The sequence below is a fragment of the Rhodanobacter sp. OK091 genome, from assembly GCF_900142825.1.
Classification (GTDB): domain Bacteria; phylum Pseudomonadota; class Gammaproteobacteria; order Xanthomonadales; family Rhodanobacteraceae; genus Rhodanobacter.
Window position 1 is genome coordinate 1945046 of record NZ_FRCH01000001.1, and the last position, 55609, is coordinate 2000654.

At 65.3% G+C, this 55609-nt stretch carries 59 protein-coding genes (2 of these 59 cut by a window edge); 27 read left to right on the forward strand and 32 right to left on the reverse strand.

Annotated elements, in window-relative coordinates; translation table 11 throughout:
- The 3 genes in view from BUA26_RS08720 to BUA26_RS08730 are tightly spaced (each overlapping or abutting the next) and all read left to right on the forward strand, a layout consistent with a single transcriptional unit that may run on beyond the window.
- Positions 1-696 carry the final stretch of an efflux RND transporter permease subunit gene (locus BUA26_RS08720; RefSeq protein WP_072759586.1) on the forward strand. It extends 2496 nt beyond the left edge of the window, so only the last 696 of its 3192 coding nucleotides appear in the window; its start codon lies off the left edge, out of view; it ends in the stop codon at positions 694-696.
- A complete protein-coding gene (locus BUA26_RS08725; protein WP_072759587.1) occupies positions 696-2138 on the forward strand; it encodes an efflux transporter outer membrane subunit in 1443 nt (480 codons plus the stop codon). The genes BUA26_RS08720 and BUA26_RS08725 overlap by 1 nt, the downstream gene beginning before the upstream one ends.
- Complete coding sequence (locus BUA26_RS08730) at positions 2135-2875, forward strand: SDR family NAD(P)-dependent oxidoreductase (protein ID WP_072759588.1); 741 nt, start codon at positions 2135-2137, stop codon at positions 2873-2875. Before BUA26_RS08725 ends, BUA26_RS08730 begins: the two co-directional genes overlap by 4 nt.
- A gap of 10 nt (positions 2876-2885) precedes the next feature.
- Here the strand turns inward: BUA26_RS08730 and BUA26_RS08735 are convergent, their stop codons facing one another.
- A complete protein-coding gene (locus BUA26_RS08735; protein WP_255368215.1) occupies positions 2886-3641 on the reverse strand; it encodes a nuclear transport factor 2 family protein in 756 nt (251 codons plus the stop codon).
- 79 nt (positions 3642-3720) lie between these two features.
- Between BUA26_RS08735 and BUA26_RS08740 the strand changes: the two genes are divergently transcribed.
- From BUA26_RS08740 to BUA26_RS08770, 7 genes are all read left to right on the forward strand, one after another.
- Positions 3721-4674 (forward strand): TolB family protein, encoded by a 954-nt coding sequence (locus tag BUA26_RS08740; RefSeq protein ID WP_072759591.1) that lies wholly within the window; start codon positions 3721-3723, stop codon positions 4672-4674.
- A gap of 194 nt (positions 4675-4868) precedes the next feature.
- Complete coding sequence (locus BUA26_RS08745; RefSeq protein WP_143154211.1) at positions 4869-6665, forward strand: TolB family protein; 1797 nt, start codon at positions 4869-4871, stop codon at positions 6663-6665.
- A gap of 133 nt (positions 6666-6798) precedes the next feature.
- Positions 6799-7929 (forward strand): sensor histidine kinase, encoded by a 1131-nt coding sequence (locus BUA26_RS08750; RefSeq protein ID WP_083572932.1) that lies wholly within the window; start codon positions 6799-6801, stop codon positions 7927-7929.
- Complete coding sequence (locus BUA26_RS08755; protein ID WP_072759595.1) at positions 7926-8690, forward strand: LytR/AlgR family response regulator transcription factor; 765 nt, start codon at positions 7926-7928, stop codon at positions 8688-8690. The genes BUA26_RS08750 and BUA26_RS08755 overlap by 4 nt, the downstream gene beginning before the upstream one ends.
- 151 nt (positions 8691-8841) lie before the next feature.
- Positions 8842-9801 carry a TolB-like translocation protein gene (locus BUA26_RS08760; RefSeq protein ID WP_072759597.1) on the forward strand — a complete coding sequence of 320 codons (960 nt, stop codon included), beginning with the start codon at positions 8842-8844 and terminating at the stop codon, positions 9799-9801.
- 60 nt (positions 9802-9861) lie between these two features.
- On the forward strand, positions 9862-10851 hold the full coding sequence (locus BUA26_RS08765; protein WP_072759599.1) for a TolB family protein: 990 nt from the start codon (positions 9862-9864) through the stop codon (positions 10849-10851).
- Between the two features lie 61 nt (positions 10852-10912).
- On the forward strand, positions 10913-11728 hold the full coding sequence (locus BUA26_RS08770; protein WP_143154212.1) for a hypothetical protein: 816 nt from the start codon (positions 10913-10915) through the stop codon (positions 11726-11728).
- A 21-nt stretch (positions 11729-11749) separates the two neighbouring features.
- Here BUA26_RS08770 and BUA26_RS08775 read toward each other — a convergent pair whose 3' ends face one another.
- The 8 genes from BUA26_RS08775 to BUA26_RS08810 form a co-directional block, all read right to left on the reverse strand.
- Complete coding sequence (locus tag BUA26_RS08775; protein WP_255368248.1) at positions 11750-12799, reverse strand: AI-2E family transporter; 1050 nt, start codon at positions 12797-12799, stop codon at positions 11750-11752.
- Positions 12800-12933: 134 nt separating this feature from the next.
- Positions 12934-13269 carry a hypothetical protein gene (locus BUA26_RS08780; RefSeq protein WP_072759603.1) on the reverse strand — a complete coding sequence of 112 codons (336 nt, stop codon included), beginning with the start codon at positions 13267-13269 and terminating at the stop codon, positions 12934-12936.
- Entirely contained in the window at positions 13266-13745 is a 480-nt protein-coding gene (locus BUA26_RS08785) for a hypothetical protein (protein WP_072759616.1), read from the reverse strand. The genes BUA26_RS08780 and BUA26_RS08785 overlap by 4 nt, the downstream gene beginning before the upstream one ends.
- Before the next feature lie 23 nt (positions 13746-13768).
- On the reverse strand, positions 13769-14131 hold the full coding sequence (locus BUA26_RS08790) for an ElaB/YgaM/YqjD family protein (protein WP_072759617.1): 363 nt from the start codon (positions 14129-14131) through the stop codon (positions 13769-13771).
- A 53-nt stretch (positions 14132-14184) separates the two neighbouring features.
- Positions 14185-14340, reverse strand: coding sequence for a DUF1328 family protein (locus tag BUA26_RS08795; RefSeq protein WP_008439533.1), 156 nt, complete (start codon positions 14338-14340; stop codon positions 14185-14187).
- A 127-nt stretch (positions 14341-14467) separates the two neighbouring features.
- A complete protein-coding gene (locus BUA26_RS08800; protein ID WP_072760210.1) occupies positions 14468-15091 on the reverse strand; it encodes a YbhB/YbcL family Raf kinase inhibitor-like protein in 624 nt (207 codons plus the stop codon).
- 80 nt (positions 15092-15171) lie between these two features.
- A complete protein-coding gene (locus BUA26_RS08805) occupies positions 15172-15465 on the reverse strand; it encodes a GIY-YIG nuclease family protein (RefSeq protein WP_072759618.1) in 294 nt (97 codons plus the stop codon).
- 173 nt (positions 15466-15638) lie between these two features.
- Positions 15639-16727, reverse strand: coding sequence for a PQQ-dependent sugar dehydrogenase (locus tag BUA26_RS08810; protein WP_072759619.1), 1089 nt, complete (start codon positions 16725-16727; stop codon positions 15639-15641).
- Between the two features lie 102 nt (positions 16728-16829).
- Between BUA26_RS08810 and BUA26_RS08815 the strand changes: the two genes are divergently transcribed.
- The 5 genes from BUA26_RS08815 to BUA26_RS08835 all read left to right on the forward strand — a co-directional run bounded on the left by BUA26_RS08815 (position 16830) and on the right by BUA26_RS08835 (position 20592).
- The gene (locus BUA26_RS08815; protein WP_072759620.1) at positions 16830-18305 is read left to right on the forward strand and encodes an AAA family ATPase; all 1476 of its coding nucleotides are present in this window, start codon (positions 16830-16832) and stop codon (positions 18303-18305) included.
- A 96-nt stretch (positions 18306-18401) separates the two neighbouring features.
- Positions 18402-19205, forward strand: a complete 804-nt coding sequence (locus BUA26_RS08820) for a class I SAM-dependent methyltransferase (RefSeq protein ID WP_072759621.1) — start codon at positions 18402-18404, stop codon at positions 19203-19205.
- A gap of 87 nt (positions 19206-19292) precedes the next feature.
- Positions 19293-19715 (forward strand): VOC family protein, encoded by a 423-nt coding sequence (locus BUA26_RS08825; RefSeq protein WP_072760211.1) that lies wholly within the window; start codon positions 19293-19295, stop codon positions 19713-19715.
- Positions 19716-19734: 19 nt separating this feature from the next.
- The gene (locus tag BUA26_RS08830; RefSeq protein WP_072759622.1) at positions 19735-19947 is read left to right on the forward strand and encodes a DUF3820 family protein; all 213 of its coding nucleotides are present in this window, start codon (positions 19735-19737) and stop codon (positions 19945-19947) included.
- 30 nt (positions 19948-19977) lie between these two features.
- The gene (locus tag BUA26_RS08835) at positions 19978-20592 is read left to right on the forward strand and encodes a 2OG-Fe(II) oxygenase (RefSeq protein ID WP_072759623.1); all 615 of its coding nucleotides are present in this window, start codon (positions 19978-19980) and stop codon (positions 20590-20592) included.
- 6 nt (positions 20593-20598) lie between these two features.
- Here BUA26_RS08835 and BUA26_RS08840 read toward each other — a convergent pair whose 3' ends face one another.
- From BUA26_RS08840 to BUA26_RS08850, 3 genes are read right to left on the reverse strand one after another with little or no spacing between them, the layout of a single operon-like run.
- Complete coding sequence (locus tag BUA26_RS08840; RefSeq protein WP_072759624.1) at positions 20599-21615, reverse strand: YheT family hydrolase; 1017 nt, start codon at positions 21613-21615, stop codon at positions 20599-20601.
- Positions 21612-22412 (reverse strand): lysophospholipid acyltransferase family protein, encoded by an 801-nt coding sequence (locus BUA26_RS08845; protein WP_072759625.1) that lies wholly within the window; start codon positions 22410-22412, stop codon positions 21612-21614. Before BUA26_RS08845 ends, BUA26_RS08840 begins: the two co-directional genes overlap by 4 nt.
- Positions 22413-22452: 40 nt before the next feature.
- Positions 22453-22929 carry an Lrp/AsnC family transcriptional regulator gene (locus tag BUA26_RS08850; protein ID WP_072759626.1) on the reverse strand — a complete coding sequence of 159 codons (477 nt, stop codon included), beginning with the start codon at positions 22927-22929 and terminating at the stop codon, positions 22453-22455.
- A gap of 141 nt (positions 22930-23070) precedes the next feature.
- Here BUA26_RS08850 and phhA point away from each other — a divergent pair, with 141 nt between their 5' ends.
- Positions 23071-23958 (forward strand): phenylalanine 4-monooxygenase, encoded by an 888-nt coding sequence (gene phhA / locus BUA26_RS08855; RefSeq protein WP_072759627.1) that lies wholly within the window; start codon positions 23071-23073, stop codon positions 23956-23958.
- Between the two features lie 21 nt (positions 23959-23979).
- On the opposite strand, the gene BUA26_RS08860 is transcribed toward phhA, so the two are convergent.
- The 10 genes from BUA26_RS08860 to BUA26_RS08905 all read right to left on the reverse strand — a co-directional run bounded on the left by BUA26_RS08860 (position 23980) and on the right by BUA26_RS08905 (position 32335).
- Complete coding sequence (locus BUA26_RS08860) at positions 23980-24642, reverse strand: SGNH/GDSL hydrolase family protein (RefSeq protein ID WP_072759630.1); 663 nt, start codon at positions 24640-24642, stop codon at positions 23980-23982.
- Positions 24643-24676: 34 nt separating this feature from the next.
- Positions 24677-25363, reverse strand: coding sequence for an RES family NAD+ phosphorylase (locus tag BUA26_RS08865; protein ID WP_072760212.1), 687 nt, complete (start codon positions 25361-25363; stop codon positions 24677-24679).
- 94 nt (positions 25364-25457) lie between these two features.
- Positions 25458-25850 carry an MbcA/ParS/Xre antitoxin family protein gene (locus BUA26_RS08870; RefSeq protein WP_072760214.1) on the reverse strand — a complete coding sequence of 131 codons (393 nt, stop codon included), beginning with the start codon at positions 25848-25850 and terminating at the stop codon, positions 25458-25460.
- A gap of 78 nt (positions 25851-25928) precedes the next feature.
- The gene (locus tag BUA26_RS08875; RefSeq protein WP_072760216.1) at positions 25929-27707 is read right to left on the reverse strand and encodes a DUF885 domain-containing protein; all 1779 of its coding nucleotides are present in this window, start codon (positions 27705-27707) and stop codon (positions 25929-25931) included.
- A gap of 14 nt (positions 27708-27721) precedes the next feature.
- Positions 27722-29389: a SulP family inorganic anion transporter gene (locus BUA26_RS08880; protein ID WP_072759632.1), complete on the reverse strand. Its 1668-nt coding sequence runs from the start codon at positions 29387-29389 to the stop codon at positions 27722-27724.
- Positions 29386-30000 (reverse strand): ParB-like protein, encoded by a 615-nt coding sequence (locus BUA26_RS08885; RefSeq protein ID WP_072759634.1) that lies wholly within the window; start codon positions 29998-30000, stop codon positions 29386-29388. Before BUA26_RS08885 ends, BUA26_RS08880 begins: the two co-directional genes overlap by 4 nt.
- A 93-nt stretch (positions 30001-30093) precedes the next feature.
- Complete coding sequence (locus BUA26_RS08890; protein ID WP_072759636.1) at positions 30094-30798, reverse strand: helix-turn-helix transcriptional regulator; 705 nt, start codon at positions 30796-30798, stop codon at positions 30094-30096.
- 76 nt (positions 30799-30874) lie between these two features.
- Entirely contained in the window at positions 30875-31516 is a 642-nt protein-coding gene (locus BUA26_RS08895; RefSeq protein ID WP_072759638.1) for a glutathione S-transferase family protein, read from the reverse strand.
- Positions 31513-31716 carry a hypothetical protein gene (locus BUA26_RS08900; protein ID WP_072759640.1) on the reverse strand — a complete coding sequence of 68 codons (204 nt, stop codon included), beginning with the start codon at positions 31714-31716 and terminating at the stop codon, positions 31513-31515. Before BUA26_RS08900 ends, BUA26_RS08895 begins: the two co-directional genes overlap by 4 nt.
- Before the next feature lie 10 nt (positions 31717-31726).
- On the reverse strand, positions 31727-32335 hold the full coding sequence (locus BUA26_RS08905; protein ID WP_072759642.1) for a DJ-1/PfpI family protein: 609 nt from the start codon (positions 32333-32335) through the stop codon (positions 31727-31729).
- Between the two features lie 162 nt (positions 32336-32497).
- On the opposite strand from BUA26_RS08905, the gene BUA26_RS08910 reads away from it, so the two are divergent.
- The 3 genes from BUA26_RS08910 to BUA26_RS08920 all read left to right on the forward strand — a co-directional run bounded on the left by BUA26_RS08910 (position 32498) and on the right by BUA26_RS08920 (position 36760).
- Complete coding sequence (locus BUA26_RS08910) at positions 32498-33529, forward strand: class 1 fructose-bisphosphatase (RefSeq protein ID WP_072759644.1); 1032 nt, start codon at positions 32498-32500, stop codon at positions 33527-33529.
- A gap of 138 nt (positions 33530-33667) precedes the next feature.
- Positions 33668-34594, forward strand: a complete 927-nt coding sequence (locus BUA26_RS08915) for a patatin-like phospholipase family protein (protein ID WP_072759647.1) — start codon at positions 33668-33670, stop codon at positions 34592-34594.
- A 102-nt stretch (positions 34595-34696) separates the two neighbouring features.
- Positions 34697-36760 (forward strand): S9 family peptidase, encoded by a 2064-nt coding sequence (locus tag BUA26_RS08920; RefSeq protein ID WP_072759649.1) that lies wholly within the window; start codon positions 34697-34699, stop codon positions 36758-36760.
- A gap of 52 nt (positions 36761-36812) precedes the next feature.
- Here the strand turns inward: BUA26_RS08920 and BUA26_RS08925 are convergent, their stop codons facing one another.
- Positions 36813-36992 carry a hypothetical protein gene (locus BUA26_RS08925; protein WP_072759651.1) on the reverse strand — a complete coding sequence of 60 codons (180 nt, stop codon included), beginning with the start codon at positions 36990-36992 and terminating at the stop codon, positions 36813-36815.
- Between the two features lie 208 nt (positions 36993-37200).
- On the opposite strand from BUA26_RS08925, the gene BUA26_RS08930 reads away from it, so the two are divergent.
- Both BUA26_RS08930 and BUA26_RS08935 read left to right on the forward strand, forming a co-directional pair.
- Complete coding sequence (locus tag BUA26_RS08930; protein ID WP_072759653.1) at positions 37201-37992, forward strand: aspartyl/asparaginyl beta-hydroxylase domain-containing protein; 792 nt, start codon at positions 37201-37203, stop codon at positions 37990-37992.
- Positions 37993-37997: 5 nt separating this feature from the next.
- Positions 37998-38987, forward strand: a complete 990-nt coding sequence (locus BUA26_RS08935) for a sulfotransferase (RefSeq protein WP_218587789.1) — start codon at positions 37998-38000, stop codon at positions 38985-38987.
- A gap of 24 nt (positions 38988-39011) precedes the next feature.
- Here the strand turns inward: BUA26_RS08935 and BUA26_RS08940 are convergent, their stop codons facing one another.
- Entirely contained in the window at positions 39012-40130 is a 1119-nt protein-coding gene (locus BUA26_RS08940; RefSeq protein ID WP_083572933.1) for a PA0069 family radical SAM protein, read from the reverse strand.
- A 148-nt stretch (positions 40131-40278) separates the two neighbouring features.
- On the opposite strand from BUA26_RS08940, the gene BUA26_RS08945 reads away from it, so the two are divergent.
- Together BUA26_RS08945 and BUA26_RS08950 are read left to right on the forward strand one after the other, a co-directional pair.
- Positions 40279-40524, forward strand: a complete 246-nt coding sequence (locus BUA26_RS08945) for a hypothetical protein (protein ID WP_072759659.1) — start codon at positions 40279-40281, stop codon at positions 40522-40524.
- A gap of 64 nt (positions 40525-40588) precedes the next feature.
- Complete coding sequence (locus BUA26_RS08950) at positions 40589-40849, forward strand: GlsB/YeaQ/YmgE family stress response membrane protein (RefSeq protein WP_072759661.1); 261 nt, start codon at positions 40589-40591, stop codon at positions 40847-40849.
- Positions 40850-40935: 86 nt separating this feature from the next.
- Here the strand turns inward: BUA26_RS08950 and BUA26_RS08955 are convergent, their stop codons facing one another.
- Both BUA26_RS08955 and BUA26_RS08960 read right to left on the reverse strand, forming a co-directional pair.
- Positions 40936-42591, reverse strand: a complete 1656-nt coding sequence (locus BUA26_RS08955; RefSeq protein WP_072759663.1) for an MFS transporter — start codon at positions 42589-42591, stop codon at positions 40936-40938.
- Between the two features lie 122 nt (positions 42592-42713).
- On the reverse strand, positions 42714-44096 hold the full coding sequence (locus tag BUA26_RS08960; RefSeq protein WP_072759665.1) for a hypothetical protein: 1383 nt from the start codon (positions 44094-44096) through the stop codon (positions 42714-42716).
- Between the two features lie 221 nt (positions 44097-44317).
- Between BUA26_RS08960 and acs the strand changes: the two genes are divergently transcribed.
- Positions 44318-46258, forward strand: a complete 1941-nt coding sequence (gene acs, locus BUA26_RS08965; RefSeq protein WP_072759667.1) for an acetate--CoA ligase — start codon at positions 44318-44320, stop codon at positions 46256-46258.
- Positions 46259-46352: 94 nt separating this feature from the next.
- A complete protein-coding gene (locus BUA26_RS08970) occupies positions 46353-47024 on the forward strand; it encodes a response regulator transcription factor (RefSeq protein WP_072759669.1) in 672 nt (223 codons plus the stop codon).
- A 23-nt stretch (positions 47025-47047) separates the two neighbouring features.
- Here BUA26_RS08970 and BUA26_RS08975 read toward each other — a convergent pair whose 3' ends face one another.
- Positions 47048-50506: a PAS domain-containing hybrid sensor histidine kinase/response regulator gene (locus tag BUA26_RS08975; protein ID WP_178368560.1), complete on the reverse strand. Its 3459-nt coding sequence runs from the start codon at positions 50504-50506 to the stop codon at positions 47048-47050.
- A gap of 115 nt (positions 50507-50621) precedes the next feature.
- Between BUA26_RS08975 and BUA26_RS08980 the strand changes: the two genes are divergently transcribed.
- Positions 50622-51266 (forward strand): 4'-phosphopantetheinyl transferase family protein, encoded by a 645-nt coding sequence (locus tag BUA26_RS08980; RefSeq protein ID WP_072760222.1) that lies wholly within the window; start codon positions 50622-50624, stop codon positions 51264-51266.
- 92 nt (positions 51267-51358) lie between these two features.
- Entirely contained in the window at positions 51359-52102 is a 744-nt protein-coding gene (locus BUA26_RS08985) for a pyridoxine 5'-phosphate synthase (protein ID WP_072760220.1), read from the forward strand.
- A gap of 77 nt (positions 52103-52179) precedes the next feature.
- Here BUA26_RS08985 and BUA26_RS08990 read toward each other — a convergent pair whose 3' ends face one another.
- From BUA26_RS08990 to BUA26_RS09010, 5 genes are all read right to left on the reverse strand, one after another.
- Positions 52180-52581: an ExbD/TolR family protein gene (locus tag BUA26_RS08990; protein ID WP_072759671.1), complete on the reverse strand. Its 402-nt coding sequence runs from the start codon at positions 52579-52581 to the stop codon at positions 52180-52182.
- Positions 52582-52587: 6 nt separating this feature from the next.
- Complete coding sequence (locus BUA26_RS08995; protein WP_072759673.1) at positions 52588-53010, reverse strand: ExbD/TolR family protein; 423 nt, start codon at positions 53008-53010, stop codon at positions 52588-52590.
- An 11-nt stretch (positions 53011-53021) separates the two neighbouring features.
- Positions 53022-53747: a MotA/TolQ/ExbB proton channel family protein gene (locus tag BUA26_RS09000; RefSeq protein ID WP_072759675.1), complete on the reverse strand. Its 726-nt coding sequence runs from the start codon at positions 53745-53747 to the stop codon at positions 53022-53024.
- A 98-nt stretch (positions 53748-53845) separates the two neighbouring features.
- Positions 53846-54505, reverse strand: coding sequence for an energy transducer TonB (locus BUA26_RS09005; RefSeq protein WP_072759677.1), 660 nt, complete (start codon positions 54503-54505; stop codon positions 53846-53848).
- Between the two features lie 209 nt (positions 54506-54714).
- A protein-coding gene (locus BUA26_RS09010; RefSeq protein ID WP_255368218.1) for a tetratricopeptide repeat protein crosses the window boundary here: on the reverse strand, positions 54715-55609 show its 3' portion. Its footprint extends 389 nt past the window's final position; 895 of the gene's 1284 nt are visible here — the last part of the coding sequence; the start codon falls outside the window, past its right edge — the gene reads right to left on this strand; the stop codon is at positions 54715-54717.

The following is a 55609-nucleotide window of genomic DNA, read 5'->3' on the forward strand; positions in this document are numbered from 1 at the left end:
GCCGAGATCAACGGCGGCCCGGCGCCGGGCTTCAGCTCCGGCCAGGCGCAGGCGGCGATTGAAAAGCTGGCGAAGGACAACCTGCCCAACGGCATCAGCTTCGAGTGGACCGAGCTGACCTATCAGCAGATCCTGGCCGGAAACACCGCGATTCTGGTGTTCCCGTTGTGCGTATTGCTGGTGTTCCTGGTGCTGTCGTCGCTGTACGAGAGCTGGTCGCTGCCGCTGGCGGTGATCCTGATCGTGCCGATGGTGTTGTTGTCCGCGATTGCCGGCGTGTGGCTGAGCGGCGGCGACAACAACATCTTCACCCAGATCGGATTGATCGTGCTGGTCGGACTGGCGTGCAAGAACGCGATCCTGATCGTCGAGTTCGCCCGCGAACGCCAGCATGAAGGCATGGCTCGCCATGAGGCCGTGCTGGAAGCGGCGAAGCTGCGGTTGCGCCCGATCCTGATGACGTCGTTCGCCTTCATCATGGGTGTGGTGCCGCTGGTGACCTCGCACGGTGCCGGTGCCGAGATGCGCCATGCGATGGGCGTGGCGGTGTTCTCCGGCATGCTGGGCGTAACCATCTTCGGGTTGATCTATACCCCGCTGTTCTATGTCCTGATTCGCGCCCTGGTCGAGCGTCGCGAAGCGCGTGCGGCTGCGCGCGCCGCGGCACACGCACTGCCGGCGCTGGAGAACCACTGATGAAAATGTCTCTCAAGGTCGCCGCGCTGAGCGCAGCCCTGGCTCTGGCCGGTTGCGCCAGCGTGGGCCCGAACTATCACGAAGCGAAACCCGCCGCGCCACAGCTGCAGGGACTGGACGCGGCACAGGAGAACAATGCGCAGTTCCAGGCCGCGTGGTGGAAGCAGTTCAACGATCCCACGCTGGATGCGTTGATCCAGCGCGCAGCGGCCAACAACCTGGACCTGCGCATCGCGGTGGCGCGTCTGCATGAATCGCGGGCGCTGCTCAGCGGTGCCAAATCCGAACAGCTGCCGACGATCGATACCGACGTGAACTACACGCGCAGCCGCGGTCAGCAACCGGGCTTCGGCACGCAGCGGCAGACGGTGACGACGTACCAGGCCGGCTTCGACGCGTCGTGGGAACTGGACCTGTTCGGCGGCGTGCGCCGTTCGGTGGAGGCGTCCCGGGCCGATCTCGGCGCCAGCGAAGCGGCGCTGCACAACGCGCAGATCAGCCTGCTGGCCGAGGTCGCACGCAACTATTTCGAATTGCGCGGCAGCCAGCTGCGGCTGGACATTGCCCGGCGCGACATCGAAAGCCAGCAGCAGACCGTCCATCTGACCGACCTGCGCCAGCAGCTCGGCTCCGGTTCCGAGCAGGACGTGGCCAGCGCGAAAGCCCGCCTGAGCGCGGTGCAGGCGCAGCTGCCGCTGCTGCAGACGCAGGCCAGCGCCAACGAATTCCGGCTCGCCGTGCTGCTCGGTGAGCGGCCGGGTGAGCTCGACATCGACGTCTCGCCGAAGAGCTTCTCGCCGATTGCGGTAAGCCTGCCGATCGGCGACGCCGGCGACGTGCTGACGCGCCGCCCGGACGTGCGTATCGCCGAGCGCCAATACGCCGCCGCCACCGCGCGTATCGGCGTAGCCAAGGCGGATTTCTTTCCGCACATCACGCTGGGTGGCTTCCTCGGTTTCCTTGCCGGACGCAGCAATGATTTCGGCAGCCCGTCGACGCGCGCATGGTCGCTGGCACCGAGCATCAGCTGGTCCGGCCTGAACATCCAGCGTGTGCGCGCCAACCTGCATGCCAGCGAAGCGCGCGCCGACGCGGCGCAGGCGAACTATCAGCAGACCGTGCTGCTGGCGATCGAGGACATCGACAACGCGGTTACCGGTTTCAACCAGCAACGCCTGCGCGTCGATCACCTGATCGAACAGAGCACGCAGAGCAAGCGTGCCGCCGACCTGGCCCGCGTGCGCTACCAGGAAGGCGCCACCAGCTTCCTCGAACTGCTCGACGCCGAGCGTACCCAGCTCGCTGCCGAAGACGATCTGGCCCAGGCCGAGGCAGCGATCAACACCCGTGCCGTGGCGCTGTACAAGGCGCTCGGCGGCGGCTGGCAGGCTTGCGGCGACGAGCATTGCAGCGCCGTGGCCAAGTCCGACGCCGCACCATGAGCCGGCCGGCCCGACGTGTGCCGGCGACGGCGACCGCACCGGTCTATCGCGTGGCGCTGGTCACCGGCGCCAACCGCGGCCTCGGCTTCGAGGTGGCGCGCCAGCTCAGCGAGCGCGGCATGACCGTGCTGCTGGGTGCGCGTGATTTCGACAAGGGCTTGCACGCGGCGCGCAAACTCGCCGGAGCTCCCGGCGAAGTGATCGCGGTGCAGCTCGACGTGACCCGGCAGGACGAGGTCGACACCCTGGTCCGCTGGACCGACGTTACCTACGGCCGGCTCGACGTGCTGGTCAACAACGCCGGCGGCCATTACGACCACGACGCTGCGGCCAGCACTAGCGACATCACGCCGGCGCATGCTGCGCTGGAGACTCACCTGTTCGGCAGCTGGCGTCTGTCGAGCGCGTTGCTGCCGCTGATGCGGCGGCATGGTTACGGCCGCATCGTGAACGTATCGAGCGGTTGCGGCGCCAGCGGCTCGACCAGCGCCAGCTGCGTAGCCTATCGCACCTCCAAGGCCGCGCTCAACGCCTATACTCGAACGCTGGCGGCGGAGCTCGACGGCAGCGGTATCGCCGTCAACGCGGTGTGTCCGGGCTGGGTCGCCACCGAACTCGGCGGCCCCGGCGGCCGACCCGTGGAGCGCGGGGCGGCGGGTATCGTATGGGCGGCCAACCTGCCCGCGCCGGCACCGACCGGACGGTTCTTCCGCGATGGCGAAGTGATCCCGTGGTGAACCGCCGACCTTAGCTCTTGCCGGGCCCGCTGTGCTGCGAGTACAGCGCGTGCCAGCGACCGTCGACGTAGACGAAGATGTCGGACGAACGTACGTCGCTGGCCGCGCCCTTCGCCGGGTCGTAAAACGACAGGATCGCGGTGTCGCCGTGGATCACGACCGCCTTGCCCGACGGATGCGCCTTGATCCATGCCTCGACCTTGCGACGTTCCTCGTCGGAGCCGCGATTCTTCGCCGCGTGCGCCATGATCGCGGACTTCGGATGCACCGCGCCGTCGGTGCCGACCGAGCGGTACTCGGGCAGCAGCATGGCATCGAGCCAGGCGCTATCGCCACTAAGTTCGGCCTCCAGCCAGTGCTCATCGACAGCGATCACCGCCGCTTCGGTCCTGGCAGTTTCGTCCGGGCTGGTCTGCGTGGCGGAAGTCGCCGCGATCGCGCCCGTCGTTCCCATCGTCGTCGCGGCAAGGCACGCCAAGGCGATCCGGAAGAGATATTGCTTGCGCATGCTGCTGTCCTCGTCCGCGGCGACATTGCCGCCGATGCAGACTGCCCGGCATGGCGGCGCGCCGCACCGTTCCTGTGACGACCGACGGCGACGGCGTGACAAACGGTCGCCACGCATTCGCCAGCGGTCGCGCTGACCGGTGCGAACCCGCTCGCCATCCGCCGACACCGCTTTCGACCATCGGCACGTGCACGCGTGCCGCTCGTCACCACCGCGATGCCTGTCGTCACAAGATCGGCGACGCCACCGATGGTCCATGCCAGCCTTGCCCCACCGTCCACATCGACGCTGTTGTCCGGTTGCTCATGCAGCGGACGCGCGGCAAAGGGAGATAGACATGCGATTGCCCGCCATCTTCGTGACTCTTGCAGCCACGCTCGCGCTCGGCGGCACGACCGTTGCGGTTCGCGCCGCGCCACCGGATTCTTCGCCGGCGGCCACGATCTTCGCGCCGGACGCGATCGCCGGAACCGCCAACGATGGCGCGGCGGCGTTCACTCCGGATGGCGCGACGGTGGTCTTCATGCGCGACACCGGCAGTGGCTCGACCCTGATGGAATCGCAGCGCGAACATGGCCGCTGGTCGGTGCCGCGCGCGGCGTCGTTCTCAGGACATTGGCACGACCTCGATCCGGCGATGGCGCCCGACGGTTCGTTTCTGCTGTTTGTCTCCAACCGTCCGGCCACACCAGGCGGCCCGCCCGTCGATGCGGTCCGTGCCGGCAAGCGCCGCGCTGGACAGGGCATGAACCTGTGGCGGGTGAACCGGCAAGGCGGCGGCTGGAGCGAGCCGGTGCGTCTATCCGACACCGTCAACCTCTGCTCCCTGGTCTCCTCTCCGAGCATCGCCGCCGACGGCAGCATCTACTTCATTGGCTGTGCAGGGCCCAACGGCGACTTCAAGCTATTGCAGTCGCCGTATCGCGACGGGCATTACGCGACGCCTCATGTGGTGGCACTCGGCGAGGCGGACGCGACGGTTCGCGACCCGGCGATCGCGCCCGACGGCTCATTCATGGTCGTCAGCATCAAGCACGCGGCGCAGGAGGTGTACCGTCTCGCCATCGCGTTCCGCACGTCCGACGGCTGGACCGCGCCGCGCGATCTCGGCGACACGGTCAACAGCGGCGAGAGCATGGGAGCCCAGCTGGGGCCTGATCACCGCACGCTGTATTTCTACAGCGATCGTCGCCTGCCGGCATCGGACCCGAATGCCGCCGCGACGTGGAACAACGGTGCCGGTCATATCTGGCAGGTGTCGCTGGCGCCGTGGCTGGATGCGCGCGGATGACGGCATGCGCCGCCGCCGTCACTCTCGGCCATCTGCGTGTGCACGCTTACCGTTCGTCACCACCGCGGCGCCTGTCGTCACAAGACCGGCGACGTGACTGATCGCTCGTGCCAGCCTTGCGGCAACATCACCATCCACATCGACATCAACGCCCGGCTGCTCATGCAGCAGACGCGCGGCCAAGGGAGATAGACATGCGGAAGACAGACATGCGATTGCCGGCCATTTTCATGATTCTTGCAACCGCGGGCACGCTCGCCGGCACAACCGGTGCGGTCCGCGCCACGTCACCGGATTTCCCACCGACAGCCACGATCTTCGCGCCCGGCGCGATTGCCGGAACCGACGACGATGGCGCGGCGGCATTCACGCCGGACGGCGCGACGGTGTATTTCATGCGCGGCACCGACAGCTTCACGCTGATGGAATCGCATCGCGACGGCGGCCACTGGTCGACACCGCGGACCGCGCCATTCTCCGGGCAATGGCGCGACCTCGATCCGGCGATGGCGCCCGATGGTTCGTTCCTGCTGTTCGTCTCGAACCGGCCGGCCGCGTCGGGCGGTTCGCCCATCGACGCAGTCAGCGGGGGCAAGCGCTACGCGGGCCGCGGCATGAACCTGTGGCGGGTGAACCGGCAAGGCCATGGCTGGAGCGCGCCGGTGCGTCTGCCCGATATCGTCAACAGCAGCCCGATGACATTTGCCCCCAGCATCGCGGCCGACGGCAGCATCTACTTCATCGGCCGCAGCGGGCCGGACTCGCAGCTCCATCTGCTGCGCTCGGTTTATCGCAACGGCAGTTATCTGCCGCCCTACGCGGTGGCACTCGGTGACGCGGATGCGACGATCCGCGATCCGGCGGTCGCGCCCGACGGTTCATTCATGGTTGTCAGCATCAAGCATGAGGCGCAGCAACCTTATCGGCTGGCCATCGCGTTCCACACGCCCACCGGCTGGAGCGGGCCGCGCGATCTCGGCGACACGGTGAACGGCGGCAAGCACAGCATGGGCGCCCAGCTGGGTCCCGATCACCGTACGCTGTATTTCTACAGCGATCGCCGCCTGCCGGCATCGGACCCGAATGCCTCGGCGACATGGAACAACGGCGCCGACCATATCTGGCAGGTGTCGCTGGCCTCCTGGCTGGACGCACCATCCGCAACGGCCCCCACGGCTTCCCGCCAGCTTCAGGCGGAGCCGGCATGGGGGCTGGGCGACGATGCGTCGCCCGCGTTCACACCGGACGGCCAGACGGTGGTGTTCGCACGCGGGCTGGGACCGTCGCGGCGGATCTATCTTTCGCATCGGCAGGCAGGGCTCTGGTCGGCGCCGGAACGCGCGCCGTTTTCGGACCAGTGGATGGACCTGGAACCCGTGATGGCGCCCGATGGCTCGTATCTGATCTTCATTTCCAACCGGCCTGCCACGGCCGGCGGCAAGGCGCTGGACGGCTATTTCGGCGGCAAGCCGCAACCTGGCCGTGGCGGCAACCTGTGGCGCGTGAACCGCGAGGGCCATGGCTGGGGCACACCGATGCGGCTTCCCGATATCGTCAATACCAGCCCGGCGACCTACTCGCCGGCGGTGGCGGCGGACGGCAGCTTGTATTTCATGAAGCCCGATCCGCAGAGCCATCATCTGCGGATCTATTTCAGCCAGTTCGCCGGCGGGCAGTTCCAGCCGCCGGTACGGCTGCCTTTGCCGTCGAACGAAGACGCGACCGCCGATGTCGATCCGGCTATCGCGCCGGACAAGTCCTTCATCGTGTTCAGTTCGAATCGCGAGCCCGCTGCCGCGGACACGAACGACTTGTTCATGGCCTTCGCCACACCCGCAGGCTGGGGCCAACCGATCCACCTCGGGCCGTCGGGCGAGGAAGCACGTCTCGACCCCAACCTGTCCACGCTGTATTTCACGGCGGCGGACAAACGCATCCACCACCTGTCGATCACACCCTGGCTGATGGAACACGTTGCGGCCAGACACTGATGAAGCCGGGCGATGTTCTTGCCACCGCTTGGGATACCGACGCGGAGGCGCTGCGCTGAACCCCCGTCCACGTTCGACGTCGGCACCACTTTCGGCCTATCCGTCGGCTGCACGGCATGGGCATACTGCGCGCATGAATAGTGAGCCAGCGGCTGGCATCGCCAGCGAGAATCCTGTGCCGGACGACATCACCTCGCGGGGGTCAAAGACCTGGGGCCTGGCGTTCGGCTTCTGGACGCTGCTGGCACTGTCTTACGCGCTCGTTTCAGGGCTTTCCTCGATCAGCGAGGGACACGAGCCGGCCTGGCTGCGCGGACTGACCTGGAACCTGGCCGACTTCTACCTGTGGATGCTGCTGGTGCCGGGAATCGGCTGGCTGGGGCGGCAAGGCACCGTGCGTGGCTGGCCGCGATTTCTGGCGCTGCAGGTGCCGGCCAGCGTCGGCGTGGCGCTGGCGCAGACGCTGCTGCAACTACTGATCTTCTGGTCCGTGTGCGGGCCGGGCCGGATGCCGGTGCACTCGCTGGCTGGCTTCGTGAGCATGGAGTTCGCCTACAAATTCCAGCAAGGCCTGGTGACTTACTGGGTGATCCTGGTAGTGCTGCGCGGATTGGAATCGCGCCGCCATCTGCGCGGCGAACGGCTGCGCAACGCGCAGTTGGAAACGCAATTGGCGCAGTCCCAACTGCAGGCCCTGCGCATGCAGCTGCAGCCGCACTTCCTGTTCAACACGCTCAACGCCATCTCGGCATTGGCGTTGGCCGATCCGCTGCAGGCACGGTTGATGATCGCGCGACTCAGCGACTTCCTGCGGCTGACGCTGGAGGAGCGCCATGCGCCACAGGTACCGCTGTCGCGCGAGCTGGATTTTCTCAGCTGCTATCTCGACATCCAGCAGGTGCGTTTCCAGGACCGGCTCAGCACCGAACTGGATGTGGCTGACGACACCTTGGCCGCGGCGGTGCCCAACCTGATCCTGCAGCCGCTGGTGGAGAACGCCCTGCGCCACGGGCTGCAGGACAAGCCCGGCGCCGGCATCCTGCGCGTCTCCACGCGGCGTGACGGCGCGCAGCTGCAACTGCGCGTGGACGACGACGGTCTCGGCCTGCCGCCGCAAGGCGCGCCCGAAGGCATCGGCCTGGGCAACACGCGCTCACGCCTGCGCATGCTGTTCGGCGATTCGGCGCGGCTCGAGCTCACCCCGCTCGCCGGCGGCGGCACGCGCGCCGAAGTGCGCCTGCCCTTCATCAGATACGTCGCATGACCACGCCACGCCTGCGCACCGTACTGGTCGACGACGAGGTACTGGCGCGGCTGGCACTGCGCCAGGCGCTGGCCTCGCACGATGAAGTGGAGATCGTCGGCGAATGCGGCAACGCCGACGAAGCGATGCAGGCCTTGCGCGCGTTGCAGCCGGACCTGCTGTTCCTGGATATCCAGATGCCCGGCATGGACGGCTTCGGCCTGCTGCACGAGTTGGCGCCGGACCGCTTGCCCTTGGTGGTATTCGCCACTGCATTCGCCGAACACGCGCTGCGCGCATTCGACGCCAATGCGCTGGACTACGTGCTCAAACCGATCGACCAGGGCCGCTTCGACCAGGCGATGGCGCGGGTGAACCGGCACTGGCAGGGACTGCACGCCGTGCACGCCCATGGAGAGTCCGCAGCGCCTCCGGCCGCCGGTACCGGCTACGCGCAACGCCTCAGCATACGCAGCGGCGAACATATCCGGGTGATCGCCGTGGCGGACATCGACTGGATCCGCGCCGACGGCAACTACGTGCACATTCATGTCGGCAGCAGCCGCTTCCTGCACCGCGAGACGCTGCGCCATCTGCTGACCATGCTCGACCCCGCCCGCTTCCTGCGCATCCATCGCGGCATCGTGGTGAATGTGGAACGCGTGGCCGAAGTGCACCCACTGTTCCAGGGCAATGCGGAAGTGGTGCTGCGCGACGGCACCCGGCTGGGCTTGAGCCGCCGTTTTCGCGCTGCCGCGTGGACCGTGCTGGGACTGCACTAAGGATGCTCTGATTAACCCAGAGCATCCTTACCGTTCGACCCGGGTATTCGACCGCTGGTCACATCCGATTCCCGGTCGTCACAAAACCGCGGCGCCGAACCGACGCCGGCTTGCAGACTCGATGGCATCGTCACCGCGTCGAGGAGAACGCATGATCCGTCGCATGGTTTCGCTGCTTGCCGGCAGCTGCATCGTTCTCGGGATGTCCGCCAACGCCAGCGCCCAGGCCGCTGCACCGGCATCCCCGCAACCGCAAATCTTCGCGCCCGGTTCGATCTCCGGCCCGTCCGGCGTAGACTGCCTGACCTTCGCCCCCGACGGCGCCACCGTCTTCTTCGACCAGCAGGCCGGTTGGAACGGCTTCATCATGGAGTCGCACCGCATCGGCGACGGCTGGTCGACGCCGCGGGTCGCGCCGTTCTCCGGACAATGGCTGGATCACGATCCGGCGATGGCCCCGGACGGCTCGTTCCTGGTGTTCACGTCCAACCGGTCCGATGTCGCCGGCGGCCAGCCGCTGCACGGCGGCCACCTGTGGCGGGTCGACCGCGACGGCAGCGGCTGGGGCGCCCCGGCGCGGCTGCCCGACCTAGTGAACGACGCCCCCCACATCTACGCGCCCAGCGTGGCGGCCAATGGCGATGTGTACTACCAGCGGATGGACGAGCCCGGGCACCAGTTCCATCTTTATCGCACGGCCTACCGCAACGGCCGCTACCAGACGCCGCAGCGGCTCGCGCTGGGCGATCCGGCCGCGCATGAGCTGGACCCGGCGATCGCGCCGGACCAGTCATTCATCGTGTTCGACGCCGACTACGCCGACAAGAACAAGCCCGATCACCTGTACATCGCCTTCCGCAACGGCGATGGCTGGAGCGCGCCGATCGATCTCGGCGACGCGGTGGACCGTTACCAGCCATGGGGCTCGCACCTGGGCCCGGACGGGCGCACGTTGTACTTCACCAGTAACTACGCGACGAAGGTGGACTACCCGCGCTCGTCCACGCAGGCACGCACGGACCTCGAGCGCATGCGCGCGTGGGACAACGGCAACAACCACATCTGGAGCGTGTCGCTGGCTCCCTGGCTGGATGCGCATCACGCGATGTGATTCCGCTTCGGCCGGCGTGCCGCCACACCACTTGCCGCCCTCACTCTTCAGGAGATTTCAGTGAATTTGCGAAACCTTGCCTTGGCCGTCTGTATCGCGGCAACGTACGCCGCATCGGCGGCCACACCAGCGACGACCGGCGGCGAACTGGTCGGCCCCGGCGTCATCTCCACCGGCTCGCAGGAAACCTCGGCCACGCTGACACCGGACGGCCAGACGCTGTATTTCATGCGCTCGGATTTTTCCGAGTCGGACGACACCATCATGGTCTCCCGGCGCAGCGGCGATCACTGGTCGACGGCGCAGGTAGCCGCGTTCTCCGGCCAGTGGCACGACTCCGAGCCTGCGCTGTCGCCTGACGGCAAGCGCCTTTACTTCGTCTCCAATCGTCCGCCGCACCCAGGCGACGCGCCGGTGGTGGCGCAGATGGGGGGACAGAAATTCGCCGGCACCAATCTCTGGTATGTGGCGCAGCAGCCCAACGGTGCATGGCGACCGCCGGTGCACGTCGACGGTGCGCTCAACGACGGCGCGATGATCTACAACCCGTCGGTGGCGGCCAACGGCGACATCTATTTCTCCGCGCATCGCGCCGATTCGGGCAAGGCCTACCAGATCTACATGGCGCATCCGCAGGATGGCGGCTACGCGGCGCCGGTCCGGGTCGAGCTGGGCGACCTCGAGCACAGCCGCATGGATCCGGCGGTGGATCCGCAAGGACGCTTCCTGATCTACGCCGGCAACGAAGGTGACTCGCTGGGCAGCGCCGACATCTACATCGCCTTCCGTCAGGCTGACGGGCGCTGGGGCAAACCGCTGCACCTGGGCGACGACGTCAACAGCCCCGCGCTGGAAAACGCACCATCGCTGGGGCCCGGGTTTGGCGAACTGTACGTATCAAGTACACGCCACGATGAAATGCATTTCCCGAAGCCACGCGACAACGCGGCCACGCTGCAACAGCGCCTGCAGTCGCCACTCAACGGTTCGCGCAATTTGTGGCGCTTCGACATCACCGACGTGCTGCGCGCGCACGGCATCGCGCGCTGAATATCCATCCCACCTGATTCGATGGACCGCCGTCGACAACCAACACTCCGTGGAAACCATGATGAACCCCCACCTCCGTGCTGTCGGTAATCTCGCCTTTTGCGCTTCGATTTTTTGCCTGGGCATCTCATTGGCCCGCGCTGAGCCCGTCGAAGCATTTCTGCACCCCGATCTCAAGGTGGGCGAGCGCTTGTCCGATGTGTTCTCCAAGACCGTCTCGATAAAGGGCGTGGGGTTCAAGGAAAAGGTCGATCTCATCAGCGGCACCGCCGACTACACGGTGACCGGCGTCACGTCGAAGGCGATCGTCTTCGACGAAGACGATCGCTACGACGGGCATCCGTCCAGCGGGCCAGTGCACAACAGCGAGATCCTTCGCGATGGCATCACCAACTGCTATGCGGGCAATTGCCGCATCAACGACCAAACCAGCGGAGTGGTCTTCAATCCCTTGCTGTGGGGCAAGGCGCCGGACCAACTCCGCGCTGGAATGACCTGGGACGTCGCCATCCCCAGGCCTTGGGAAATCGGCCCAGCCGGAACCGAACAGGTACGCGTGCTGCGCGTCGACCCGCGCAACGAGGTCGTCACGCTGTCCCGTACCGGCAACGGCGCCGGCCTGTCGTCCGACGATCAGTCCCGCGAGAAAAGTGGAAAGCCGATGCGGATCACCACCACGGCCGGAAAGACAATCGAGGTGTCGGTGATCCCGGGCACCGCCACATGGAACGGCTACACGACCATTCGCAGAGGTGTCATTGTCAGCGACACGATCATGGTGCGGCGGCACGTGACGCTCGTATCCAGAAGCGGCGACACATTCGAAGGCGAGCAGCGCTCCTATACCTTGCTCAACCTGTTGCCGGATGCCATCTGACGGACGTAACGCCGACTATCCTCAGCGCTGCACGATCACCGCGAACCAGTGCCAGCTGCGCACGCGCTGGGCGATCAGCTTGGTGCAGGTCAGCATCGGCACCGCCAGCAGCGCGCCGGGGATGCCCCAAAGCCAGCCCCATACCAGCAGCCACAGCAGAATCGCGATCGGGCTCAACCGCATGCTGGCGCCCTGGATCATCGGCGTGATCAGGTTGCCTTCCACCGCAACGATGCCGGCGAATGTCAGCACCGGCAGAAACACATTGAGGCTCGCATCGCTCGCATACAGCATGCACACCACCGCCAGCAGCGTGGTGGTGACGATCGCGCCGACGTACGGAATGAAGTTGGCGAACATCGCCACCGCGCCCCACAGCAAGGGATCCGGCACCTTGTACAGCCATAGCATGCCCGCCGTGAGTGCGCCCAGGCTGGCATTGATCAGCAGCGCGGTGAGCAGGTAGCGCGACACCTCGGTCTGGATGCCGCGCACGATCGTCACCGCGTGCCGCTTGTAGGCAAAGCCGGGCGTGATCTCCACCAATCGGCGCAGCATGGTGTCACCGTAGATCAAGAAGAAGAACACCAGCAGCATCACGCTGAGCACCGCGGCCAGCACTTTCGGCGTGGTCGAGACAACGTCCCAGGCACTGATCGACATCGGCGCCGGTTGGCCGGTTGTCGAGGCACGGACGGAATTGCTGCCGCTGACCAGAGTCTGGGTGGCGCGATTCGCCGCCTCCAATGGCTGAGTGAGGCTCCTGAGTTTCGGCACAAAACTCCTGATGGCCGCCGGTGCGCCATGAAACCAGCCGATCGCCGGCTGCGCCAGCAACCCGACACCGCTGCCGATACCGACGATCAGGCCAATCATCAGCACACTGGCGGTCAACCAGCGCGGCAGGTGAAAACGTGCGCCGGCGGCGACGATGGGATTCAGCGCCAGCCCCAGGAAAGCCGCCAGCACCAGCGGAATCAGCAGCGCCTTGGTCAATGTGATGGTGTACATCAGCGCCAGAAACAGCATGACGTTCAACAGTAGGCGAATCGCCCGCAGATGCCGGCGCATCCCGCGTGTCGTCTGCAACCCGCGTGCCAGCGGTCGCGGCGGATAGCCCGGCGCGACCTCGCCGCTAGGGGTCGGCGGCCCCACGCTGTCGTCACCAACGACATCAGCGGATGGCGGGAACCGTTCCGGCTCGCTCATGAGCGTTCGCCATCTTCCGCATCGGCTGCGTGGGCGTCCCGTCCGGCGCCGGCGAGACCCGCCGCGCCCAGCTCGGCGATCAAGCGCGTGCCGAAGGCCACCGCGTCGGCCAATCCACCACTGAGCAGAGGACCCATGCCCGGCACCCGCAACGGATGCACGTTGAGGCTGCCCAGCACAAAACCGGCGCCGGCCGCCGCCCCCACGGTCGTCAACGGATACGCATGCCCGCGCGCCAGCAGCGCTGCCGCGGGCGTGCTCAGCGCCTGCCGCGCCGCACTCATGCGCAGTTGCGCGGCCTGCACCTTTGCGAACTGATCGAAAACGCTCACGGCCGACCCTCCTCCTCGTTGTCCTGCCTGCTTTCCGCCGCGACCTCGGCCTCGGCCTTGCGCAAGGTGTCGCGCATCATCGCATTCCATTCGCTGCGCGTGACCGGCAAGCTCATCCAGTGCATGCAGCGGCGAAACAGCAGGATCGAGCCGGACAGGAACAACACCTGCAGCACAGCCAGCGTCAGCAACGACCAGATCCACGAACCGAACCAGGCCGCCAGCACCACGCCGAGCAGGCCCAGTACGGTCAGCCCTAGACCCACACCGGCCACCGTCGCGGCCAGAGCCGCCAGCAGCATCCATGACACCGCGCTGCGCGCCAGCCCCAGTTCCGCCGCCAATAGATGCAGCTGCGCACCGAACAGGCGCTTGACCGCGCGACCGAGCTGACCGATCTCGGCCAGCAGCCCAGACGACGACGGCGCCGGATCCGGCGCCGTCGCTTCGCGGGGTGATTCACCCTCGTCGTGCATTCCCTGCTCCGCCGTCGTGTGGCTCAACGTCGCAGAATGCGGCCGAGCAACCAGCCGGCGCCCAGCGCGATCGCAACCGACTGCACCGGCTTCTCGCGCACGTAATCGCGCGCCTGTTCCAGCCAGGCATCCGCGCGGTCCATCGTCTGGTCGTAGGCCTCGCGGCCGCGCTCGCTGATTTCGGCGGCCTTGTCGGTCGCGCGGTTGGCGGCGTCGGCCGCTTTGTCGGTGGCGCGATGCAGGCCTTCTTCGACCTGGTCGGCGGCACGCTCCACCGTTTCCTTGGTGCTGGCCACGGCATGCGAGGTGGCCTGCTTGATCCGTTCGGCACGCTCGTCGATGCGGCTGGCGGCGGTCGGCTCTGGGTTCTCTACCTGCTTGTTCATTGCTTGCTCCGGAAAGGAATCACTATGGCGCAATCGGCTTCAGCATACGACCATCAACTGGCGCGGCGGAAAAACGCGATGATCGCCAGGATCAGAAAGATGATGAACAGGATCTTGGCGATGCCGGCGGCGGCGCCGGCGATGCCGCCAAAACCCAGTACGGCGGCAATAATGGCGATGACCAGAAAAACCAGGGCGTAATGGAGCATCGGGGCATCCTCTTTGTCATGAAGGGCAACCGCGGTCGGGGATCCGCGTACCGCCATTCACCCATAGCCCACGCCATGCGAGCGTGAAGAGAGCCGGCGCCGCCATGCACGCCAAGCCGACGTTTGCTCAGCCCGATACCGCCGGATTGAGGCTGTAGGTGCCGATCAACTCAGCCTCGTCCAGCACGTGGCCGACCATTGCCGCGCGCAGTTCGATCAGCGAAAAGCCCTTGACCAATCGCAGCGATGCCACGTCGAGCGCATACAGCTTGAAGTGATAATGATGCAGCAGCGAGTCGTTCCATGGCGGACACGGTCCGTCGTAGCCGAGATATTCGCCATCCATCTCGGGATCGCCCGCAAACCAGCCGGTGTAATCGTTCACACCTTGCACACTGCCCGGCGGCCCGAACGGCTCACGCTTGCCGCGAGGGGTGATTTCGTCGCTGCAGGCGCCGGCGGCCAGCTCGCCGCATTCGGCCGGGATATTCGCCATCAGCCAATGCACGAAATCCACCCGCGGCAGGTCCGCCGGCACCGTGCGGCCCTCCTTGTTCACGTCGTCGCCGCTGCTGGGCACGTCGGGGTCGACGCAGGTGAGCACGAACGAACGCGTGGCCGACGGCGCGTCCTTCCACGCCAAGTGCGGACTGCGGTTGTCCGACAGCGCGAACGGCTGCGCCTGCTTGCCGAAGGCGAACTCGGCGGGAATCGGCCGACCGTTTTCGAAATTGTCGCTGCGTAGTTGCATGACCATCTCCGTCTAACTTCAAATCTCGTCATTCCTGCGAAGGCAGGAATCGCATTTCAACAGCGTCACTGACCACTCGGTTACAGAATAGTTGGATACAGATCGCCCCATTCGGGGTTCTCACTTTCGATCAGTCGTATCTTCCAGGCACGCTTCCAACCTTTGAGCGACTTCTCGCGCAGGATCGCCGACTCCATCATCGGGTGAAGCTCGTACCACACCAACGTATGCACGCCGTAGCGGTTGGTAAAGCCCTCCACCACATCGTTCTTGTGCTGCCAGATGCGTTTGGCCAAGTCGCTGGTAACACCAACGTAGAGAACACCGTTCTTCTTGCTTGCCAGTATGTAGACGCAGGGTTGTCGCCTGTCCATGGCATTGACTCTCGTGGGGAAAAGCGATTCCGGCCTTCGCCGGAATGACGAAAAAAAGGCAGACCCCGCGAATATCATCCCACGGTCGTCATTCCGGCGAAGGCCGGAATCGCTTCACAACAGCGAAGCTGGTCATCGCACTTCGCAGCAACACAGGAATGACACGGTCAGACTCATGGCTTGTACGTCACGCGATACACCGCCCCCGCAAGATCATCACTCACCAGCACACTGCCATCCGGCAGCGGCTGTACGTCGGCCGGGCGGCCCCAGGCGCTTTCGTCCTGCTCGAAGCCGGTGACCAGCGGTTCGTACGACAGCACCTTGCTGCCGGCCAAGCGTACCGTCATCACCCGATAGCCGGATTTCTTGGTGCGGTTCCATGAGCCGTGCTCGGCGACAATGATCGCGCCCTTGTAGCTGGGCGGAAACTGTTTGCCCTCGTAGAAGCGCATGCCCAGCGAGGCCACGTGCGCGCCCAGCTTCAGCACCGGCGGCACGTAGTCCTTGCAGCTCTTGCCCTTGCCGAATTCGGGATCGAGCGTGTCGCCCTGATGGCAGTACGGATAACCGAAGTGCTCGCCCGGGCGGGTGATCTCGTTCAATTCGTCGCTGGGCATGTCGTCGCCCATCAGGTCGCGGCCGTTGTCGGTGAACCACAAGTGCCGCGTACCTGGCTGCCAGTCGAAACCGACGGTGTTGCGGATGCCGCGCGCCACGTCTTCCATGCCGGAGCCGTCTGCATTCATGCGGGTCAGCTTGCCATGGGCCGGGGCCGGATCGCAGATATTGCACGGCGCGCCAATCGGCACGTAAAGCTTGCCGTCCGGACCGAATGCGATGAACTTCCAGCCGTGATGGGTTTCGCTGGGAAGCTTGTCGGTGACCACGACGGGTTTCGGGGGATTATCCAGATGCTGCTCGATATCGCGCAGCACATAGATCCGGCTCACCGCGGACACGTACAAGTCGCCGTTCTTGAACGCCACGCCTACCGGCAGCTCCAGCCCGCTGGCGATCACGCGAACCTTGTCGGCATGGCCATCGCCCTTCGTGTCGGTCAGCGCATAGACCTTGCCGGCGTCGTTGGAACCGACGAATACGGTGCCCTTCGCACCCAGCGCGATCTCCCGCGCGTTCGGCACTTGATCGGAATACACCGCGATATGGAAACCCTTTGGCAGGCTCAGCTTGTCCAGTTGCGACGCAGCCAGCACCGGCAGCGACGAAACAGCCAGCAACAACGACAGCAGCAAGCGCATGGCGACACTCCTCGACGTGGGGAACGTCCAGCGTATATCCGCGAACGTGAAGCGGGAAGCACGACCGCTCTGCTAACGTAGCGTCCTTCGCAAGGGGACGATATGAGCGAGTTGGACGACCTCACCACGCTGGTGCGCGCAGCCACGCCGCTGCTGGTGATCGAGACGGTGGACGAGCAACGCGTGATCGAGTGCTTCCGCCATGTGATCGCGCAATCGCTGCATCCACTGTGGCGCTGGACGCTGACAGACGGGCTGAGCCGCCTCGACTTTGCGCAGCTCGATGGCGAGATCGCGCCGGACGCCACCGCCACGCTGGACGCGATCCGCGCGCAGGGCGAGCGTGGCATCTACCTGATGTTCGATTTCCACGGCCTGCTGCGCTATGCGATGAGCCTGCGCCAGATACGCGAGATCGTGCAGCGGCAACGCTCGGCCGCGCACACCATCGTACTGGTCGGTGCCAGGATCGAGTTGCCCGAGGAACTCGAAGCACTGGCTCTGCGTGTGCCGCTGTCGCTGCCCGACATCAAGGAACTGGCCGGCATCATGCGCGGCGAAGCGGCGGCTTGGCAGCGCGAGCAGGGCCGCAAGATCGAAGTGGACAACGACGCTGCGCGCACCATCGTGCGCAACCTGCTCGGCCTGTCCGCGCCGGATGCGCGGCGCATCGTGCGCAAGCTGATCTACAACGACGGTGCGCTCGGCCCGCAGGATCTGCCCGAGCTGATGCAGTCGAAGTTCGATCTGCTCAACCGCTCCGGTTTGCTGCACTACGAATACGCCACCGCCAGCTTTGCCGACGTCGCCGGCGTCAGCCGCGTGCGCGAATGGGTGCAGCGCCGACGCGCGGTGTTCCTCGATCCGTCCGCCACGCCGACGCTCGATCCGCCCAAGGGCGTGCTGTTGCTCGGTGTGCAGGGCTGCGGCAAGAGCCTCGCCGCGAAAGCGATCGCCGGCGGCTTCGGTGTGCCGCTGGTGCGGCTGGACTTCGGCACGCTGTACAACAAATACCAGGGCGAGACCGAGAAGAACCTGCGCGACGCGCTGGGCAGCACCGAACTGCTGGCGCCTTGCGTGCTGTGGATCGATGAGATCGAGAAAGGCCTCGCCGGCGGCGGGGATGACGGCGGCGTGTCGCGCCGCGTACTCGGTTATCTGCTGACCTGGATGGCCGAACGCAAGGCCAAGGTGTTCGTCGTCGCCACCGCCAACGCGGTGCAGGAGCTGCCCGCCGAACTGCTGCGCAAGGGTCGCTTCGACGAAATTTTCTTCGTCGACCTGCCGCAGGCCTCGGTGCGCAGCGAGATCTTCGCGATGCACCTCACCCGCCGCAAGCTCGACCTCGCCGGCTTCGACCTGCCCGCGCTCGCCGTTGCCAGCGACGGTTTCTCCGGCGCCGAGATCGAGCAGACCATCGTCAGCTCACTCTACGATGCGGCCGGCAGCGGCGCGCCGCCGGATCAGGCAACCCTGTTCAATGCGCTGAAGCAGACGCGGCCGTTATCGGTATTGATGCACGAGCAGGTGGAGGCGCTGCGAGCGTGGGCCCAGGGGCGATGCGTGGCAGCGGATTGAGCGATCTCAAGCCGCGCTGCGCAACGCTAATACGGTTCTGACCCAGCACCCTGTTTCGGCGTAGTCTTGAACGCCCATCGCCAGGAGGGTCGAATCATGTTTCGTCGCACCTGCAAGCTGCTTATCCCGCTGATCGTGACATTGCTGCTCCCCGCCGCCAGCGCTGCCGCCACGCCCGACAGCACGACGACGGCACTGCAACAAGCGGTGAATGGGCCATGGCGCTCACCTGCCAACCGGGCGCGCGATCAGTACCGCCATCCGCTCGAAACCCTGCAATTCTTCGGCATCAAGCCGGACATGACCGTGATCGAATTGTCGCCCGGCGGCGGCTGGTACACCGAGATCCTCGCGCCCTTCCTTTACGCGCATGGCCACCTGATCGAAGCCGCGCCAACGACGGCAGCCAAATTCACCGCCAAGCTCAAGGCCGACCCGACGGTGTACGGGCACATCGCCAAGGTCGTCCCGTTCGCACCTCCGTATCAGGTCAACCTCGGCGCCGACAACTCGGCCGACATGGTGCTCACCTTCCGCAACACACATGACTGGCTCAATCACAGCCCGGCCACTCTCGATGCGGTGTTTCAGGCCGCGTTCCACGTGCTCAAATCCGGCGGCGTGTTCGGCATCACCGAACATCGCGCCAAACCGTTCGCCGACGCCGTGGACAGCGCCAAGGCCTTGCACCGCCTGCCCGAGGATTACCTGATCGCGCTCGGGCTCAAGACGGGCTTCCGCGTGGCCGGCGTGTCGGAGATCAATGCCAACCCCACCGATCCGGAAGACATCAACGTGCACCGCCTGCCGCCGGATCTGGCCGGACCGGACAGCGAACACGCGAAGATGAAGACCATCGGCGAGTCGGATCGGATGACGTTGAGGTTTGTGAAGCCGTAGGAGGCTGGCTCTCCGCATGTTCCTGAGCTGGCGATACTTAGTTCTCATCCACCACAGAGCTGCCCATTCTTGCTGTCGGATCAAACCATGCATGAACTGCCACCCTTCCACCTAGCCTTCCCGGTGACCTCGCTGAGCAACGCCCGCGCGTTCTACGGTGACCTGCTCGGCTGCCCGGAGGGCCGTTCCAGCGACAGCTGGGTGGACTTCGATTTCCATGGCCACCAGATCGTGGCCCACCTGGCGCCAGAGGAAACACGTACGATGCCTGCGCACGACGTCGATGGCGACGACGTGCCGGTGCGCCACTTCGGCGTGGTGCTTTCGATGGATGCATGGCAGGCGCTGGCCGAGCGGCTGCAGACAGCCGGCATCCGGTTCGTGGTGGAACCGCACATCCGCTTCAAAGGCCATCCGGGCGAGCAGGCCACGATGTTCCTGCTCGATCCCTGTGGCAATGCGCTGGAGTTCAAGGCGTTCGCGGATCGCGCGCGGTTGTTCGCGAAGTAGCGCGGCGGGAGCGATAACGATGGAAGCGGAAGACCTGCCCAAGCTGGTGAGCGTGCGCATGCCATACGGCAAGTATCAGGGATGGCTGATCGCGGACCTGCCTGGCGCATATCTCGCGTGGTTCGCGCGCAAGGGATTTCCGAAGGGCGAGCTGGGCCGGCTGCTGGCGCTGATGCTGGAACTGGACCACAACGGCTTGTCGTCGCTGCTCGATCCGCTGCGCAAGCGCTGACACGGCCACGCGTCGCTACACTGGCGCCCGATGAATACCCATCCGTCTCCGTTCCATGACATCGCCACCGCACTGACCAACGAAGGCTGGTGCGTGGTGGCGGACTTTCTTTCGTCCGCGCGGACACAAGCGCTCGCCGACGAGTGTCGCGCCATGCGCGCGGCGCACCAGCTGACGCCTGCCAGAGTCGGCGCCTTGCGTACGGCCACGCCATTGCGGGGCGACAGCACGCACTGGTTCCAGGCCGATGCGTTGAGCGCGCCGCAGCAGGTGTTCACCGATCGCATCGACGCGCTTCGGATGGTGCTCAATCGCGAGCTGATGCTGGGGCTGGTCGAATGCGAATCGCACTACGCCGTGTATCCGCCCGGTGCCGGCTACTCGCGTCATCTGGATCGCTTGCGCGACAGCGATGCCCGGGTGGTGTCGGCCGTGTTCTATCTCAACGAGGCATGGCAGACGGCCGACGGAGGCGCGTTGCGGCTTTATCTGGCCGATGGTTCTTCGCGCGACGTCTTTCCGCACGCCGGAACCTTGCTGCTGTTTCTCTCGGCGCAGTTCGAACACGAGGTGCTGCCGGCCACGCGTGAGCGCATGAGCATCGCGTGCTGGATGCGGCAGCGCACGCCAGGCTCGATGTTCTGACCGTACTCAGGCTAGCGCGGCCTTGTCCGCCACCGCGTTGAAGCGCGCCGCGATGTAGTCGTCGGTGAAGCTGGTCATGCCGTAGCCGCGGATGAAACCGCAGTGGCCGCCGTAGTCGGCGATGTCGAGCTCCACGTTCGGCGGCAGTTCGAGTTTCTCGAAGGCGTCGACCGGGATCACCGGATCGTCCTTGGCGGTGAGGATGGTGGCTGGGATCTGCAGCGCCCGCATGGCATCGCCGGCCACCGAATAGCCGTCGAGATACTGCTGCAGCGACGGGAAGTCGGTATGCCGCAACACCATCGCCTCGGTGAGACCGCGCAGGTTCTGATTCAGCTCGGACATCTCGAAATACTGGTGCTGCGGAAACGCCTTCTGCTTGGCCTGCAGCGAGTGCCGCCACTTGCGCATGAAGTAGGCCTGGTAGAACCACGGCGCGGATTCTTCCAGCGAGAACAGGCCTTCGCTGGGATCGATGATGGGGCACACCGCCAGCGCGTAGCTCAGCGGAATGCCGACGCGTGCGGTCTGCATCGCGGCGCGCAACGCGAAGTTGCCGCCCAGCGAGAATCCGGCCAGTGCGATGGTGCGAGCCGGCCAGCGCTGCGCGATGTCGCCCAGCGCATGCACTACCTCGTCGATGCGGCAGGAGTGGAACAGCGCCTCGTTGAGCCCATGGCTGTCACCGTGGTCGCGGAAGTTCAGCCGGAAAATGTCCCAGCCGTCGGCGAGCAGGCGGCTACCGGTCTGCAGCACATAGGTGGAATCGACGCTGCCCTCCCAGCCATGAAACAGCACAGCCAGGCCGCGCGACTGCGGCCGAATCTTCTGCGCGGTGTAGGCACCGGTGAGACGCACGCCGCCGCCACCGTCGACTACCACTGGCTCGGCACCTTGCATCACCGTTTGCGCGGCGCGCGGCAGCAGCATGCGGCGCACGCCGCTGGACGACAGCATGGTCTGGATATGGCCGCTGCGCAGCGGCCAGGGCGGACGGAAGTCCTTTCCGTACGGCAGGTTCATTCCGGTCGGTCTTCCAGCGCCGCGCCGATGCGCTCGCGCGACAGCTCGGCCATGCGCCGGCGCGCGTCCGGGCTGGCCGGCACCGGCGTGAGGAAATGCACCTCGGCATCCACCGGCGCCTCGCCCAGCAGGCGCACGATGTTGTGCACGAAACTCTCGTTCTCGCGGAAGCCGGTATCGATCACGCGACGGCCATCACGGGCGAAACGCAACGCCACCGGTTGCACCGCCACCCCGGCATCCAGCGCGGCCTGGAAGATGCGTGCGTGGAATGTCTTCAGCACGCCGTGGTAGCCGGTGCCGCCTTCCGGGAACACCGCCACCGAACGGCCGCCGTGCAGCCGTTCGACCATCACCTGCATCACCGTGGACAGCGAATGATTGCTGCCGCGGCGATGGAAGATGGTGCCGCCGGTTGCGGCCATCCAGCCCACCAGCGGCCAGCGCGCAATCTCGGCCTTGGCCACGAAGCAGGCGGCGCGCTGGCTGTGCAGCAGCTCGATGTCGATCCATGAGGTGTGATTGGCGACGAACAGCACCGGATCGGCCAGCGGCTCGCCGAAACGCACCGAACGCATGCCGAACACGCGCAGCAATTGGGTCGACCACCAGCGGATCATCCGGTGCGCAAAGGGCTCCTCGCCGTTCTTCATCACCACATGCTGATTCCAACTGAGGATCAGCGAACACAGCAGGATGCCCAGCAGGATGTGCAGCAGCAGCAGCGGCACGCGCCACAGATAGCGCAACGGGCGCAGCGGGTCACGTTCGGAGACAGTGGCGGTGTCTATGCTCATCAGTCAGTTAGTTTAGCGTTAGTTGACGCAGCTGCGCCGCTCAACGTTCGAGCTGGCTCAGCGGCAGCGACGGCGAGCGTTTCACCGTGCGCAGCACGAAGCTGGAGTTGACATCGGCGACCCCTGACGCGTTCAGCAGATGATCGAGCAGGAAGCGTGAGAAATCCTTGAGGTCGGCCACGTAGACATGCAGCAGATAATCCATGTCGCCGGTCAGCGCGTGGCAGGCGACCACTTCCTCCCACTCATTGACGTGCTCGACAAAGCCCTCGATCGTCGCACTCTCATGTCTGGTCAGCTGCACCCGTACGAACGCCTGCAGGCCCAGGCCCACCGCCTGCGGGTCGATCTGCGCCGCGTAGCCGGTGATGATCTTGTCCGCCTCCAGCCGTTGCAGCCGGCGCAGGCACGCCGACGGCGACAGGCTGACCCGCTCGGCCAACTCGGCATTGGTGATGCGGCCCTCGCTCTGCAGTACGGCGAGCAGGCGCAGGTCGGTGCGGTCCAGTGTCGTCATGCGCAATAAACCTCCGACATTTGCCCTATTTTCGCAATGATAGTGCATTCGTGGTGGGAATCCTGGCAATAAAACAAGCTTCATGCAGGCAAACCGCCGTAAGCTTGCAGCTGATCAGCACATCCCGCTCCGGAGCTCGCCATGGATACGCCACGCAAAGTCGAACACCAGCAGACCGACCGTGGTTATGTGCCGGTATACGCCACCGGTGTGGTCGACCAGCCGTGGGCCAGCTACAGCAAGACCGACCACGAGGTATGGGACACGCTGTTCCAGCGCCAGCGCGATCTGTTGCCCGGGCGGGCCTGCAAGGAGTTCATGGCCGGCGTGGAACGCTTCGGCCTGGGCGATGGCGGCATTCCCAAATTCGCCGAATTGAACAAGGTGTTGGGCGCCGCCACCGGCTGGGAAGTGGTCGCGGTGGAAGGCCTGCTGCCGGACGAGGTGTTCTTCGATCACCTGGCCAATCGCCGTTTTCCGGTCAGCTGGTGGATCCGCAGACCCGACCAGCTCGACTACCTCAGCGAACCGGATCTGTTTCACGACCTGTTCGGCCACGTACCGCTGCTGCTCAACCCGGTGTTCGCCGATTACATGCAGGCTTATGGCCGCGGCGGCATGAAGGCGTTCGCCATCGGCCCCGAAGCGCTGATGAACCTCACGCGGCTGTACTGGTACACGGTGGAGTTCGGCCTGATCAACACCGGCGAAGGCATGCGCATCTACGGCGCCGGCATCGTCAGCTCCAAGGGCGAGTCGATCTACTCGCTGGATTCGCCCTCGCCGAACCGCATCGGCTTCGGCCTCGAGCGCGTGATGAGCACGCGCTACCGCATCGACACCTACCAGCAGACCTATTTCGTGATCGACAGCTTCGACCAGCTGTTCGAGGCGACGCATCCGGACTTCACGCCGATCTACGCGAAGCTGCGCGAGTTGCCCGCGCACGCCGCCGGTGATGTGCTGGATGACGATCGCGTATTCACCCGTGGCGATCGCGAAGGCTGGGCGACGGGCGCGGATACCTGAGCGACCCTGCCACAAGGGTGGTCAGTGCAGTATCCCATCCACCCACGGCTTGATGATGCCGATCCACAACAGATAGCCCTTGCGGTTCATGTGCAGGCCGTCTTCCCCGAAAAGATCAGGCTGCGGCGCGCCGTCCTTGAGCATGGGCGTAAAGACATCCAGGTACGTCACGTCTTTTTGTGTTGCCGCATACGCCCGGACCAGCGCATTCGCCTGACGGATCTGGGGTAGCAGCACGGCGCGCGCCATACTGGGTTTGATCGCGACGAAGGCGATCGGCACGCCGGGATCGACCGCGCGCGCCTTGCGCACGAAGGCGGCGAAATCGTCGCGCACCTGTTCCGGACTGTTGCCTTCCTGCAGGTCGTTGTCGCCCGCGTACATGACGATGGCGCGTGCATGGTAGGGCGCCACGATGCGATCGGCGAAAAAGGTCGAGTCGCTGATCACCGAACCGCCGAAGCCGCGGTTGATGACCTTCACTTCCGGGAAATCCGCCGCCAGCGATTTCCAGTGCTCGATCGACGAGCTGCCGATGAACAGGATGGACTCCGGTGCCGGTGCATGTGCCCGGTCGGCAGCCTCGAACGCGGTGATGGCCGAATTCCATTGCGCATGATCGTTCTCGCGTGCCTGCGCCAGCAGCGGCAGCAACGCGAACAGCAGGATGATCAGTCGTTTCATGGTTCCACCGTCGTCTCGGGAGCAAGCCCCGAGATTACCGCGGACGCGGGAGCGCCGACACCTTGAGCACCATCGCGATGTGTTGTCCGTTCCAGCGATAAATCATGTGCTCGGACTGCACGCACGGCGCCACCAGGTCCGGATAGAAAACGGCCACGCATTCGCCCGCATGGCGGGCGCTGTTGTAGACGATGCCGTTGGAACCCGCCGTGCGCAGCTGTCGCGCCAGTGCCACGCTGGCGGCGTAGCTGTCCGGATCCTGCGCCTCGGGCCAGCCGCCACGCAGATCATGCAGCTTGCCGGCAATGCTGGTGCAGTAGCAGCGCATCTCGACGTCACACGCCGGCTCGGCGGTAGCGGCGAGGAATTGCTCGCGGTGATACACGGTTTCCTCGACCGCAGTGGCGACGCTGTGCGCGGCATAGAACACGCCCCAGCTGCCGTCGGAAAAACGGCTGCCGTCGGGATTGAGATGGGTGAACGCGGCCATCACCGGGGTGGAACCCGGCCCGCTGATGCGGCGCTCCCGCGGCACCAGTTCCAGCGCGCCGGCTTCCTCGCGCAGGCGCGGATTGGTCAGCGCCTCGATCGCGAACAATGCGTCGAGATCCGCCGGATCGGCGATGCGGTCGTACACCCCGATCGGCGGAAAGCGGCTTGGCACGATGCGGTACGCGTGAGTCCAGCGAATGCGCTTGATCGGTGGCAACGTGGTCGGCATCGGAAGTCCGTGGCGGGCGGAAGCGGCGTGCAAAAGCGGGAACCAAGCATGTCGCGCGCCCGTCTCGCCGGTCGCGACCATGCGCACACTTCACTCAACCGCGCTGCGCATCCAGATACTGGCGCACCACATACAGGTCGGCGACGTTGCCCGACAGCATGCGCTCCAGCGCGGAATGGCCGCCGAACAGCGGCGCCTGGTTCGGCTTGTGCAGCCACGCGTCGGCCTGCTCCGGATCGGGGAACAGGATCTGCAGTGACTTCCAGATGCCGAGCAGATAACTGATCCGCTCGATCGTGTCGCGACCGAGCGTGCCGGCCTGCTGGCGCTTCCACTTGTAGAACGTCGACTCCGGTGGGTCACCGAGCAGCTTGCGCTGCTCCGCGATGCGCAGCTTCCACTGGTCGGCAAGGCGGAAGAAAGTGCGCAGCGCCGGTCCGCCGAGCTCGCCGGCGGGGGCGGTTTCTGACAGCGGCTGGGCCAACATGCGGAAACTCTCCATGTGAAGTCGATCTTCAATTTACTCCACGGAAGGAGTGTGGTCAATTCTTGATCAACCCGGTCCTCAAGGTGCCGGCGGCGGGGCCTTGTCGCCTTTTGCGCAATCGCAGCCAAAATCCGGCTCCGTACCGCCCTCGGCGATGAAACGGTCGATCCGCTGCTCCAGCACCGGCAGCGGTACCGAGCCGGTCGACAGCACGGTGTCATGGAAGTGCCGGATATCGAACTTCGCGCCCAGCGCCTTTTCCGCCTTGGCGCGCAGTTCCAGGATCTTCAGGTAGCCGAGTTCATACGACAACGCCTGACCGGGCCAGCTGATGTAGCGGTCGACTTCATTGGCGATCTCGCGTGCGGACAGTGCGGTATTGACGGTGAGGTAGTCGATCGCCTGTTGGCGGCTCCAGCCCAGATGGTGGATGCCGGTGTCGACCACCAGCCGGCAGGCACGCCACATCTGGTAAGTGAGGTAGCCGAAGCGCTGGTAAGGCGTCTGGTAGATGCCCATCTCGTTGCCGAGGTATTCCGAGTACAGGCCCCAGCCTTCGCCGTAGGCGGAGATGTAGCTGTTGCGGCGGAATTCCGGCTGGCCATGCTGCTCGTCGGCCAGCTCCAACTGCAGCGCGTGACCCGGATAGGACTCGTGCAAGGTCAGCGCCGGCATGTTGTACAGCGGCCGCGATGGCAGGTCATACGTGTTGACCAGATAGACGTCCGGACCGCCGCGGCCGGAGGTGTAGTACGGCGCGATATCGTCCGGCACCGGCCGGATGGTGAAACGCTGGCGCGGCAGATGGCCGAAGTATCTGCCCATCTGGCCGTCCACTTGTTTGGCCACCCAGGCGCTGCGCATCAGCAGCTCGTCCGGTGTCTTTGCGTAGAACTGCGGATCGCTGCGCAGGAACTGCAGGAACTCCGCAAAGCTACCGTTGAAACCGCTGTCTTTCATCACCTCCAGCATCTGCGCGTGGATCTTCGCCACCTCGCCGAGGCCGATCTGGTGGATCGCGTCGGGTCCCAGGTCCAGCGTGGTGTACTCGTGGATCTGCTGGCGATAAAACGCCTTGCCGTCCGGCAACGCCTCGGCGGCCAGCGTGGTACGCGCCTGCGGCACGTACTGTTGGCGGAAAAACGTCAGCAGCTTTGCATAGGCCGGGATCACCTCGTCCCGAACGAGCTGCAACGCGCGGCCCTGCAATACCTGCGCCCGGTCGCCCGGGATCGACGCCGGCAGCTGCTTGAACGGCGCATAGAAGCCGCTCTGGGTCGGATCCTTCAACTCGGCTACCGCGGCGATCGATACATCGCGGCCCTTGAGCACCTCGCGCGGCACGCTGAAACCGCGTTGCAAGCCGAGCTGCATGTTGGCGATCTGCTGATCGATGTACGCCGGAATCTGGCCGAGCCGATCGAGGTATCGGCTGTAGTCGTCGGCGGTGCGCAAACGGTCGGCGCCGAGCTCGTAGCCGATATCCGACCAGAACGCGGAATCGCTGTTGAATGGCATCTGCCAGTTCTTGAATTGCTGGTTGGCCGCGAAGTTGCCGATTTGTTCGCGATAGATCGCATAGTTGATCTGGTTGGCTGGCGACAGTTGCGCCGCGTCGATGCCGTCGAGCTGCTTGAGCACGCCTTGCCAGTAATCCAGCCGCTGCTGCTGGCTGGCCGCGTCGACCGCGTCGAGGCGGCCGTTGTTCGGCTGTGCTTCGCCCGACGCGCTGACCCCGGCCTGCCCCGTACGCCATGCCCATTCGGTGGTGTAGATGTGCTTGAAGTGCGCGTTGCCGTCCTGCGCGGCCCACGCCGGTGTGGCCAGCAGCGCGGCGCCCAGCAGCAGCCATGGCATGCCCGTGATGATCTTCACTGCAGATGTTTCCCTGTCGGTTGCGGCGCGGGTGCAGCCGCTGCGGCGGCATCTTCCACGCTCCAGAAGTTGAGCGTTTGTGGCGAAAGCTGGGGTAGTGCCGCCCGCAGCAGCAGCTCGCGCACGGTGTCCTTCAATCGTGCCACGCGCAGCGTGATGTCGCGAGCGCCCAGCCAGACCGAAAAATCAGCCAGCGCCTCCAGCGCCGTGCTGTCCAGATTGGGCGATTCCTCCAGGCTCAGCACCACTACCCGGATGCCGGCACGGCGCTTGAGCTGCTGGCGCGCCAACGCCAGCACCGATTCCGCATTGGCGAAGAACAGCGGCTCCTCCGGCCGCAGGATCAGCACGCCTTCCGGCTCCGCTGCCTGCGGGTGCAGTTCGACACTGACGAAATCGTGGCCGCCATCGAGCCGGCCAAGCACGCTGAGGCGCGGCGTGGCGAACTGGCGCAGCAGCATCGCCAGACTGAACGCGATAGCCGCCAACAGGCCGTTGAGAATGCCGAGCGTGAGCACCGCGAGTACCGCGGCCAACGCCACCAGCCGGTCGCGCCTCCATTGCAGATACGGCTTGAACACCGCCAGTCGCCATGATTTGCTCACCGCGTGGATCACGATCGCCGCCAGTACGGGCGCGGGAATCCGTTCGATCCAGCGCAGCAGCAGCCATACCATCAACAACAGACTGCCGGCGGCGACCAGGCCGGCCAACCGCGAGCGTGCACCCGCCGCCTCGTTCGCCGAGGTAGCGGAATAGCCCGCACCGAGCGGCATGCCGTGCAGCAGGCCAGACAACGCGTTCGCCACACCGAGCACCAGCAGATCGCGATCCCGATCGACCGGATCACCGTGCTTCAGCGCAAACGTGCGGATCGCGCCGTAGGACTCCGCGTACAACACCAGCAGCAAGGCCGCGGCCAGTTCGATGCTGGGTACCCATTGGCTGCTTGCGGGCCATACAGGCAGTGACCAGTCCGGGATCAGATTGATCGCACCGGTCAGTGTCACGCCGTGCTGTGCCAGCCAGCCGGAAGCCGCCACACCCAGTACGATCACCACCAGGCTGCCGGGCAACCGGCGCACCCGCTCGCACAGGAACAGCAGCAGCAGCGCGGCGACACCGGCGCCCATCGTGACCGGCTGAATCTGATCGATCGATTTGAACAGCGTCATGAGCAATAGCGGTACGAAGTCGCCATGCAAGGCCGGCAACCCGAACAGGTTCGGCAGCTGCTTCAGCGCGATCACGCAGGCCAGGCCAAAAGCGAAGCCGCGCAGCACCGGCCGCGCGATCAGATGGGACAGCCCGCCGAGGCGCGCGGCCCCGGCGACCAGGAAGCAACCGCCGGTGAGCAGCACCAGGGTCGCCGCCACGGCCACACGCGACGCGCCCATCGGACCTGCCAGTGCGAATGTTCCGGCAACCAGCACCGCCGCCGAGGACGAGGTGGCCGAAACGATCGCATAGCGGCTGCGGCCGAGCAGGCCGTAGCAGACCAGACCGACCAGCAGCGCGATCACACCGGCCTGCGGCGGCAACCCGGCAATGCCCGAATACGCCACCGCCTCGGGCAGCAGCAGGCCGGCGATCGACAACCCGGCCAGTACGTCGGCGCCGGGCGCAGAGCCCCACCTGATGGCAGGTGCCGGGCCGGCGCTCATTCGATCATCCCGCTCCAACCCGGCAAGTACGCTGCGTCATGGCTATGCGCCATCAGCAAGGCCTGCTGCAGCACCTTCGCACTGATCTTGCCGCCCGGCAGCTGCAGGCGACGACGATAGAAATCCGCCCACAGGAATTCCGCGTACGGCGTAGCGTCCTTGGCGCAGCCGCCGGCCACGCGCACCCGTGCGGCGAGCGTGCGGTAAGGGTCATCGGCCATGTCGCCGAGGCTGGCCGGGATCGACGCATAATCGGTGCGGGTACCGTGCTGGTCATACGGATGCGCCCAGCGGCTGAATTCCATGGTGCGCCAGAACACATCCGGCTCCAGCCAGGAGAAGTCGCGCTGGATCATCACCGGCACGCTCTTCACGCCTTCTTCCAGGAGGGCCAGGCCGAGATGGTGGTGGTCGACGATATAGACGCGCTGCTTCGGCCCCAGCACTCCGGGAAACCAGTGCGCCTCGATCAGTTCCTTGCGTTTCTTGCGGCCGAGCTTTTCCCACTCCGCGCGCTTGCTCGCGACCTCGGCCTTGCCGACAGTCAACTGGGTCGGCCGCAGCTTGGCCGGAGCGACCGACAACAACGGGTGATGCAGACCTGACGACATCGCACGACTCCTTCGGACAGACGCAGTGCTGCCGAGCGTACCCGAGCCGGGCAGCGGTGGCGTCTGTCACACAGCATTTTCTGCGACGTTCGACTATTCCATGCCAGCGTAGTAGCCGCGCATCGCCAGCAGGTAGGCGTCCAGATTGCGGCCATCCAATTCGTCGAACAGCTCACCGGTCTCGGTGAGTTCGTCGATGCGATCGGGACGGAAGTTGCGGAAATCCTCACGCAGCCGGCACCACGTGCCGAGCGTCCACTTGCCACCCCAGAACGCCAGACACAGCGGTTCGACCTCGCGCGTGCTGATGCTGCCCGCCTCGTCGCGATAAGCGAGCTGCAATACCTGGCGCGCCTCGATCGCCGCGTGCAGCCGATCGATCCGCGCCGCGAACGCCAGCTTGTGTTCGTCCCGCCACACCGGTGCATAGATGCGCGTGCGCGCCGACCGCTCGCGCAGTTCCGGCGGCAGCACCGCCTCGATCTTCATCAACGCGGTCTGCGCGCCCGCCGCCAGTTTGACGCCGGCGAATGCGCGCACGAAGCGCGTGCCGACCACCAGCGATTCGAGCTCGTCGGCGGTGAACATCAGCGGAGGGATGTCCGAACCCTTGCGCAACACGTAGCCGACGCCCGCCTCGCCCTCGATCGGTACGCCGGACAACTGCAGGTCGGCCACGTCGCGATAGACCGTGCGCAGGGAAACACCCAGCGTCTCGGCGAGCTGGCGCGCCCGCAATGCGGTGCGGCGACCGCGCAAGGCGTGGATGATGAGGAACAGGCGATCGGCTCGACGCATCCGCACATCATCGCCGAGACGGGCAATGGCGAACAGCGCCGAATGTCACGACTCATTGCATCGAACCTGATCGGAATCAGGCCGCCTGCGCGGCGGCCAGTGCCGCATCCGCCGCCGCTGCGCGTTGCATCGCGGGTCGCGATGTCACCCGGTCGATGTACGCACGGATCACCGGCAGCTCCGGCACCAGCTTGAACATGGTGAAATAGTTCAGTGCGCAACCCCACAACACATCGGCCGCACTGAAGGTTTCGCCGAGCAGGTAAGGGCCTTTTTCCAACTGGTCGGTGATGGTCTTGAGTACGGTGTCGTAGTCGCCGTATCCGCAAGTCGAGAGGGGTGCCGGTTCGCGCTTCATCGCCTTGTCGAGCACCGCCGGTTCGCAACACGAGCCGTAGAACACCATCCAGCGCAGATACGGCCCGCGTAGCGGATCGCCGATCGGCGGCGCCAGCTTCGCCTCGGGGTATAGATCGGCCAGATACATGAAGACCGCCGGCTGCTCGGTGATCAAGGCGTCGCCATGGCGGATCGCCGGCACCTTGCCCATCGGGTTGATCGCAAGGTATTCCGGCTGGCGCTGCTCGCCGGCCTTGAGGCTCAGCACGTGCATGTCGTAGTCGACGCCGAGCTCCTCGAACAGCGCGCGGGTGCCCCCGGAGCGGCTCTGCGGTGCATGAAAGAACGTGACGCGTGGTGGGGTGTTGGTGGTGGTCATGGCGAGTTCCGCTTGGAAAACAGGTGATGACGCAGGCCGGTCAGCGCAAGCAGCAGCATGCGCGGGCGGATTGAACGTGCAGGTGCCGAGGATTCCTTCGGGACATCGCCTGCAGGCAAGTGGTTTTGCCCATCCCGCAGCAGGCCATGCAGGTACAGCGGACGATACGCCTTCAGCGCGCGGTGCAGGATCGGATGCATGCTCGTTTCCTTATGCGGCCATCGCTTCGCCGACGCACCATGGCGGCAGCTGGGCATGCTTGAACAGGCGGTACCAATGTTCGCGATCGCTGGGGCTGTAAAGATCCAGCGTGTGGATCACCTCGCGGGCGAACTCCACGCTGCCGAGATGGCTGGCGGTGATCGTGCCGCCGTCGCTCACGGCCAGCACGCTGGCGTCATATTGATCGCTGCCGGCGTAGCCGGGCACCTGGCTGGCGATCTGGCCGGCCCAGTTGCCGGTGTGGCGGCAATCATCGAGCAAACCGGCACGGGCCAGCGCCAGCACGCCACTGTCGATACCGGCCACCGGTGCGCCGGCCGCATGCACCTGACGGATCGCCGCCACCGCCGGCTCGCCTTCGCCGCGCTGCCATAGATGGCCGCCAGGCACGATCAGCAACGCCGCACGCTCCGCTTCGAGTTGCGCCAACGACAACTCCGGCTTCACATCGAGGCCGCCCATCGAGACCACCGGCGCCCGCGAGAAACCCACCGTCTGCACCTGCCAGTCGCCAGGGCGACGGATCTCGCACAACGCCAGCGCGGCCTGCCAGTCGGCAAACCCGTCGAACACCAGGAAGTAAACCGTATCGCGCATGTCGTATCCCTCCGCTATGGAGGTACAGCTTGGCTGCCCCCTGCTGCCAACGTGCTGTCAGTAGTCGGTCCGATGTGTGACCGGTCGGGCCATCCATCGGCACCGTGCTGGCGCTGTTCAGCCGGAGCCGGGACAATGCGCCATTCTTCCGACGGACCCGACATGAAGCCCATCTCGCTGATTCAGTTCCTGATCGAGGAACGCCGCGCCGGCCACATCAACGCCGAGCTTTCACTGCTGATCGAAGTGGTCGCCCGCGCGTGCAAGCGCATCGCGGTGGCCACCAGCAAGGGTGCGCTCGGCGGCGTGCTGGGCATGGCCGGCAGCGACGAGGCGCTGAGCGTGAACATCCAGGGCGAGGCGCAGAAAAAGCTGGACGTGATCTCGAACGAGATCCTGCTGGAAGCGAATGCCTGGGGCGGCCACCTCGCCGCCTGCGCATCGGAGGAGATGGAAGACCCGCAGCAGATTCCGGATGGCTATCCGAAGGGCAACCATCTGCTGTTGTTCGATCCGCTGGACGGCAGCTCGAACATCGACGTCAACATCTCGGTCGGCACGATCTTCTCGGTGCTGCGCTGCCCCGACAACGTGACCGAACCGAAGGCCGCCGATTTCCTGCAGCCCGGCACCACCCAGCTGGCCGCCGGCTACGTGGTGTACGGCCCGGCCACCGTGCTGGTGCTGACGTTCGGCCATGGCACGCACGAATTCACGCTGGAACGCGAGGTGGGCAGCTTCATGCTGAGCCGGCGCGGGATCCGGATCCCCGAAACCGCCAGCGAGTTCGCCATCAATATGTCGAACCAGCGCCACTGGCAGCCGCCGATGCAGCGCTACATAGGCGAACTGCTGGCCGGCAAGGAAGGTCCCCGCGGCAAGGACTTCAACATGCGCTGGGTCGCTTCGATGGTGGCCGACGTGCATCGCATCGTGACTCGCGGTGGGGTGTTCTATTACCCGTTGGACGCGAAGATCCTCAAGCAGGGCGGCAAGCTGCGGTTGATGTACGAGGCGAATCCGATGGCCTTCATCATCGAACAGGCCGGCGGCGCGGCGACCACCGGGCGCGAGCGCATCATGGCATTGCAGCCGACCGGACTGCACCAGCGCGTGCCCGTGTTCCTCGGCTCGAAACAGGAGGTCGAGTTGGCCACGCATTACCACCGCGAAGCGGACGGCGCGCAGAACTGATGGGCAGTTCCTTCCCTGCAAGCAGGGAAGGAACTCGGCGAGAAGAGCAAGCGCACGGCCCGTTGCGCGCCCCGGTCGCGCCATGAGTCGGCCATAGACTCACACCCCATCCACCCTCTTCTGCGCGACACACCGCCCATGCCTTTCCGCCGCTTTCTGCTGCCGCTGCTCGCCACGCTCGCGCTGAGTGCCTGTTTCGGAGGCAGCAAGCCCACCGTCCCGCCGCCGGCCATCGTGTCCCCGCCGGCGCCGATGAAGTTGAAAATCGGGCTCGCGCTCGGCGGCGGCGCCGCGAAAGGGTTTGCGCATATCGGCGTGATCAAGATGCTGGAAGCCAGCGGCATCCACCCGGATGTGGTCGCCGGCACCAGCGCCGGCAGCGTGGTGGGTGCGCTGTATGCCAGCGGCATGGATGCGTTCGCGTTGCAGGAAACCGCGTTCGGCCTGGATGAGGGCAAGATACGCGACGTGCGGCTGTTCTCCGGCGGTCTGGTGCAGGGTCGGGCGTTGCAGGATTACATCAACCAGCTGTTGCACCACCAGTCGATCGAGCAGCTGAAGATCCCGTTCGCCGCCGTCGCCACGCAACTGGAAACCGGCCAGCGCACGGTATTCGTGCGCGGCAATACCGGCCAGGCGGTGCGCGCATCCTCCAGCATTCCCGGCGTGTTCGAGCCGGCAGCGATCAACGGCAAGCATTACGTCGACGGCGGCGTGGTCAGTCCGATACCGGTGGATGCGGCGCGCCAGCTCGGCGCGGATTTCGTGATCGCCGTGGACATCTCGACCAAGCCCAGCGGCAGCAATCCGCAAGGCATGATGAACATCGTCGGCCAGACCATCGCGATCATGGGCCAGCAGCTGGGCACGCAGGAGACCGCGCGCGCCGATGTGGTGATCCGGCCCAGCCTCGGCGGCATCGGTCCGACCGATTTCGAGCAGAAGAACCAGGCGATCCTCGAAGGCGAGCGAGCGGCACTGGCGGCGATTCCCGCCATCCGCGCCAAGCTCGCGGCGATGACCGCGGCACGCCAGCAGACCGCGGCGGCGACGCCTTTGCATTGACGCGCATCCCGGGACTGCGCGACTGACCTGCATGCCGTCCTGCACTTGGCGCTTGCGAACATCTGGTTGTAGCGTGTGGATTCCCTGCGCCGGAGTCCCTCCATGTTGAAACGCTCGCACTTGCCCGCCTTGCTACTGCCGTTGCTAACCGTCGCACTGGCACCCGGCGCGTTCGCCGCCTCACCCGGCGTCGACCCGCGCATCGAACAGCTGTTGAGCGAGCTGGGCAAGGCGCAGGACATCGAGGCCGCGGCGATTTCGCCGGATGGCAAACAGCTGGCTTGGGTAATCGAGCGACAGGGCAAGTCGTCGATCGACGTGGCCGCGGCCGACGGCAGCCACGCCCGCCGCATCAGTGCGGCCGCCAAACCCGGCAGCTGTGCCGAATCCGACATCGCATGGGCGCCTGATTCGCGCCATCTCGCCTTCGTGTCCAACTGCAGTGACGACCTGACCAGCACCAAGGTGATGCAGAACGACATCTACCTGGCCGACACCGGCCAGGGCGACAAAGCGCCAGCGCGGCTGGCCCGGTTGCCGGGTTACGCACACACACTGCGCTGGACCGGCGACGGCAAGTCGCTCGGTTTCCTGTACGTCGCCGGCGCCACCCGCCGCGCCAGCGCGCTGGCCGCGGCGAAGCCCGCGGCCGGTGAAGTCGGCGTCACCGGCGTGGAAGTGCAGCGCGTGGCCAGCGTCGACGTGGCCAGCGGCACTCTGCATGAGCTGACTCCGGCCGGCATGTACGCCTACGAGTTCGACTGGTCGCCGGACGGCACGCGGGTCGCCTACACCGCCGCCCAGCCACCCGGCGACAACAACTGGTGGATCGCCAAGCTCTACGCGCAATCGGCAAAGCCAGATGCGGCCGCCACGCTGTTGGTCGACCCGACCAACCGCAACAGTGGCTCCCTGCACAGCTTGCAGATCGCCTTGCCGAGCTGGTCGCCGGACGGCACGCGGATCGCCTTCATCGGTGGCCTGATGAGCGATCAAGGCGCCACCGGCGGTGACATCTACGCGGTCCCGGCCGGCGGCGGCACGCTGACCGATCTCACCCCCGGCATCCACGTCACGCCGGCGTGGCTGAGCTGGACCGGGCCCCAGTCGATGCTGGTCAGCCAGGTCAGCAACGGCCAGAGCCAGCTGGCGGATTACGCGGTGTCGGCTACGCAGGCACAGCAGCGGAACGTGCACTTCAGCGTGCCGGCCAGCTTCAGCGATGGCAGCGCTTCGATGGCGGTTTCGCTGTCCAGCGACCGTCAGCATCTCGCGTTCGTGCAGAGCTCGTACGCCATGGCCTCCGAAGTGCATGCCGGCGCACTGGCCCAGACCGCACCGGCCGCGGTGACTTCGTTCAACGCCGCGCTCAAGCCGGCCTGGGGCAAGGCCGAATCGGTCGAATGGAACAATGAGGGTTTCCATGTCCAGGGCTGGCTGCTGTACCCGGCCAACTACGATCCGAAAAAGACCTACCCGATGGTCGTGGTGGTGCACGGCGGACCGTCGAGCGCGGTGATTCCACGTTGGCCGGGCGTGGGTTACGGTGCCGCGCCACTGTCCGCACTGGGTTACTTCGTGTTCGAGCCGAACCCGCGCGGCAGCTTCGGCCAGGGCGAGAAATATGTGCAGGCCAACCGCAAGGATTTCGGCTACGGCGACCTGCGCGACATCCTCGCCGGCGTCGACGCGGTGGAGAAGAAAGTGCCGATCGACGACAAGCGGCTCGGCCTCACCGGCTGGAGCTACGGCGGCTTCATGAGCATGTTCGCGCCGACCCAGACCCAGCGCTTCCGTGCCGTGGTGGCCGGTGCCGGCATTTCGAACTGGCAGAGCTATTACGGCGAGAACCTGATCGACCAGTGGATGCCGCCGTTCTTCGGCGCCACCGTGTACGACGATCCGGCGGTGTACGCGAAGAGTTCGGCGATCAACTTCATCAAGCAGGTGAAGACGCCGACGCTGATCGTGGTCGGCGACCGCGACGCCGAGTGCCCTGCGCCGCAGTCGTTCGAGTACTGGCACGCGCTGCGCGCGCATGGCGTGACCACCTCGCTGGTGGTGTACCCGAATGAGGGCCATCGCTTCATCGATCCCGCGCATCAGCGCGACGTGCTGCAGCGGGCGCTTGGCTGGTTCCAGAAATACCTGCCCGCCGGCGGTTGATCGCCCGAAGCAGTGGGTCCATTCCGGCGCCCGTGCCGGAATGGACCGGCGATCACGACTCGGGTGGATCGCGCCGGCGAGTGTGCGTCACCGCACCGACAATGCCGATGCCCAGCAGTACCAGCACGCCGACGATGATCCACTGCGTTGGCGTATGCAGCATATAGGCCGCGTAGGCCAGGCCGGCGATAACGACGATCATGCCGAGTAGATAAAGCGCAAATGAGGACATGGGTACCTACGTATCGTCTGGCGTGGCATGGATCGAAGAAACCGAACCGTTGCCGGGAATCCGAGCAGACACGCACCGCCATCATCGGCACGTGAAGACATGCCGGCACCGACCCTCGTATCGGCAGGAAACATTGGCCGGAAGACGATGGTCCGGGCATCATTCGCAGGCCCTGCCGGTTTTACCTCGCCTCATCACCGGTTCGTCCATGACCTCTGCCTCGCCACCTTGTGTCCGACTGCCGCTACGCTTCGATGCCGATGCCATGCGTGCGGCCGTCGCCGCGTTGCCGCAGGATGCCTGGCAACCCCACTTCAACACCGGCTATTACAACGGCGACTGGAGCGGCGTCGCCCTGCGCAGCTTCGACGATGCCCCGTTGCCGCTCGCTCCGGGCAGCGGGGCGGCAAAAGACACCGCGCACTGCGACGCGTTCTGGCGCGAGCAGCTGGCCAGGCTGCAGACAGGACTGCGCAGCGCCCGCCTGTTGCGGCTGGGACCGGGTGCATCCATCCACGAGCACCGCGACTACGATCTGGGCACGCCCGAGGGCGATCTTCGCGTGCACATCCCCATCGTCACCGACGCTCAGGTGGATTTTCTGCTCGACGGACTGCGCGTGCCGATGCAGGCCGGCGAGTGCTGGTTCCTCGATCTGTCCAGGCCGCACCGCGTCGACAACCATGGCGGTTGCCAGCGTATCCATCTGGTGGTCGATTGCCGGCCGTCTCCCTGGTTTACCGCGCAGATCGACGCCGGTTTCCCCGACACACCGGCGAGCCAACCCAGCCGCGGCAACGAAGCCTTCGCCGCCTTTCGCGACCATGTCCATGCCGATCCCGCGCTGCAGGCCATGCTCGACGGGCATCAGGACAACCGGGCCTTCGTGCACGCCGTGCTGGCGCTGGCGGCCGACACCGGTCACCGCTTCGGCGAGCAGGACGTGCACGCCGCCATTGCCCAGGGACGACGTGACTGGGCCGAACAATGGCTGGTTTGAACCGCGTGGATGACGACTTGCGCGCATGGCTGCCGATCAGGCTGTGGCCGGACAAGGGCGAGTGGTGGGTCGACTGGTGCCGGTTCGGCACCCAGCCGCTGCGCGAACCGTTTTTCTACGACAGCGTGGCGCTGGCATTGCAACGCCCCTTCAATCTGGCCTTTCGCCGGCGCACCGGCATGCAGGCGCTGCTCGAATGGCGCACGCGCAGTCCGGGCATCGCGCCGACGGCCTTCATCTTTCATGCCTCGCGCTGCGGCTCCACCTTGATGGCCCGCATGCTGTCCCGGCTGGACAGCCATGCCGTGCTTTCCGAGCCGTCCCCGCTCGATGCCGCGCTGCGCGCGCACTACCGGGATCCTTCCGCAGCGGAACATCAGGAGAGCTGGATCCGTGCGCTGCTCGGTGCCTACGGGCAGCGCCGGCTCGGCGGGGAGCGCGCGCTGGTGGTCAAGCTCGACGCCTGGAACATTTTCGAACTGCCGCTGCTGCGACGATGCTTCCCCGATACGCCGTGGCTGTTCCTGTATCGCGATCCGCGCCAGATCGCCGCCTCGCACCTGCACTCGCCCGGCCGACACATGGTGCCGGGCCTGATCGGCCCATCGCCGCTGGCGATGGCGGACGAACACGAGCAGGCGTTGTCGCGGCCCGAATACGTCGCGCGCACGATCGGCCGCCTGCTCGCCGCAGGGCTGGAACAGTGCCGGCGCCACGGCGGCCTGGCAGTCCATTACGACGAATTGCCGGGAGCCGTGACCGGGCGGCTCGCTCGCTTGCTGGCGCTGGATCCGTCCGACGCCGCGGCCGTGCTGGCAGGCGCAGCGCACCACTCCAAGCGCCCCAGCGAGCGGTTCGGGCCGGACCGTCAGGACAAACCGCCGGCCGTCGACGACGCTACCCGCCAGCAAGTGGAGCAGTGGGCAATGCAACCGTATGCAGCGCTGGAAGCGCTGCGTGCCGATCAGCGACCGATGGTCGCGCGCCTGCCCTGATCGACGCGTTCAACCGCGGCCACGCTAGAACAATTCGCCCTGCGGCGAAACCTTGCGCGGCGGTACGAAGCGCGAAGTATCGAGCATGAGTTCGCGGGCGCGGCCGAAGCCGTGCTTGCGGCAGGCCACGTCGAAACGGCGGCGCAGCAGGTCGGCGAACACACCTTGCCCGCGCATGCGGGTGGCGAAGTCGCTGTCGTAGTCGCGGCCGCCGTTCATCTGCTGCACCAGGCTCATCACGTGCGCGGCGCGTTGCGGCGCGTGCAACGCCAGCCATTCGCGGAACAGCTGCTTCAACTCGTGCGGCAGGCGCAGCGCGGTGTAGCCCGCGCAGCGTGCGCCGGCGTCGGCGGCTTGCGCCATCACCGCTTCCATGTCGCGATCGTTCAAGGCGGGAATGATCGGCGCCACCAGCACGCCGACCGGCACGCCGGCTTCGGCCAGCGTGCGGATCGCCTTGATCCGCCGATGCGGCGCGCTGGCGCGGGGCTCGAGTTTCGCGGCCAGATGGTTGTCCAGCGAGTTGACCGAGACGAATACCTGCACCAGCCGTTCACGCGCCATCGGCACCAGGATGTCGAGATCACGTTCGACCAGCGCGTTCTTGGTGACGATGGTGCACGGGTGATGGCATTCGGCCAGCAGTTCCAGCGCAGCGCGAGTCAGCCGCCATCGCCTCTCGATCGGCTGGTAAGGATCGGTATTGCTGCCGATGTTGATCGGGCTGATCACATAACCGCGCTTGGCCAGTTCGGCGCGCAGCACGTCGGCGAAATTGCCCTTGGCGCGCAGTTTCGTCTCGAAGTCCAGTCCGGGCGAAAGGTTGAGATAACTGTGCGATGGCCGCGCAAAGCAGTAGATGCAGCCATGCTCGCAGCCACGATATGGATTGATGGCCTGGCTGAAAGCGATGTCGGGCGAATCGTTGCGGCTGATCACGCTGCGCGCACGTTCTTCGGTGACCTCGGTGCGCGGACGCGGCGCATCTTCGTCCAGCAGCGCGCTTTGCCAGCCGTCATCTTCGGCCTGATGGCGGATGCTCTCGAAGCGGCCCTCGGGATTGGAGGCGGCGCCGCGACCCTTGATCATCCGGCCCGGCCGGGCCGGATCATTCGGGTTTGCCGTTGGCGATGAATCGTCCATCTGCCCAGTTTGCCGTGGCGATGTCTCAGCCGTCGCGACATCCCGTTCACGGACCGGCTCAGACCAGTGCAAGGAGGATTCCGGCAGCGCTATGATGCGCGCATCCGGCCGCCGAAAGCGGTACGTTTCCGTGCATCCGAGGCCCGCCATGCGCTGGTTGCTGCTCGTTCTCACCGTGTTCGCGTTCGTGCTGTGCTTTACCCGCCACAGTGCCGGTGCCTGGGGCTTCTGGCTGCTGATTGGCGTGATCGGCATCGTCGCCACGACGCTGGCGTTTGCGCAGGCGCGCATTGCCGGCAACGCACGCAGCGACAGTCTGTCCGAGTACGACCTGAAACGGTTGCGCGAAGGCAAGGATCCGCTCAATCACGACCGCTCCACATCCCAACGCTGACTCTTGGCTGGCGCGATGCGGAACCCCGCGTCGCTGCGCCCCCACGGCCCATCAGGAGTTCGTCATGACTGCAAGCGGCTTGATCGTTTTTCTGCTCATCGGTGCGATCGCAGGCTGGCTCGCCGGCTTGATCGTGCGCGGTTTCGGCTTCGGCCTGCTCGGCAATATCGTGGTCGGCATCATCGGCGCGTTTCTCGCCGGCTGGTTGTTGCCTATGCTCGGCATCGGCTTCAGCCTCGGCAGTCCGATCGTCACCAGCATCGTCTACGCGATGATTGGCGCGATCGTGTTGCTGGTGATCATCGGCCTGATCAAGCGAGCCTGATCAGCGGCCCTGATCAGCGAGCCTGGTCGAACCGGCCACACAAAAACGCAGCGGCTCTCGCCGCTGCGTTTTTTTGAAGCTGCCGTTCACGCCGTAATGTCGACGTCCTTGGTCTCGCGCACGAAGAACAGGCCGATCACGAACGTCATCAGTGCGATCGCCACCGGATACCACAGCCCCGCGTAAAAATTGCCGGTGGCTGCCACGATGCCGAATGAAACCGATGGCAGGAAACCGCCAAACCACCCGTTGCCGATGTGGTACGGCAGGCTCATCGAGGTGTAGCGGATCTTGGTGGGGAACATCTCTACCAGCCATGCGGCGATGGGCCCGTAGACCATCGTCACGTAGAGCACCAGGAGCGTCAGCAACACCACCAGCATGCCTTTGTTGGAGTGTGCCGGATCCGCCTTGGCCGGGTAGCCAGCGTCGGTGAGGGCCTTGCCCACGCTTTCGCCGAACGCCTTGTTCCGCGCGGCGAAGTCGGCCTTGGCCAAGGTGCCGCCCTCGAACGACGGGAATTCCTTGCCACCTATCATCACCACCGCGACCGTGCCCGAAGCGGCATTGACGTTCTCGTAAGGCACGCCACGCTTGGCCAGGTAGCTCTTGGCGACGTCACAGGAGCTGGTGAATACCTTCTTCCCGATCAGGTCGATCTGCACGCTGCAACTGGCGGGATCGGCCTGCACGCGGATCGGTGCAGCCACGCTGGCCGCTTCGATGGCCGGGTTGCCGTAATGGGTAAGCCCCTTGAAGATCGGGAAGTAGGTCAGCGCGGCGAGCAGGCAACCGGCCAACACCACCGGCTTGCGGCCGATCTTGTCCGACAGCCAGCCGAAGACCACGAAGAACGGCGTGCCGATCAGCAGCGCCGCAGCGATCAGCAACTGCGTGGTCGTGGCGTCGATCTTCAGCGTACTGCCCAGGAAATACATCGCGTAGAACTGGCCGCAATACCACACCACCGCCTGGCCAGCGGTGGCCCCGAACAGCGCCAGGATCACCAGCTTGAGGTTGCCCCAGCGCGCGAACGACTCCGTGAGCGGTGCCGTCGAGTGCTTGCCTTCCGCCTTCATCTGCTTGAACACCGGCGACTCGGCCAGCTGCAGGCGGATATATACCGATACCGCCAGCAGCAGCGACGACAGCAGGAACGGAAGACGCCAGCCCCAGTCGTCGAACTTGTCGCCCAGCAGCCATTTGCAACCCAGGATCACCAGCAGCGAAAGGAACAGACCGAACGTGGCGGTGATCTGGATGAAGCTGGTATAGAGGCCGCGCTTGCCCTTCGGCGCATGTTCGGCCACATAGGTGGCGGCGCCACCGTATTCGCCGCCCAGCGCCAGGCCTTGCAGCATGCGCAAGGCAATCAGGATCACCGGCGCAGTCACGCCGATCGATCCGTAGCTGGGCAATACGCCGACCAGGAACGTCGACAAGCCCATGATCACGATGGTGATCAGGAACGTGTACTTGCGTCCGACCAGATCGCCGATCCGGCCGAACACCAGCGCGCCGAACGGGCGCACCGCAAAACCCGCGGCAAACGCCAGCAGCGCGAACACCAGCTGGCTGGCGTCATTGAGCCCGGAGAAAAACTGCTTGCCGATGATCACGGCCAGCGAGCCGTACAGATAGAAGTCGTACCACTCGAATACGGTGCCGAGGCTGGATGCCAGGATCACTCGTTTGTGGCTGACGTCGAGCGCCTGGCTCTCATCGATCGCAGTGGTGGCCATGCTGTTTTCCCCTCCAAAGTGCGTGATATGCCTCCTCTCCACGATCGCGAAGAGGAGTCGAAAGCTGCGTGCTATCCCTCACACCCGCCGCAGCTCGTCATGGGTTGCGTGATGCCGCCGCGTCAGAAGTGATACAGCGCGTTGAGGCTGACCTGGTTGCCGGTGGTGGTCTTGCGATTCACGCCGTTGCTGGTGGAGTCGAGTTTGTCGTGCATCCATTCGGCGCTGAGGTCGTAGGAGCCGGCGGTGTATTGCAGGCTCAGCGCGGCCTGGCGATTTCGCAGCAGTCCGGTCGAGCCGTTGCCCAGCCAGGTGATCACATCGCGGGTATCCGGCTTGCTGTAGGCGTAGAACGCGTAGAGGCTCCAGTTCGGCGTGAAGCTGTAGCCGGCCTGCACGAAGCCGCCGCTTTCCTGGATGTCGCCGAACTGGGACATCGCGCCGAAGATCTCGCCGAGACCGTTGCCGGTGTAGGCCAGTCCCTTGAACGTCCACGGGCCGGGTTTCCACTGGCCGCCGACTTCGTAGCCCGTGCTCTTCACGCTGGACTGGATCGGCGTCGGCGCGGTGCCACCCACACCGCGCAGATCGACCCGGCTGTAGTGCGCCGCGAAATACGCCAGCCAGTTTTTGTCCTGCACATGCAGGCGCGCCTCGATCTGCGGACGGAAACCGGCATTGCCGGCGGTCTTGTAGTTGATGTTGTTCACCGGGCCATCCGGCCCGTTCCACGAGCCCTCGAATGCGCCCACGTCGAGCCGCCACTGCGCACCGGTGCTGCCGTGGTTGAGATCCTGCATAACCACCACGCCGGGGTAGCGCCAGCCGAGCATGCCGGATCCGAAGCCCAGCGGAAACGCAATGTGCGCCAGCGACGCCGGCGTATTGTCGATCGGGAACATGAAGTCCCATTGCTGGCCGATACGCACCGTGGTACCGGACTCGGGATTGACCAGGTCCATATAGGCCTGACGCAGGCGCGGCGTCGGCTGCTGCTGGCTGTATGCGCCGACGCCGTTGAAGCCGCCGAAGAAGTCCATCTCGATGCGGCCGCCGCCGGTCCAGTTGCCGGCGAACTTGGCGCCTTTGAAATCGAGCCAGAAGCGCGTGTTGCGCACATCGACGCCGCTGAGCGAACCGGTCGAGCCGGGCACCGGAAACAGCGCGTTCTGGCCGTTGCCGTAGGTGAAGCTCTTGTTCTGGCTGAATGCGCTGGCGCTGATGAAGCCATGCAATGCCACTGATACGCCCGGCGCGCTGCTGAACACCGGTGTCGCCGATGCAGGTGCGGCGGCCATATTCTGGGCAGGGGCGGGCGCAGGCGCCGTCTTCTGCGCCTGGATCATCGCCTTCAGTTCGTTCAACTGCTGCTCCAGCTGCGCCACGCGCTGCTCCAGCTGCTGTTCGCGCGCATCGTTCTGTGCATGGGCGGTCAGCGGCATGGCCAATGCACAGGCCAGGCTCAGGGCAAGCGCCTTGTAGCGGTTTGGATATCGCGTCGTCATGCGTGCGTCTCCCCAGGGTCAATGACGCGCCGAGCATGGCCATGCTGCAGCGCGCGCGCCTATTCGCCTTTGGTCGAAGTTCGACCAAAGTCGATGCCGGCCGGCGCCGCAACCATCATGGCGATCGGGCTACACTCGAAACCCCACACCGCCGGGCACTGATGCCTGCCGCGGTTTTTCCCTGTCACCACTTTCGACGCCGAGCCAGCAGGAGCCCAGCCATGTCCACGCTTTACCCGGTCAATCCCACCTTCGCCGCGGCGGCACGTCTGCGCCACGACGATTACACACGCCTGTATGCCGAGTCGGTCAGCGACCCAGAGGGCTTCTGGGGTCGCATCGGCCAACGGCTGGACTGGATCAAGCGACCGACCAAGATCAAGGACGTCTCGTTCGACCCCAAGGATCTGCATATCCGGTGGTATGAGGACGGCGAGCTCAACGTCAGCGCGAACTGCCTCGATCGCCAGCTGGCCACGCGCGGCGACAAGGTAGCCATCATCTTCGAGGGTGACGACCCGAACGACTCGCGCAAGATCACTTACCGCGAGCTGCACACCGAAGTGTGCAAGTTCGCCAACACGCTGAAGAACCTTGGCGTGGTCAAAGGCGATCGCGTCGCGATCTATCTGCCGATGATTCCCGAAGCAGCGGTGGCGATGCTGGCTTGCGCGCGGCTGGGCGCGATCCACTCGGTGGTGTTCGGCGGCTTCTCGCCCGACTCACTGGCCGGGCGCATCGCCGACTCTGCCGCGAAGGTGGTGATCACCGCGGACGAGGGCGTGCGCGCCGGCAAGCGCGTTCCGCTCAAGGTAAACGTGGACACCGCGCTGGAACGGCCCGGCACCAACAGCGTGGAAACCGTGATCGTGGTGCGCCGCACCGGCGGCGCGGTGGCGATGCAGTCGCCTCGCGACCGCTACTACCACACGCTGATGGAAGGCCAGTCGGCCGACTGCGCGCCCACGCCGGTCGAGGCCGAACACCCGCTGTTCGTGCTGTACACCTCCGGCTCGACCGGCAAGCCGAAAGGCGTGCTGCACAGCACCGGCGGCTACCTGGTGTTCGCCAGCTACACGCACGAGCTGGTGTTCGACCTGCGCGAGGACGACATCTACTGGTGCACCGCCGACGTCGGCTGGGTCACCGGGCACAGCTATGTGGTGTATGGCCCGCTGGCCAACGGCGCGACCACGGTGATGTTCGAGGGTGTGCCGAATTATCCCGACGTGAGCCGCTTCTGGCAGGTGATCGACAAGCACCAAGTGACCTTGTTTTACACCGCACCGACTGCGATCCGCGCGCTGATGCGTGAAGGCGAGGCACCGGTGAAGGCGTGCTCGCGGGCCAGCCTGCGCCTGCTCGGGTCGGTCGGCGAGCCGATCAACCCGGAAGCATGGACGTGGTATTACCGTGTGGTCGGCGACGAGCGCTGCCCTATCGTCGACACCTGGTGGCAGACCGAAACCGGCGGCATCCTGATCTCGCCCCTGGCTGGTGCGATTGCCACCAAACCCGGTTCTGCCACGCTGCCGTTCTTCGGCATCAAACCCGCCATCGTCGATACCAATGGCGAGGTGCAGGAGGGCGTGGCCGAAGGCAACCTGCTGATCACCGATTCCTGGCCCGGCCAAGCGCGCACCATTTATGGCGATCATCAGCGTTTCATCGAGACCTACTTCAGCGCTTATCCCGGCAATTACTTCACCGGCGATGGCGCTCGCCGTGACGAGGACGGCTACTACTGGATCACCGGTCGCGTCGATGACGTGATCAACGTCAGCGGCCACCGCCTGGGTACCGCCGAGGTGGAGAGCGCGCTGGTGGCGCACCCGAAAGTCGCCGAAGCTGCCGTGGTCGGCTGCCCGCACGAGATCAAGGGCCAGGGCATCTACGCCTATGTCACCTTGATTGCCGGCGAGACCGGCAGCGACGAGCTGCGCAAGGAGCTGATCGCGTGGGTGCGCAAGGAGATCGGCCCGATCGCCACGCCGGATTACCTGCAGTGGGCACCCGGCCTGCCGAAGACCCGCTCGGGCAAGATCATGCGCCGCATCCTGCGCAAGATCGGCGAGAACCTGCCCGACCAGCTCGGCGACATCACCACGCTCGCCGATCCCAGCGTGGTGAAGAGCCTGGTGGACGAGCGCCTGATCAAATAGCAGGAATGAGTGAAGAGGAGTGAGTCATGAGTAAATGCCGGCAAGCCCGATGCTTTCTCTCGTTTCTCACTCCTCATCACTCTCTACTCGCCTCATGTCCGACATCCTGATCGCCGATGACCATCCGCTGTTCCGCGACGCCTTGCAGCGCGCGGTGCTGGCCGCGGTACCGCAGGCGCGGGTGCACAGCGCGGACAGCGTGCACGCGCTGCTCGGCCTGATCGAGCAGTTTCCCGATGCCGAGTTGCTGCTGCTCGACCTGCATATGCCGGGTGCGCGCGGCTATTCCGCGCTGGCGCATATCCGTGGCCAGTATCCGGGACTGCCGACCATCGTGGTGTCCGGCCATGAGGAAGCGCAGGTGGCACGCCGCGCACTGGCGCATGGCGCGTCGGCCTACATTCCAAAATCCACGTCGAGCGAGGACATCGTCGCGGCGATCCGCGCGGTGCTCGACGGCGATGTCTGGCTGCCGCATCCGCAGCTTGGCGGCGCCAGCGAACTCAAACCCGATGAAGCCGCCGCCGCTGCACAGATCGCCACGCTGACGCCACAGCAGTTTCGCGTGATGGCGATGATCGCCGAAGGCCTGCTCAACAAGCAGATCGCATGGGAACTCAGCGTTTCCGAGGCCACCGTCAAGGCGCACATGACCGCGATCATGCGCAAGCTCGGCGTCAACAATCGCACCCAGGTCGCGCTGATCGCCAGCCATCTGGCGCTGGATCAGGAAAGCATGCCGACGCTGCCCGACAGCGAGGATTGAGGTGGCGAGGGGATCTCGGGTCGCTAGCGACGCAGCAGTGCTGTCAGCAGGGCACGCAACGCGGCCGGCCGCACCGGCTTGTGCAGCACCGGATAACCCAGCGCACGCGCCTGCTGCTTCAGCTCGCTGCTGCCGTCGGCGGTGATCATCGCCACCGGCGGCAACCCGCCACGCTCGGCGCGCAGCTGCTGCAATGCCTGCAACCCATCGACGCCATCGGTCAGATGGTAGTCGGCCAGGATCAGATCGATCGGGCCGCGCGCCAGTTCCTGGCCGGCCTGCTCCACATCCAGCGCGATGCGGCAATCGACACCCCAGCGGCTGAGCAGCGCACGCATGCCCTCGAGGATCGTGGCGTCATTGTCCAGGCACAGCACGGTCAGCGGCAGTTGTTTGTCGGGGCCGCTGCGCTGCACTTTCTGGCGACGCGCCGGCATCGCTTCATTGCGCGGTACGCTCACCGCGAAACAACTGCCGTGACCGACCTGCGAATGCAGATCGAGTCGATGGCCGAGGATGCCCGCCAGTCGATCGCAGATCGACAGCCCCAGCCCCAGCCCTTTCTCGCCCCATGGCGACGGATGCTCCAGCCGCTGGAACTCGTCGAAGATGCGTGCGCGCTGTTCCGCGGCAATGCCTGGACCGGAATCCCATACCTCGATGCGCACCTCGTCGCCGACCCGCCGGGCGCCCAGCAGCACGCCGCCTTTGCTGGTGTAGCGCAATGCGTTGGAGAGGAAATTCTGCACGATCCGGCGCAACAGCTGTGGATCACTGCGCACCGCCAACGTGGTCGGTGCCACGCGCAGGCGCAACCCGCGCTGCTCGGCGGCTACCGCAAACTGCCCTTGCAGCGAATCAAACAATTCGGCCAGTGCGAAACCACCCACGTCCGGCCGATAGCTGCCGGCGTCCAGCCGCGAGGTATCCAGCAGGGCGTCTAGCAAGTCCTCGGCGGCACGGAACGATGCGTCGATGCGCTCGGCCAGTCCGCTCGCCTCCGCGTCCAGTCCCGGATGCTGGCGCAACGCCGAGGTGAACAGCCGTGCCGCATTCAACGGCTGCAGCAGATCGTGGCTGGCGGCGGCGAGGAAGCGCGTCTTGGAGATGTTCGCCGTCTCCGCGGCGCGCCGCGCGTGCGCAGTGGCGACCAGTGCCTCGGACAGCTCGGCGGTGCGCTGTTCGACCCGCTGTTCCAGCGTCTCGTTCACTTCGATCAGGGCTTGTTCGGCATGCTTGTAGGCCGTCACGTCGGTATACGTCGTGACATAACCGCCACCGGGCAGCGCCTGCCCGCGCATCTCGATCACCGTGCCATCGGGCCGGGTCCGCTGAAACAGATGCGATGAGCCAGCCTGCATGTAGTCGATGCGTTTGGCCACATGGCCGTCCACTTCGCCCGGCCCGCATTCACCCAGCTCGGCGTTGCGACGAATCAGGTCCGCCACCGGAACGCCGACGTACACCATGCCGTCGGGGTAGCCGAACAGTTCCAGATAACGGCGATTCCATGCCACCAGCCGCATCTGCGCGTCGACCACGCTGATACCCTGGGACACGTTTTCCAGCGTGGTGGAAAGCAGCGCGCGGTTGAAGCGCAGCTCCTGCGAGGCTTCGTCCATCAGGGCCATGGATTCGGCGACATCCAGCCCACTGCCGGACAACGCGCCAATGAGGATCCGTCGCGCATTGGCGGCACCCACCGCCGAGGCCAGCAGACGCTCGGTGTACTGGATCAGTGCGCGATCGGCCGCCTCGCCGGCCAACAGCGGCCGGCCGCGACGCTGGGCGTATTCGTCGAACGCCCGCGTGCTGCTGCGTTCGCCGACGATGCGCTCGGCAATGGTGCGCAAGTCAGCCACCGCCACCCGGCCACGCCAGTCGCCGGCGCCATGACGACTATCCGGACCGGCCTCCATGAACATCGCCGCGTGCAGGCGCTCCTCCAGACTGGGCCGAAAGCGCAGCGAGATGAAGACCAGACAACCCACGTTGACCAGCAACGACCAGAACGTGCCGTGCATCACCGGATCCCAGCCGCTGAGATGGAACAGCGCCTGCGGGCGCAGCCAGTCCCAACCGAACGGGCCTTGCTGCAGCCATGCCGAAGAGCGGCTTACTGCGGGCAGCAGCAAGGTGTACAGCCATACCGCGAAACCACCCAGCAGTCCTACCGCGACACCGCGGCGACTGGCACTGCGCCAGTACAACGCGGCGATCAGCGCCGGCGCGAACTGAGCCACCGCTGCAAACGCCAACAGCCCGGTGGCGGCCAGATTTTCCGCGCCGGCGGCCACCCGGTAATACGCATACGCCATCAGCGCGAGCATCACGATCGCCACCCGCCGCACGCGCAGGACCAGTTGCGACAGATCGCTGCGCTGCTCCAGATTGAGCCCCGGAATGCGCAGCAGCGCGGGCATCACCAGATCGTTGCTGATCATCGTCGACAGCGCCACCGATGCCACGATCACCATGCCGGTCGCGGCCGAGAAGCCACCGATGAAAGCCAGCAACGCCATGCCGCGATCGCCATGTGTCATCGGCAGGGTCAGCACCCATGCATCGGCAGCACCGTCGCGCACCTGCGGCAAGTGCATGCCGGCGGCCACGATCGGCAGCACCGCCACGCTGATCACGCCCAAGTACAGCGGCAACATCCAACGGGCGCGCTTGAGGTCGCTGGCGTCCTCGCATTCGACCATGCCGATCTGGAACTGGCGCGGCAGACAGAACATCGCGCAAAACGCCAGCATGGTCTGCGCCAGGAACCCCGGCGACAAACCATGGCTCAACTGCGCCATCGGCAGTTCCACCGTGCTTACCAACCCCGGTCCGCGCCACAGCGCATAACCCGCCAGCACCACGAAGGCGAGCAGCTTGATCAGCGATTCCAGCGCGATCGCCAGCACCATGCCATGGTGGTGCTCGGTCGCATCGATGCTGCGCGTGCCGAACAGGATCGCGAACACCGCCAGCAGCATCGCGCACCACAAGGCGCTGTCGATGCCGCCGGCGGTCACGGTGCCATGGGCAGCGCCCCCGAGCACGCCGAACGACATCGCCACCGCCTTGAACTGCAGCGCGATGTACGGCACCACCGCAATCACCGCGATCACCGCCACCAGTGCCGCCAGTCCGTGCGACTTGCCGAACCGGGCGCCGATGAAATCAGCGATCGAGGTGATATTGCGCTGCCTCACCACTTGCAGCAGCCGACGCAACAAGCCTATGCCGAACACGAACAGCAGGATCGGACCGAGATAGATCGGCAGATACGCCAGACCGTCGCGCGCCGCGGTGCCGACGGCGCCATAAAAGGTCCACGACGAGCAATACACCGCCAGGGCCAGACTGTAGACGATGGGCCGCAGGCGCGGCTGGCGCGGATATAGCGGCCGACGGTCGCCCGCAAAAGCCACCACGAACAGCAGCCCGACATACAGCAGCGACACCAGCAGCAACAGCCAACCCTGGATCAAGCAAGCTCTCTCCCAGCCGAACGAATGAACACGGCACCGTCCATGCCCGCGGCGGATCGCACAGACGCGTACCGGCATGCTTGTGCATGGCCGCGGTGATCGGCACCATGCCCGGATGACTGCAACGCATGCACAGACGCTTGCCAACGTAGCAGAGCACCTGCGCGATGACGAGATTCATGTGTGGCAGCTGGACTACCGGCCGCCGCACGGACGTGAACCGCTGCGTGCCGTAGTGGGCGCCTACCTCGGCATCGACGCCGATCGCGTCACGCTGATCAACGGCGAACACGGCCGGCCGGCGCTCGCCGACGAGCATGATCAATCGCTGGGTTTCAACTGGTCGCACAGCGGCAACCACGCGTTGATCGCCGTCGGTCGCCGGATCACTCCCGGGATCGATCTGGAGCAACTGCGCGCGCGGCCGCGGGCCATGGAAATCGCCCGGCGTTATTTCAGCACCGTCGAGGCGGAAGCCCTGGCGGCGCTGCCGGCTATGGATCGCGATGCTGCCTTTCTGGAAATATGGACCGCCAAGGAAGCTGTGCTGAAGGCGCTGGGGCGCGGCCTTGCGTTCGGCCTCGACCGCCTCAGCATTGCCAGCGCGGCGGGGCGGTTGATCCTGCAGCGGCTCGAGGGCGACGATGTCGATGCGTGGCAATTGCAGCGACTGGCGGTCGATAGCACGCTGGTGGCGGCACTGGCATGGCGCGGTGATGCGCGCCGGATCCGCCTGGGCACGCTTGCCAGCGGCGACTGATCGGCGCACTGTTTCTGGCCCATCGCGTCATCCCGCTGATGGCCGATGTTTCCGTGCCGATGGCCTCCACCGTCAGAGATCGCTTGCCGACCATGACCCTGCTCAGCGTCAACCTCAACAAGATCGCCGCGTTGCGCAATTCGCGCGGTGGCCATGAACCGGACATCTGCGTTGCCGCGCAGACCTGCATCGAATCTGGCTGCGGAGGCATTACCGTGCATCCACGACCGGACCAGCGCCATGTGCGGCCGGGCGACGTGCGCGCGTTGGCCGCGATGTTGCGCGGCCGGGTGGAATACAACATCGAGGGCAATCCGTTTGCCGACGCCCGCGGGGAGTATCCGGGGCTGATCGCCCTGGCGCGTGAGGTCCGCCCTACTCAGGTAACTCTGGTACCCGATGGCGACGGCCAGATCACTTCCGATCACGGCTTCGACTTGCGGCGCGACATCGCACGACTGCGGCCTTTGGTGGCCGAGCTATGCGATCTGGGATGCCGGGTCAGCCTGTTCGTCGACGCCGGCAGCCAGGACTTCGATCTCGCGGCGGTGATTGGGGTGCAGCGCGTCGAGATCTATACCGGGCCCTATGCGCAGGCGTTCGCCGACGGTCGGCCCGAGGCGGCTCTCGCCGCATGCGCCGACACGGCGCGGCGCGCGCAGCAGGCCGGTCTGGCGGTGAATGCCGGACACGATCTCAGCCAAGCCAACCTGGGCACCTTCAAGGCGGCGATCCCTGGCCTGGCCGAGGTGTCGATCGGGCACGCATTGATCGGTGAGGCGCTCTACGAGGGTTTGGCCACGACCGTCCGCAACTATCTGCAGATCCTGCGCTAACCGTCATATCGATTGCTGCCGCATAAACAAAAACCCCCGCATGAAGCGGGGGTCTTTGCGAATCCTGCAGAACCGGATCACTGAGCTTCGTTGAAGCCTATCTTGGTCAAGTTGTAGCTCTTCGCATCGGCCAGCACGATCGCCACATACTGGTAGGCCACAGCGTCATCGGCCGCAATCTGGATTTCCGGCTGATTGCTCTGCTGGGCAATCACTGCCAGCTGCGCTTTCAGACCCAGTTCGTCGACCGGCGTGTCGTTCCAGTACAGCGCCCCGCTCGGGTCGATCTTCAAATGGATCGGCTCCAATGGCGTGGTCGGATTCGGATTCGGATTCGGCTGCGGCAGATCAACCTGGATCTTGTGCGCCAGCACCGGCGCCGTGATCATGAAAATGATCAGCAGCACCAGCATCACGTCGACTAGCGGCGTGACGTTGATATCCGACATCGGTCCACTGGTTTTGGTAGTGAATGCCATCTTTCATTACCCCTTCGGTGCGTCGGTGGTCATGAAGGCGACGTGCACCATGCCCGAGTCCTTGGCATTGCCGATGATTTTCTTCACGATCTTGAACTCGGTAACCTTGTCCGCACGAATCTGCAGCTCGGGTTGAGGCGTCTTCTGCGCATCCACCGCAAACTGCGCCCGCAACTCGGCCTCGGTGACCGCATGGTCATTGAGATACATGCTGCCGTCCGACTTGACCGCCAGATCCAGCGGCGGCACGACCATATCCGGTTCCTTTGTCTTGGGATTGGCTGTGGGCAACTCGATCGTGATCGAGTGCGACATCAGCGGAGCTGTGATCATGAAGATGATCAGCAGTACCAGCATCACGTCGACCAGCGGCGTGACGTTGATTTCCGACATCGGACCGCCGGAATTGCCACCTAGGCTGACTGCCATGGGTCAATCCCTCACTTCTGGCTTTCGACGCGCGAACCGGTGGCGAAGAAGTCGTGCAGGTCATGCGCGAATTCGTCGAAACGGGCGTAGACCACGCGATTTGAACGGCTGAAGAAGTTGTAGGCGAACAGTGCCGGAATCGCGGCGAACAGACCGAACGCGGTCATGATCAGCGCCTCACCGACGGGACCCGCCACCGCGTTCATCGAAGCGTTGCCGGTTGCGGCGATGCCGATAAGCGCGTGATAGATGCCCCACACGGTACCGAGCAGGCCCACGAACGGAGCGGCCGAGCCGACCGTCGCGAGCAAGGTCATGCCACCCTCCAGACGCAGGCTCTCGCGAGCGACGGCCTGACGCAGGGCGCGGTCGATGAACTCCGAACGACCCAGCGATTCAGCCAGGCGACCGGTGGTGCCAGCCGTGGTCTGCTGGTGATGGGCGACTGCCGAAGCGGCGTCCAATGCGATCTTGGAAAACGGTTCGCTCTTGGGCTGCGCTTCCAGTTCGCGAATCGCGTCCTGGGTGGAGCCATTGCCCCAGAAGCCGTCGATGACCTTGTCGGCGCGTGCCTTGACGGTCGCATTGCGAATGCCGTTGGCGATGATGAAGTACCACGACAGGAACGACATCGCGACCAGCGTCACGAAGACGACCCAGCCGAGCCAGTCGAAGTGCTCCATCAGGTGACTGAAACCCATCGCTTTCATGGCTTCAGCGTTGGTATTGCCACCCATGGCCTGTGCAGCATCGGTTGTTGCAGGAGTCTGTAGGAACATAACACTACCCTAGGGAAGTCAAGCGTGAACTGTAACTGTAATCGATTGAAACCGGATTACAGCGAATTGAGATTGAAGTTGACTGGAACGCGAGCGTACCCCTCAACTTTTTGTCCATTTCGGATGGTCGGATTGAAGCGCCAGTGCTGTGCGGCATCCATCGCCGCACGATCAAGCTCGTGAAAACCGCTGGATTGGTCGACCTTGATGTCCTTCGGCGTTCCATCCACGCTCACCAGGATCATCAGCACGACCGTACCCTCATGCCGTTGGCGGATAGCCTGCGGCGGATACTTCGGCTGAAGACGACTGTTGTAGCTGAGGTCCGAGCTCGCCGTAATGTCCGCTGGCGGCGCCGGTGGTGCTGGCGGTGCCGGTGGCGGTGCCGGAGTCGCATTCTGCGACACCTCTTCCACCGGCGGCGGCGGAGTCGGCGGCGGCGGAGTCGGTGGTGGCTTGAGCTGCTGGATGATCTTCGGCGGCGGCTGTTTCGGCGGCTCCGGCGGCGGCGGCGGTGGCGGCGGCGGCGGCGGCGGCGGCTCGATGAAATTCACCTGGACGATGTGTTCTTTTTCTTTGTGATTCTGCGTCGGTGGCGCCATCGGCGCCACGATCAACAGAAACGCAAATGCATGCAGCCCGATGGCAACTGCCAATGCCCAGGTGCGCTTCCAGCTAAACGGCTCGCGCCCATTTTCTTCGTTACTTGAGGCCATCTGTCACTTGTCTGAAGCTGATCAACGGGAAGAGAACGTTGCCGCAGGGCGTAACCCGAAACCGTCTGATGTCTGGACGGAACTCGCCGCTGGGGAGACGCAGGGAAAGGTTTTCAACGGTACAACAGCACATGACATTTGTATAGCACCGATGGGGCAGACAGATGGACGTCCATCTGTCCCGTCGGTTGCCATGAGCCCGGATCCGATCAGCCGGCGCCAGCCTTTTGCAGCCACGCCTTGGCCTTCTCGGCCGTCTCCGGCTGCTGCGCTGCCTGCTTCATGGCAGCGATCGCGGCGGGCTTGTTCTTCAGGCCGCGCTCGCTCTCAGCCAAGAGCATATAAGCCACACCTTTTTTCTTCACACCCTTGTCCAGACTTTGCTGGATCAGGGTCTTGGCCTGGCTGTATTTGTTCTCGCTCAACAGCAGGCGGCCTGCATTCAGCGCAGGCTCGCCGTCCTTGGCTAGCGGCAAGGCTTTGTTGTAGGCGTCGAGCGCCGCGCTGGTGTTGTTGGACAACTCATTGGACTGGCCGAGCAACACGTAGCTGTCGGCACTGGGTTTGACCACACCTTTGGTGATGCCGTCCTGGAGCACCTGAGCCGCCTTGACCGCGTTGGGCGCAGGATCGGAACTCTCCTGGCCGCTGACCAGGTACAACTTGGCGAGGGTCACGTAATTCGCTTCGCTCTTGAAGGCGCCGCTGGCGCGACCCTTCTCCATCACCTGGATCGCTTCCGGATACTTATGCGCCTGCGTCAATATCGCCGCAGCGTTGTTGAGTGCGTTCGGATCGTTCGGGTTGGTGGTGAGCTGCTGCTGGGCCAGCGTGGCCGCTTTGTCGTTCTGGCCGGTTTCGGAATAGCTGGCCATCAGGATCTGATTCCAGCTGGCTTCCGGTTTGTCGGTGAGCGAGTTTGCTTTGTTGATCGCGGCAATCGCCTCGGGGTACTTGCCAAGCTGGTACTCGGCGGCGCCCTCGAGTCCGTACGAGGCAGCGGTTTCCTTCTTGCCTTCGGCGCGCCACTTGGCAAGCGTCTCCAGTGCCGGCTGATACTGCTGATCGGCCACCTGGAACTGCGCCAGCTCGTATTCGAGCTGG

Coding starts and splice junctions, on each gene's coding strand:
- BUA26_RS08725 (WP_072759587.1), top strand. CDS start 696: ATGAAAATGTCTCTCAAGGTCGCCGCGCTGAGCGCAGCCCTGGCTCTG.
- BUA26_RS08730 (WP_072759588.1), top strand. CDS start 2,135: ATGAGCCGGCCGGCCCGACGTGTGCCGGCGACGGCGACCGCACCGGTC.
- BUA26_RS08735 (WP_255368215.1), bottom strand. CDS start 3,641: ATGGACCATCGGTGGCGTCGCCGATCTTGTGACGACAGGCATCGCGGT.
- BUA26_RS08740 (WP_072759591.1), top strand. CDS start 3,721: ATGCGATTGCCCGCCATCTTCGTGACTCTTGCAGCCACGCTCGCGCTC.
- BUA26_RS08745 (WP_143154211.1), top strand. CDS start 4,869: ATGCGGAAGACAGACATGCGATTGCCGGCCATTTTCATGATTCTTGCA.
- BUA26_RS08750 (WP_083572932.1), top strand. CDS start 6,799: ATGAATAGTGAGCCAGCGGCTGGCATCGCCAGCGAGAATCCTGTGCCG.
- BUA26_RS08755 (WP_072759595.1), top strand. CDS start 7,926: ATGACCACGCCACGCCTGCGCACCGTACTGGTCGACGACGAGGTACTG.
- BUA26_RS08760 (WP_072759597.1), top strand. CDS start 8,842: ATGATCCGTCGCATGGTTTCGCTGCTTGCCGGCAGCTGCATCGTTCTC.
- BUA26_RS08770 (WP_143154212.1), top strand. CDS start 10,913: ATGAACCCCCACCTCCGTGCTGTCGGTAATCTCGCCTTTTGCGCTTCG.
- BUA26_RS08775 (WP_255368248.1), bottom strand. CDS start 12,799: ATGCGCCGGCATCTGCGGGCGATTCGCCTACTGTTGAACGTCATGCTG.
- BUA26_RS08785 (WP_072759616.1), bottom strand. CDS start 13,745: ATGCACGACGAGGGTGAATCACCCCGCGAAGCGACGGCGCCGGATCCG.
- BUA26_RS08790 (WP_072759617.1), bottom strand. CDS start 14,131: ATGAACAAGCAGGTAGAGAACCCAGAGCCGACCGCCGCCAGCCGCATC.
- BUA26_RS08795 (WP_008439533.1), bottom strand. CDS start 14,340: ATGCTCCATTACGCCCTGGTTTTTCTGGTCATCGCCATTATTGCCGCC.
- BUA26_RS08800 (WP_072760210.1), bottom strand. CDS start 15,091: ATGCAACTACGCAGCGACAATTTCGAAAACGGTCGGCCGATTCCCGCC.
- BUA26_RS08805 (WP_072759618.1), bottom strand. CDS start 15,465: ATGGACAGGCGACAACCCTGCGTCTACATACTGGCAAGCAAGAAGAAC.
- BUA26_RS08810 (WP_072759619.1), bottom strand. CDS start 16,727: ATGCGCTTGCTGCTGTCGTTGTTGCTGGCTGTTTCGTCGCTGCCGGTG.
- BUA26_RS08815 (WP_072759620.1), top strand. CDS start 16,830: ATGAGCGAGTTGGACGACCTCACCACGCTGGTGCGCGCAGCCACGCCG.
- BUA26_RS08820 (WP_072759621.1), top strand. CDS start 18,402: ATGTTTCGTCGCACCTGCAAGCTGCTTATCCCGCTGATCGTGACATTG.
- BUA26_RS08825 (WP_072760211.1), top strand. CDS start 19,293: ATGCATGAACTGCCACCCTTCCACCTAGCCTTCCCGGTGACCTCGCTG.
- BUA26_RS08830 (WP_072759622.1), top strand. CDS start 19,735: ATGGAAGCGGAAGACCTGCCCAAGCTGGTGAGCGTGCGCATGCCATAC.
- BUA26_RS08835 (WP_072759623.1), top strand. CDS start 19,978: ATGAATACCCATCCGTCTCCGTTCCATGACATCGCCACCGCACTGACC.
- BUA26_RS08840 (WP_072759624.1), bottom strand. CDS start 21,615: ATGAACCTGCCGTACGGAAAGGACTTCCGTCCGCCCTGGCCGCTGCGC.
- BUA26_RS08845 (WP_072759625.1), bottom strand. CDS start 22,412: ATGAGCATAGACACCGCCACTGTCTCCGAACGTGACCCGCTGCGCCCG.
- BUA26_RS08850 (WP_072759626.1), bottom strand. CDS start 22,929: ATGACGACACTGGACCGCACCGACCTGCGCCTGCTCGCCGTACTGCAG.
- phhA (WP_072759627.1), top strand. CDS start 23,071: ATGGATACGCCACGCAAAGTCGAACACCAGCAGACCGACCGTGGTTAT.
- BUA26_RS08860 (WP_072759630.1), bottom strand. CDS start 24,642: ATGAAACGACTGATCATCCTGCTGTTCGCGTTGCTGCCGCTGCTGGCG.
- BUA26_RS08865 (WP_072760212.1), bottom strand. CDS start 25,363: ATGCCGACCACGTTGCCACCGATCAAGCGCATTCGCTGGACTCACGCG.
- BUA26_RS08870 (WP_072760214.1), bottom strand. CDS start 25,850: ATGTTGGCCCAGCCGCTGTCAGAAACCGCCCCCGCCGGCGAGCTCGGC.
- BUA26_RS08875 (WP_072760216.1), bottom strand. CDS start 27,707: ATGCCATGGCTGCTGCTGGGCGCCGCGCTGCTGGCCACACCGGCGTGG.
- BUA26_RS08880 (WP_072759632.1), bottom strand. CDS start 29,389: ATGAGCGCCGGCCCGGCACCTGCCATCAGGTGGGGCTCTGCGCCCGGC.
- BUA26_RS08885 (WP_072759634.1), bottom strand. CDS start 30,000: ATGTCGTCAGGTCTGCATCACCCGTTGTTGTCGGTCGCTCCGGCCAAG.
- BUA26_RS08890 (WP_072759636.1), bottom strand. CDS start 30,798: ATGCGTCGAGCCGATCGCCTGTTCCTCATCATCCACGCCTTGCGCGGT.
- BUA26_RS08895 (WP_072759638.1), bottom strand. CDS start 31,516: ATGACCACCACCAACACCCCACCACGCGTCACGTTCTTTCATGCACCG.
- BUA26_RS08900 (WP_072759640.1), bottom strand. CDS start 31,716: ATGCATCCGATCCTGCACCGCGCGCTGAAGGCGTATCGTCCGCTGTAC.
- BUA26_RS08905 (WP_072759642.1), bottom strand. CDS start 32,335: ATGCGCGATACGGTTTACTTCCTGGTGTTCGACGGGTTTGCCGACTGG.
- BUA26_RS08910 (WP_072759644.1), top strand. CDS start 32,498: ATGAAGCCCATCTCGCTGATTCAGTTCCTGATCGAGGAACGCCGCGCC.
- BUA26_RS08915 (WP_072759647.1), top strand. CDS start 33,668: ATGCCTTTCCGCCGCTTTCTGCTGCCGCTGCTCGCCACGCTCGCGCTG.
- BUA26_RS08920 (WP_072759649.1), top strand. CDS start 34,697: ATGTTGAAACGCTCGCACTTGCCCGCCTTGCTACTGCCGTTGCTAACC.
- BUA26_RS08925 (WP_072759651.1), bottom strand. CDS start 36,992: ATGTCCTCATTTGCGCTTTATCTACTCGGCATGATCGTCGTTATCGCC.
- BUA26_RS08930 (WP_072759653.1), top strand. CDS start 37,201: ATGACCTCTGCCTCGCCACCTTGTGTCCGACTGCCGCTACGCTTCGAT.
- BUA26_RS08940 (WP_083572933.1), bottom strand. CDS start 40,130: ATGGACGATTCATCGCCAACGGCAAACCCGAATGATCCGGCCCGGCCG.
- BUA26_RS08945 (WP_072759659.1), top strand. CDS start 40,279: ATGCGCTGGTTGCTGCTCGTTCTCACCGTGTTCGCGTTCGTGCTGTGC.
- BUA26_RS08950 (WP_072759661.1), top strand. CDS start 40,589: ATGACTGCAAGCGGCTTGATCGTTTTTCTGCTCATCGGTGCGATCGCA.
- BUA26_RS08955 (WP_072759663.1), bottom strand. CDS start 42,591: ATGGCCACCACTGCGATCGATGAGAGCCAGGCGCTCGACGTCAGCCAC.
- BUA26_RS08960 (WP_072759665.1), bottom strand. CDS start 44,096: ATGACGACGCGATATCCAAACCGCTACAAGGCGCTTGCCCTGAGCCTG.
- acs (WP_072759667.1), top strand. CDS start 44,318: ATGTCCACGCTTTACCCGGTCAATCCCACCTTCGCCGCGGCGGCACGT.
- BUA26_RS08970 (WP_072759669.1), top strand. CDS start 46,353: ATGTCCGACATCCTGATCGCCGATGACCATCCGCTGTTCCGCGACGCC.
- BUA26_RS08980 (WP_072760222.1), top strand. CDS start 50,622: ATGACTGCAACGCATGCACAGACGCTTGCCAACGTAGCAGAGCACCTG.
- BUA26_RS08985 (WP_072760220.1), top strand. CDS start 51,359: ATGACCCTGCTCAGCGTCAACCTCAACAAGATCGCCGCGTTGCGCAAT.
- BUA26_RS08990 (WP_072759671.1), bottom strand. CDS start 52,581: ATGGCATTCACTACCAAAACCAGTGGACCGATGTCGGATATCAACGTC.
- BUA26_RS08995 (WP_072759673.1), bottom strand. CDS start 53,010: ATGGCAGTCAGCCTAGGTGGCAATTCCGGCGGTCCGATGTCGGAAATC.
- BUA26_RS09000 (WP_072759675.1), bottom strand. CDS start 53,747: ATGGGTGGCAATACCAACGCTGAAGCCATGAAAGCGATGGGTTTCAGT.
- BUA26_RS09005 (WP_072759677.1), bottom strand. CDS start 54,505: ATGGCCTCAAGTAACGAAGAAAATGGGCGCGAGCCGTTTAGCTGGAAG.